Annotated in this window: 35 protein-coding genes; 18 read left to right on the forward strand and 17 right to left on the reverse strand. The window is 57.4% G+C overall.

Annotated features, from left to right (window positions below; all coding sequences use genetic code 11):
* Positions 1-211 precede the first annotated feature (211 nt).
* From AB4Y97_RS19525 to AB4Y97_RS19535, 3 genes are all read right to left on the reverse strand, one after another.
* Positions 212-1,117: a recombinase family protein gene (locus AB4Y97_RS19525; RefSeq protein WP_442000714.1), complete on the reverse strand. Its 906-nt coding sequence runs from the start codon at positions 1,115-1,117 to the stop codon at positions 212-214.
* A gap of 125 nt (positions 1,118-1,242) precedes the next feature.
* Positions 1,243-1,956 (reverse strand): RES family NAD+ phosphorylase, encoded by a 714-nt coding sequence (locus AB4Y97_RS19530; protein ID WP_442000715.1) that lies wholly within the window; start codon positions 1,954-1,956, stop codon positions 1,243-1,245.
* On the reverse strand, positions 1,953-2,366 hold the full coding sequence (locus AB4Y97_RS19535) for an MbcA/ParS/Xre antitoxin family protein (RefSeq protein WP_442000747.1): 414 nt from the start codon (positions 2,364-2,366) through the stop codon (positions 1,953-1,955). Before AB4Y97_RS19535 ends, AB4Y97_RS19530 begins: the two co-directional genes overlap by 4 nt.
* Before the next feature lie 358 nt (positions 2,367-2,724).
* On the opposite strand from AB4Y97_RS19535, the gene AB4Y97_RS19540 reads away from it, so the two are divergent.
* Together AB4Y97_RS19540 and AB4Y97_RS19545 are read left to right on the forward strand one after the other, a co-directional pair.
* The gene (locus AB4Y97_RS19540) at positions 2,725-3,000 is read left to right on the forward strand and encodes an AbrB/MazE/SpoVT family DNA-binding domain-containing protein (protein ID WP_442000716.1); all 276 of its coding nucleotides are present in this window, start codon (positions 2,725-2,727) and stop codon (positions 2,998-3,000) included.
* A complete protein-coding gene (locus tag AB4Y97_RS19545) occupies positions 3,000-3,329 on the forward strand; it encodes a type II toxin-antitoxin system PemK/MazF family toxin (RefSeq protein ID WP_442000717.1) in 330 nt (109 codons plus the stop codon). Before AB4Y97_RS19540 ends, AB4Y97_RS19545 begins: the two co-directional genes overlap by 1 nt.
* An 824-nt stretch (positions 3,330-4,153) precedes the next feature.
* Here the strand turns inward: AB4Y97_RS19545 and AB4Y97_RS19550 are convergent.
* From AB4Y97_RS19550 to AB4Y97_RS19560, 3 genes are read right to left on the reverse strand one after another with little or no spacing between them, the layout of a single operon-like run.
* Positions 4,154-4,429, reverse strand: a complete 276-nt coding sequence (locus AB4Y97_RS19550) for a hypothetical protein (RefSeq protein ID WP_442000718.1) — start codon at positions 4,427-4,429, stop codon at positions 4,154-4,156.
* Positions 4,430-4,442: 13 nt separating this feature from the next.
* Positions 4,443-4,922, reverse strand: a complete 480-nt coding sequence (locus AB4Y97_RS19555; RefSeq protein ID WP_442000719.1) for a hypothetical protein — start codon at positions 4,920-4,922, stop codon at positions 4,443-4,445.
* Positions 4,919-5,140, reverse strand: coding sequence for a hypothetical protein (locus tag AB4Y97_RS19560; protein ID WP_442000720.1), 222 nt, complete (start codon positions 5,138-5,140; stop codon positions 4,919-4,921). The genes AB4Y97_RS19555 and AB4Y97_RS19560 overlap by 4 nt, the downstream gene beginning before the upstream one ends.
* A 136-nt stretch (positions 5,141-5,276) precedes the next feature.
* Between AB4Y97_RS19560 and AB4Y97_RS19565 the strand changes: the two genes are divergently transcribed.
* Positions 5,277-5,453: a hypothetical protein gene (locus AB4Y97_RS19565; RefSeq protein WP_442000721.1), complete on the forward strand. Its 177-nt coding sequence runs from the start codon at positions 5,277-5,279 to the stop codon at positions 5,451-5,453.
* A 348-nt stretch (positions 5,454-5,801) separates the two neighbouring features.
* On the opposite strand, the gene AB4Y97_RS19570 is transcribed toward AB4Y97_RS19565, so the two are convergent.
* On the reverse strand, positions 5,802-6,512 hold the full coding sequence (locus AB4Y97_RS19570) for an IS6 family transposase (protein WP_442000722.1): 711 nt from the start codon (positions 6,510-6,512) through the stop codon (positions 5,802-5,804).
* Between the two features lie 118 nt (positions 6,513-6,630).
* Between AB4Y97_RS19570 and AB4Y97_RS19575 the strand changes: the two genes are divergently transcribed.
* Both AB4Y97_RS19575 and AB4Y97_RS19580 read left to right on the forward strand, forming a co-directional pair.
* The gene (locus tag AB4Y97_RS19575; RefSeq protein WP_442000723.1) at positions 6,631-8,448 is read left to right on the forward strand and encodes a hypothetical protein; all 1,818 of its coding nucleotides are present in this window, start codon (positions 6,631-6,633) and stop codon (positions 8,446-8,448) included.
* A 50-nt stretch (positions 8,449-8,498) separates the two neighbouring features.
* Positions 8,499-9,179, forward strand: coding sequence for a hypothetical protein (locus AB4Y97_RS19580; RefSeq protein WP_442000724.1), 681 nt, complete (start codon positions 8,499-8,501; stop codon positions 9,177-9,179).
* 1,227 nt (positions 9,180-10,406) lie between these two features.
* Here the strand turns inward: AB4Y97_RS19580 and AB4Y97_RS19585 are convergent.
* The gene (locus tag AB4Y97_RS19585) at positions 10,407-10,715 is read right to left on the reverse strand and encodes a hypothetical protein (RefSeq protein ID WP_442000725.1); all 309 of its coding nucleotides are present in this window, start codon (positions 10,713-10,715) and stop codon (positions 10,407-10,409) included.
* A 213-nt stretch (positions 10,716-10,928) separates the two neighbouring features.
* On the opposite strand from AB4Y97_RS19585, the gene AB4Y97_RS19590 reads away from it, so the two are divergent.
* Positions 10,929-15,341 (forward strand): calcium-binding protein, encoded by a 4,413-nt coding sequence (locus AB4Y97_RS19590; RefSeq protein ID WP_442000726.1) that lies wholly within the window; start codon positions 10,929-10,931, stop codon positions 15,339-15,341.
* 292 nt (positions 15,342-15,633) lie between these two features.
* Positions 15,634-16,647 (forward strand): LysR family transcriptional regulator, encoded by a 1,014-nt coding sequence (locus AB4Y97_RS19595; protein WP_442000727.1) that lies wholly within the window; start codon positions 15,634-15,636, stop codon positions 16,645-16,647.
* 236 nt (positions 16,648-16,883) lie between these two features.
* Here the strand turns inward: AB4Y97_RS19595 and AB4Y97_RS19600 are convergent, their stop codons facing one another.
* Positions 16,884-17,465, reverse strand: coding sequence for a hypothetical protein (locus AB4Y97_RS19600; RefSeq protein WP_442000728.1), 582 nt, complete (start codon positions 17,463-17,465; stop codon positions 16,884-16,886).
* Between the two features lie 349 nt (positions 17,466-17,814).
* Between AB4Y97_RS19600 and AB4Y97_RS19605 the strand changes: the two genes are divergently transcribed.
* The 5 genes from AB4Y97_RS19605 to AB4Y97_RS19625 all read left to right on the forward strand — a co-directional run bounded on the left by AB4Y97_RS19605 (position 17,815) and on the right by AB4Y97_RS19625 (position 22,978).
* Positions 17,815-18,201, forward strand: coding sequence for a helix-turn-helix domain-containing protein (locus AB4Y97_RS19605; RefSeq protein WP_442000729.1), 387 nt, complete (start codon positions 17,815-17,817; stop codon positions 18,199-18,201).
* 307 nt (positions 18,202-18,508) lie between these two features.
* Positions 18,509-18,946, forward strand: a complete 438-nt coding sequence (locus AB4Y97_RS19610) for a hypothetical protein (RefSeq protein WP_442000730.1) — start codon at positions 18,509-18,511, stop codon at positions 18,944-18,946.
* A gap of 232 nt (positions 18,947-19,178) precedes the next feature.
* Positions 19,179-19,367: a hypothetical protein gene (locus AB4Y97_RS19615; RefSeq protein WP_442000731.1), complete on the forward strand. Its 189-nt coding sequence runs from the start codon at positions 19,179-19,181 to the stop codon at positions 19,365-19,367.
* Between the two features lie 31 nt (positions 19,368-19,398).
* Entirely contained in the window at positions 19,399-22,260 is a 2,862-nt protein-coding gene (locus AB4Y97_RS19620) for an HsdM family class I SAM-dependent methyltransferase (protein WP_442000732.1), read from the forward strand.
* Between the two features lies 1 nt (position 22,261).
* Positions 22,262-22,978: a hypothetical protein gene (locus AB4Y97_RS19625; protein ID WP_442000733.1), complete on the forward strand. Its 717-nt coding sequence runs from the start codon at positions 22,262-22,264 to the stop codon at positions 22,976-22,978.
* 434 nt (positions 22,979-23,412) lie between these two features.
* Here the strand turns inward: AB4Y97_RS19625 and AB4Y97_RS19630 are convergent, their stop codons facing one another.
* Positions 23,413-24,261, reverse strand: a complete 849-nt coding sequence (locus AB4Y97_RS19630) for an FRG domain-containing protein (RefSeq protein ID WP_442000734.1) — start codon at positions 24,259-24,261, stop codon at positions 23,413-23,415.
* 240 nt (positions 24,262-24,501) lie between these two features.
* Between AB4Y97_RS19630 and AB4Y97_RS19635 the strand changes: the two genes are divergently transcribed.
* The 4 genes from AB4Y97_RS19635 (at position 24,502) to AB4Y97_RS19650 (ending at position 35,245) form a co-directional block, all read left to right on the forward strand.
* The gene (locus AB4Y97_RS19635) at positions 24,502-25,083 is read left to right on the forward strand and encodes a recombinase family protein (RefSeq protein WP_442000735.1); all 582 of its coding nucleotides are present in this window, start codon (positions 24,502-24,504) and stop codon (positions 25,081-25,083) included.
* Positions 25,084-25,414: 331 nt separating this feature from the next.
* Positions 25,415-30,145, forward strand: a complete 4,731-nt coding sequence (locus tag AB4Y97_RS19640) for an AAA domain-containing protein (protein ID WP_442000736.1) — start codon at positions 25,415-25,417, stop codon at positions 30,143-30,145.
* Complete coding sequence (locus tag AB4Y97_RS19645) at positions 30,142-31,557, forward strand: hypothetical protein (protein ID WP_442000737.1); 1,416 nt, start codon at positions 30,142-30,144, stop codon at positions 31,555-31,557. Before AB4Y97_RS19640 ends, AB4Y97_RS19645 begins: the two co-directional genes overlap by 4 nt.
* A 241-nt stretch (positions 31,558-31,798) precedes the next feature.
* Positions 31,799-35,245 carry an AAA domain-containing protein gene (locus tag AB4Y97_RS19650; RefSeq protein ID WP_442000738.1) on the forward strand — a complete coding sequence of 1,149 codons (3,447 nt, stop codon included), beginning with the start codon at positions 31,799-31,801 and terminating at the stop codon, positions 35,243-35,245.
* A 397-nt stretch (positions 35,246-35,642) separates the two neighbouring features.
* Here the strand turns inward: AB4Y97_RS19650 and AB4Y97_RS19655 are convergent, their stop codons facing one another.
* The 3 genes from AB4Y97_RS19655 to AB4Y97_RS19665 all read right to left on the reverse strand — a co-directional run bounded on the left by AB4Y97_RS19655 (position 35,643) and on the right by AB4Y97_RS19665 (position 37,588).
* Complete coding sequence (locus tag AB4Y97_RS19655; protein ID WP_442000739.1) at positions 35,643-35,975, reverse strand: hypothetical protein; 333 nt, start codon at positions 35,973-35,975, stop codon at positions 35,643-35,645.
* Positions 35,976-36,143: 168 nt separating this feature from the next.
* Entirely contained in the window at positions 36,144-37,133 is a 990-nt protein-coding gene (locus tag AB4Y97_RS19660) for an IS5 family transposase (protein WP_442000748.1), read from the reverse strand.
* 125 nt (positions 37,134-37,258) lie between these two features.
* Positions 37,259-37,588: a helix-turn-helix domain-containing protein gene (locus AB4Y97_RS19665; protein ID WP_442000740.1), complete on the reverse strand. Its 330-nt coding sequence runs from the start codon at positions 37,586-37,588 to the stop codon at positions 37,259-37,261.
* 170 nt (positions 37,589-37,758) lie between these two features.
* Here AB4Y97_RS19665 and AB4Y97_RS19670 point away from each other — a divergent pair, with 170 nt between their 5' ends.
* Positions 37,759-38,289, forward strand: coding sequence for an RNA 2'-phosphotransferase (locus tag AB4Y97_RS19670; RefSeq protein ID WP_442000741.1), 531 nt, complete (start codon positions 37,759-37,761; stop codon positions 38,287-38,289).
* 144 nt (positions 38,290-38,433) lie between these two features.
* Here the strand turns inward: AB4Y97_RS19670 and AB4Y97_RS19675 are convergent, their stop codons facing one another.
* From AB4Y97_RS19675 to repA, 4 genes are all read right to left on the reverse strand, one after another.
* On the reverse strand, positions 38,434-39,348 hold the full coding sequence (locus AB4Y97_RS19675; RefSeq protein WP_442000742.1) for a hypothetical protein: 915 nt from the start codon (positions 39,346-39,348) through the stop codon (positions 38,434-38,436).
* A gap of 621 nt (positions 39,349-39,969) precedes the next feature.
* Entirely contained in the window at positions 39,970-41,118 is a 1,149-nt protein-coding gene (gene repC / locus AB4Y97_RS19680) for a plasmid replication protein RepC (RefSeq protein ID WP_442000743.1), read from the reverse strand.
* A 180-nt stretch (positions 41,119-41,298) separates the two neighbouring features.
* Positions 41,299-42,312: a plasmid partitioning protein RepB gene (repB, locus tag AB4Y97_RS19685; protein WP_442000744.1), complete on the reverse strand. Its 1,014-nt coding sequence runs from the start codon at positions 42,310-42,312 to the stop codon at positions 41,299-41,301.
* On the reverse strand, positions 42,309-43,523 hold the full coding sequence (repA, locus tag AB4Y97_RS19690) for a plasmid partitioning protein RepA (RefSeq protein ID WP_442000745.1): 1,215 nt from the start codon (positions 43,521-43,523) through the stop codon (positions 42,309-42,311). The genes repB and repA overlap by 4 nt, the downstream gene beginning before the upstream one ends.
* A gap of 283 nt (positions 43,524-43,806) precedes the next feature.
* On the opposite strand from repA, the gene AB4Y97_RS19695 reads away from it, so the two are divergent.
* Entirely contained in the window at positions 43,807-44,049 is a 243-nt protein-coding gene (locus AB4Y97_RS19695; RefSeq protein WP_442000746.1) for a WGR domain-containing protein, read from the forward strand.
* Positions 44,050-44,180: the final 131 nt, after the last annotated feature.

The raw sequence follows: 44,180 nt of genomic DNA on the forward strand, positions 1-44,180 counted from the left end.
ATCCGGCTGACGTATTGACCGCGTATAGCTCAATATTTGTGATCTTCTCGGTGAGATCCTAAGGCGTCGCATGAAGCTATTTAGTGCCGCCCTATACCAGATAGGTCATTCGACGGTCCGCTTAAGGTCGGGAGAAAGGGGGAGCTTACGGGCGGGACGCGACCGTGGATGGAGAAGGTCTTCATCAGTGCGTACTATTGGAATGGACCGGTCAAGCCTCAGGCGAGCCGAGTCCTAGGCTCCTCGCACGATCGAGCTGTGCCTTCACGGAGGAAGCTGACCACTTGCGCCCGCCACGCGGCGTCCGCTCCCGCATCGCCTCGAGCTGAACTCCGATGTCTCGTAACGAGAGAGTAGGGTCGGCTATGGCGATAGCGGCAATCAGCGTCATAAGGCGATCATCTGGGGAGCGGCGAGGGGAGCGCTTGAGCAAGACAGGATCTGACATGCGTTGTGCGACCAACACTCTAACTGCCCGACGCAGTCGCTCGACCGTCCAAGACTGCCCTCTACTATTGAGGATGTGGACGACGTCCTCCCAACTATGCCCGGGACGCATTCGGCGGACTGTCGGCAGCCAGGTCTCAGCCGAGCTGATCAGTTGGTCGACATAGGTTTTCTCGCGGGCCAATGAGATCCTGCGCAGCGCTTCAGGTCGACGTTCCCGCACACCTGGATTACCCAATTGCTTGCCACGAGCCTTCGCCGCTTCGAGGCCCGCCTTGGTGCGTTCCGAGACGAGCGCTCGCTCCAGCTGCGCAACGGCGCCTAAAACCTGTAGTGAGAACATGCCCTGGGGCGTCGATGTATCGATCGGATCTCTCAGGCTGCGGAAATGCGCTCCTTTCTGCTTCAGGTCCTCAATGACTTCCAAGAGGTGGCTGACTGATCGAGCAAGACGATCCAGCCGGACCACCACCAGCACCTCACCGGGACGGATTTCCCGCAGGACCCGGGCGAGAACAGGACGGGCGCGAGACGCACCAGAGCCGTGCTCCTGGTGGACGATCGCACAGCCGGCGGCCTGCAACTCGTCAATCTGCGCCGTTGTCGTCTGATCTTCAGTTGAGACGCGGGCATAGCCGATCAGGCGTTTGAGAGGGGGAGGGGACCGCACGTCAGTAACCGGAAACAGCAAAAACCCGTGAAGGCATGTGGGATCGTGCCCCTGAAGAGGCACGCCACAAATTTCAAAAATACCTCGAGCACTTGATGTCGCATGATGGGATCTAAATCGGGATCCTACATGATCTGATATACTTCGCCGGTGCTCACATCACGATAAAAATCAACGGACGTGCCGTTCCAGTGATAGTCGAGATGCCGACCTTGAACAGGATTGGCCGCGCAGTCCGGATACATGAGACCGACGCATTCGCCGCCAGGGCGGCGAATGCTCGGATAGACGATGCCATCCGCCCCAACGGCACGAAGATGCAAGCCCAGCGCTTGGCTTCCCGAGTAGTCATCCGGGTGGAGAAAGCCCTGTAAGTCAGTTTCAATGCCTCTGAGATCATGCAGTCGTGCCGTGACATCAAGCACGATTTCTCGAAACTGAGATGTCCAACCGGCAGGCTCATTTGTGCGCGCCATGAAGCGGGCATGATGATGGATCGTCTCGAACAGGGCGACCTCGAAGGAATATCCGGCGTACAGGACGCCGAATGTGCCATCACTGAATCGGCTCGGCCGGTCTTTGCTCACATGGGTGAACGGCGCCATAAGATAAGTTGCTCCTGGACCGGCGGCACGCCGCCCTTCGGGCACCAAATCCAGATTGCCAATGGTTTCCATCAGGCGGGGATTGGTCTTCTGTTCTGCAGAAATCAGGAGCGGCCAATCGGCCGGGTCCGCGATATCCTCGAAGAGATCAATCGGCGGGAACAGGCTCCGAATGATCCTGACGGCCCTCTGCCAACTAACATCACTTGCGGGAATCGATTCGATGTCGATCACCAGGATCCCCGCTCTGCATCCAGATAGCGGCGGACTCGCATCAGGTCGGTCAGCTCGCCAGCCAGCATCACGTCAAGTGCCGACCGGCTAGCAAACGCCGCGTTGGGGGCCTTAATCCAGGCATATCCGCGCTGCGGCTCACGGAAGATCAGGCGAAGGGCCTTATGGATGCCCATCAGATTGGAGAGCCGAGCCTTCCCGTCGCGATCGATGCGGCCGAGGTCGCCGGCCTTCCATCTCCGATACGTCCGGACGGGAAGATCGAGCAGGATGGCGGCTTGGTCGTCGGTAAGATCCCACAGGCGAAACAGATTGAGCGCCGCGCGAAACATCGCAGCTGCCTCATCATCTGTGATGGGTGCCGGCACAAAGTCCCGAGGGGTGGTGTCGACGCGTAACAATGCAGCCATTGTTTTTTTCTCCCATATGGCATTAATACTAAATTTAATGCCATATGGCAACATATCTACTTGCCGTTGGTTCGATCAGCAAACTGCCGTCTCGAGCGCTCCCTTTGAGTACAACCCGTTAGTCCAGACCTAGATGTGTCGCCATTGGCAATGCGTCCGCGGCAGGACTTGACGGTCGGGGCTCAGCCTTTCCCTGAACCCTGACAGTCTTATCGGCTTCGGATAACAAGAGGGCATGACCAGAGGAGCGCCTAAGAAGAATGTCCTTTCCAAGTCCTCTGTGGCATGGCGCCACAAGCCCACTTGTGGCGCCATGCCACAGAAGTTATATTTCAGTATAACTCAAAAGGAGGCCCCCATGGCAGTCGCACGCCTGCGGAAAGTCGGCGGATCAACGATGGTCGCCATTCCCCCCGCTCTGCTCGAAGAGGCCCATCTCAGCCCGGAAGGGTCGGTGGACTTGTCTGTGGAGGATGGCCGAATCGTCATGATGCCGGCTCGGAAGAAATATACGTTGGCGGAGCTGCTGGACCAATGCGATCCCGCCGCCTCGCTCTCGCAAGACGAGAGGGAGTGGCTCGATGCGCCTTCGGCCGGCATGGAGCGTGACCACTGGCCTGAGGAACCCGCGTAATGGATCGCGGGGAAATCTGGCACGTTGATCTCGACCCGACAAAGGGCCATGAGCAACGGGGCAAGCGGTTCGTTTTCATCGTGTCGCCTGCTGCCTTCAATCGGCTCGGGATGCCGGTTGTCCTGCCCGTGACGACGGTCGGCAACGTCGCTCGGAACACTGGCTTTGCCGTATCGCTCATGGGCGCGGGAACGACAACGACAGGTGTCGTCCAATGCGATCAGCCCCGCACAATCGACATGCGGGCTCGCAACGGCAAGCGCGTCGAAGCGGCCCCGAACTATATCACGGACGAAGTCATGGCGAAGCTCATCACAATCTTCGAATAAAGGCCTTCCAGCTTTCCAGCAGGCTGGAAAGGCTGCGCGCTCGAACAAGACGCTTCCGTGACCTACATCTCGGAGAAAGACCCGGGAATTCCCGCTCCAGAGAGCGGTTCATCCAATCTTGCTACCGTTCAGGTCGTGAAGAATCGCCGGCATGCGATGCGGCCGGCCCCATAGAGGGAGCAGGCTGCCCTCCTGCTTCTATATCACCAACTTCTCAAAGGGAGGAAGGGTTACAGGCGAGCGCCTAATGTCGTTTCCGTCCCTTTGTACAAATCTATACGTCATGAGTAAACGATCGTTTGAAAACGATCGGTCAGAAATGTTGTTTACCAGCCGAAGAGGGCAGGACTTCCCTCGGGCCTGCTGAATGGCTTAAAACAAAGACTTCTAAGTCCCACTGGCTGCTCGTAGGCTTCCATGAGCGCTAGTGATGAGAACTTAGATGTAGCGGCTCGCGATACCGCCAGGCAGAACGGCTCAAATCCGTCTGCCAGACCGTAGCTAGTCGTGTTTTAACTTCCACTGTTCCTATTTTATCGTGTTGTTTCAACAATTTAGCATTTATGCGAAAGCTTAGCTTTTTGGAGGGGTCGGATCGTAAAACCTCAAGTGAGAGAAGCCTCACTCGCAGAAACCTCGCGCTGCCACTATCGACTTCGGCTCTGTTGCATTAACTCCATGAGGCACAATCCGTAGCGTGCTCGCTCGGATCACCGGATACTACATCCTGTGGCTTAACAGGTTAATGCAACAGAGCCGGCTAGCATGGGGGCTCCTCCTCTTCAGGATCTGCGAGTTAGTTCGCCCCTCGAAGCCTATGGGATTTATCCCCCTATTGCCGCCCAGAAAGCAGTCTCGTCTTTGGTCAGTTGGCCCCAATACTCCGTGACGGTTTTCACGCTTTCATCGTCGCCAACCCGGATCTCATTCGAGATCGCATGAAGGTCTTTGCGCTTCGCCCTGAGCCGCTCTGCCTCGGCTGGATGAGCAGCCTCAATCTCGTAAATCCGAGCAGAAAGCAGGGCTCGGGCGCGGTTCAAAATCTCGATAGCGGTCTCGGCCTCAATGACCTGGTCGTAGGTCCAGTGATAGGGCTCCACGGTCTCTCCTTCTTCAGTCTCCGCTTCTGGAAATTGCTCGCTGTCTCAGGTGCCGGATCAGCAATTCATTCGCTTCGTTGCCGCTGATGATGGCATCCCTATAGAGCGCCAGAATGATCTGCTCTGTCTCATCTCGAGGTGTCGGGTTGTCTCTGACCAGACTGGAGGCCAGCCTGGAGGCTATGTGGGAAAATTCATCGGCAGCCATGTGGACATGAACGACCCTATGATGCTCGGCCAAAGCTGCCACATAGGGAGCTATCTTCAGGGGCAGAGTCGATAAGTCGAGCTTTCCAAACTTGCCCTCAAAAGTCGCCCGCCAAGCATCTTCAGTGAGCACCCCGGCAGTCTCAGCGACGTCGAGTTCATCAACCTTTACCCAGGGTCCTTCCGGCGTCAGAACAGCGAACGCCTCATGTGGCCACCCTGGCGTCAACACCGCGGGCCGCCAGTCCCAATTCACCAAAGTGAGAACTGATGGCGCCCTGCTCATGAAGGCCCTCCCATGCTGCGCATGAAGGCATGGACGATCCGCCGCCGCTTCGCCTCATCGTCCCAAAGCCAGGGGCGCTTGCGCTCGTAATCCTCGATGTCACTAATGAGCCAAACAGGGGTTTTGCCCTTGTTTATTTCGGTGACCGGTTGAGGGAAGTTTTTGTCCAACCGGATGAGTTTCCGAACCCCCTGCGGGGTATAGACCCAGCGATCCACGAGGTCATTCAAACCACAGACAGATGGGAAATTCGGCACCATAGTTATATAGTATCATCAGCGTTTCTATAAGGAAACGTATAAGTGCGCCCTCGAAAGTTTCTCGGGATGAAGACCGGAGCCATAGGAGACCCTGATGGTGCATCCAGACGACGTTCACTTGCTCCACGATTGGGCCATGTATGGACCCCGAAATGAGGAGATCGCCAAGCTGGTTGAGGCCCTGGCCAAGAGGGGCATTCGGGTCGAGACCATTGAGGCTCAGATAGAGGCCTTCTTAAGGGAAAAGCTCCGTGAGTTAGAGCAGGCATGAGAGGGCTATTACCGCTCATGTGAGGGTATCAAAACAGCCCGATTGAATGAGGCTAGAGCTCAGATGTTTGAGAATCTGGCGCTGTGGGCGGCCCCAGGCTCTTCCCTATCCCTCGGATAGCCCTTGCGACGGTTTGGCTGGGTGCTGCTCTCACCCTTTTTAGAGACTCTTTCATCCGTGGGGCTCACTTTTCTGAACACCCCCTTCGCGCGGTCCGTGCTTCAGCCAGGCGAGCCATTCTCGCGAAATCACACGCACCAGATTGGTTAGATTGCGCCGGCCTGGACGCCGGCGGGCATCGTCAAGTTAACGAGCTAAGGTCGCGACCCCCCGCACGACATGGGCGCATCAGAAGCCGGCCGCGAGGCCAGTCGCCTCAGCCCAGATCTTAATGGCTTGGGCCCGGGACTGACGATGAGCGGCGGCATTGGTGTTAGCGGGACGACGGAAGAGGTTTGCCACCGGGTCATGAACGGAGAGAAAGCGCTGGGCCTGCCCGGCTGATTTGAACCGCTTCATGATCCGCTCGCGTCGTCGGGTCGGCTGATGGCTGTTCTCTGCGTGATTGTTCAAGCCTTTATGCTGTCGGTGTTCAACACCGGGCATGACAACCTTCTTTGCGGCAGCGTAGCTGGCCAGCTTATCGGTGATCATCACCCGAGGAGCAGCACCCTGCTTCTTGAGCAATTTCCGCAACAGGCGCTTGGCGGCCTTTGCATTGCGGCGGCTCTGAACCAGGATATCGAGCACGACCCCGTGCTGATCGACGGCGCGCCAAAGCCAGTGCTTCCGGCCGGCAATGCTGATGACAACCTCGTCGAAGTGCCACTTGTCTCCGGGTGCCGGAAGACGCCGCCGGATCTGGTTGGCGATGGCCTGACCGAACTTGAGCGCCCACTGCCGCACCGTCTCATGACTGACCTCAATCCCGCGGGCCGCCAGCATCTCCTCCACCATGCGCAGGCTGAGCGGAAACCGAAAGTACAGCCAGACGGCATGGCTGATCACCTCAGCCGGAAAGCGGTGGCGGGCATAGCGACGATGGCGGGTCGGTTTCATGCCCTCGCTTATGCCCGCATCCAGTCACCGTCGCGTTAATCTGACGGTGCCCCTTGACGCATGTGCACCCTCTAAAAGAATAGTTTCCTGCAGACTTTGTAGGCAATAAGAAGTTGTAATGACCTCGAAATATGCACGTTCCGATACGTTATCTGCCTCTGCGCCGCAGCTGTCGTTGACCGCGACGCTCACAGTGCGAGCCGACAACCTGCCGAGTGCAGTCCTCACAGGCGGCGCGGGTGATGATATGCTCCAGCTGGTGGATGGCGGCACCTTCGATCTAACCCTGCCGACAATCTTCACCGGCATCGAGACCATCCGTGGCTCGGATCAGCACGATACGATCATCCTCGATCAGGAGCGATTTACCGGGGTCACGACCTTCGACGGCGGCGACAGACCCGAAACCCATTGGGATGAGCTGGTGCTTCGCGGCGACGTGTTCGACTTCAGTGCCAAGACGCTGATCGGCGTCGACCGGCTCTCCCTGCAGACGGACAATTCCGTCCTTATCGCTCCCGACCTAAAAACGGCCATGCTGGCCTCGGGGCTCGTCAGCCAGAACGACAGGTTGGAGGCAACCAGCGTCACCTTCACGGCCGCTCAGTTGAAGGCTTTGCACAAGCAGGGCATCGACACAATCGTGGACGCGGCCGGCATGCATGTGAACACGGCGCCGCTGATGGAAGCTCTGAACGGGGACCGCATCGAGACCTCGGTCAACCAGACGGTGTTCATCGATGCCGGACGCAACGCCATTATCTCCGATGACGACGGGACTTATGCCTTGCTCAGCGTGGCGGCGCCGCGCGGTCTCGATGCGCCGGGCCGCCTCGGCATCGACACGTCGGGAACCGTCACCCTCGATGGGGGCTATGCGGCCGGCAGCCTTGTCATGGTCGGCGGGATCGAGGTCGGCATGCTGTGGGAGGCGGGCGATGCCAGCCTCAGCATCGCTTTCAACAATGTCAACGCTATATCTGCGCGGGTGCAGGAGCTCATTCGGGCAGTGACCTTCACGACGGCCGGCACGCCCCCGGAGACGAGCACGCAACAGCCGGTGACGGTGACGCTCACCGATGAGGGCGGGCGCCGATCCGCCGCGACCGTGACCATCGTACAGGATGTCAAGATCGAGCCGCCGCATCTGGACTTGAGCCATGCCAGCGTGCCGGAACTGGCCCGCGGCGGCACGCTCGTCGGCCTGCTGACGGCGAAGGTTTTCGGGGCCGGCGATACCTTCACCTACAAGCTTGTTGACGATGCCGGAGATCGCTTTGTCATCGACGGTGACAAGCTCTTGGTCGCTAATGGAGCCAAGCTCGACTACGAACAGCAGACGTCGCACAAGATCGTCGTGCGCGCGACGGCAAAGGACGAAAGCTTTGTTGATGAGTCCTTCACGATCGCCGTGGAGGACGTGAAGGACGAGGTGCTATATGCCGAGCGAAGAGGTGATGGAACCGGCTCGGTCATTGGGAGTGACGGCAACGATACGCTCATCGGCAGCAGAGGTCGGGACAAGCTGTCGGGCGGCCTCGGCAACGACAAGATCTTCGGCAGACTCGGCAATGACGTCTTGATCGGCGGCAAAGGCAAGGATGCATTAGTGTTCGACACGAAGCCGCATGCGAGGATGAATGTTGACCGGATTATGGATTTCAACGTCAAAGACGATGCCATCTATCTCGACAACAAAATCTTCAAGGCGCTGGGCAGCAAAGGCACACTCGCCAAGCCGGCGAAGCTGAATCCCAAGATGTTCTGGAAAGGCACGAGTGCGCACGACGCAGATGATCGCGTGATCTACAACCCCAAAACAGGGGCTTTGTATTACGATGCGGACGGGACGGGGGCGAGTGCGGCTGTGAAGATCGCAGTTCTTCTGCCGAAGAAGCTGAAGACGATCTCCTATCATGATTTTTTCGTGATCTAAGGCGTTTGAGAACAATCTTGGGCACACTTTGCGGATTTGGGGGCGTTGGGATGAAACTCACGACACATGAAGTGGCTTGGAGCACCATCAATGCAATCGCGCTAAGTGTTGCAATCTATGCATTGTTGCCGCTCGCGATAGCTTCCTCAGCCGAGGCCCAGGATATTCGGACGAGTTGCGAGCCCGGAAGGTATCCTGACGACGGCAACTTCGAAGTGGCCGAGATAACAGAGCGGACGTCCGCAATTATGGACCTCCAAAAGAAACAGGAAAGTCAGCGGCAGTCCTATGCTGAGGCAGGGACAATCGTTGTCGTCTGGAACAGATCCGGGCAGCACGCCTGTGTTCGGAGTCCTACAGGCATACCCGATATAGATTTCTGGGTCGATCAGAGGTCCCTACGCAATTTTTCGGAAGCTGGTAGCGATGGAGATCCTTGGGTGGGGAATTATGGTCAACCAAGCGTTGTTGAGATCAAGAGTGCCAAGAATGGCAAATATGAAATTTATGGTGAGTATGAACACACTATAGAAGATGGCCCAAGATGGAGTCGCACCACAAGTAATGAAATATTCGCGCACGGAGCGACGCCTCAGGCGAGTGCAATACAAGTCACCTTAAAAAAAGAAACATCGCAGTCACAGCCGGAAAGGCCCCGGGGGGCGAGAGTCCCGGTTTTATTGATGATCGCTGCAAACCTCTGCTGTTCGTTAAGGGGCCTGTTCTGTTGATCAAGGACTTAGGTGATTGTGGCGATGGTTCTACGTTCGAAGGTTACCGGCTGCGGCAATTGTGAATTGTACTCAGGAAGYCAAACTAAATTTTATCTTTGTGGCAGGCATGCGATGTCCATTAGGAAGTTGATCACGAAATCTAGAATGCCGAAAATTGGGGGTCTCATCGTCTTGCTCTCTGCATTTACAGTCCGTGCACATGGAATAGCAGAGGAAGGTTTCCCAGCGGGATGTTGGAGCAAACAGAGCTTCGACGGGCGAACAGTTTCGGGTCTATGGCTCTGCTTTCGCGAGAATGGAGAACTCCACGGAGTAGACGTTGATCGTGGGCATGGAGTTGATTTCGGCGGGCGATGGCAAATCACAGAAGAAGATAAGTTGCGTCTCACTATTGGGGATGAAACAGATACCTGTTCCTTAATTTGGAGAAAAGGTCGGGATAAGCTCACGCTGTTCGCGTGCAATACTTCAAACTTTGACGGTATCTTTGAACAAGTCCGCGACTAAAATAGCTTACAGGGAAAGCCAATCATGGGCGAAATTAAGCTCTCGGTAGATCCAAACGCGATTAATAAGGACTTAGTGCAAAGCTGGATCGACCAGTTACATGCGCTCCCAAATGTCAAAGATTTTTTGAGTGTTCCGAACGACATTGATGTTTTCGTCACCGATAATCCAAGCTCTCTTTCCGCAGAGAATGAAAAGGCTGTACGCGCGGGAATTCCTTTGGGGTTCTCTGGGTACGCCCAGGCAGACCCGAAAGCTGGCGCACCGGGTATATGGATTGCACCAAATCATTGGAAGGATCAGGTAAAGACTCTCGTTCACGAAACTCTACATCACAAACTCAATGGGCTCGCGGGGAATGCTGGCGTCAAGAAGCCTCACAGTCCGGAATTCTACAAAGAGGTAGGCAAAGCTCTCAGGTCTCTAGGTATTGAGCCTGATCCTTATGAAGATCTTGGGGAGAGGCCTCCTCCAGATAAGCAGGGCCAATTGCTGGATCGTACTCTTGGAGCATCCAGCGCTACATCGGCATTCGAGAGTCGTGAGATCAACGCGGCTGATGCCGCCAAAGCTGTGCTCAAGGGTGGCTCGTATTTCTCCCTGACAGCAGCTCTAATCAGTGACTATATCAGTGAGGGGCCCACCAATAAGTCGCGTGATCCCGGCTCCAATGTGCCGAAGCCGCCAAGCGCTAGCTCCTCAGGTTCGTCTAATGGGTCAAAGGGCGGAGGCTGGAACGGCGGAAACCAGGAGCCCGGCGAGGGGCGGGGGGGCGATGGAAATTCTCCTCCGACAGGCGGATACCCGTCCAACTCCGATAGCGGTGGCAACCAAGGCCAGGGGGGCGGCGGCGGTGTGGGCCGATCGAATGGAGGTGGGGGAGTTCTTTCTGGTGGTGGCGGCAATGATGGTCTCGATAGTGCGCTTGGTGGTGACCAGATAGGAAGCGGTGGAGGCGAAGGGTATGGCGGTCGAAACGAGGGTGACAGGCCAGGCCCGGGTGGAACGCTTGGCGGCAGTGGACAACCCGACCTCAGAGGTGGCCCATCTGTAAGCGATCAACCAGGTCAGGGACCGGCGGAAGTTGATCCTTCAACGCCCATTTCCCCAATCGTTCTGGATCTCGATGGAGATGGAATCGAGTTTGTTCCGCTGAACAAGTCGAGCACATATTTCGACTATAATGGTGACGGCGCGGTAGGGCACACGGCCTGGATCGGTCCAGGCGACGGTCTTCTCGTGTTCGATGAGGATCTCTCGGGCACGGTCAACCGCGCAAGCGAATTTGTTTTCACGCTCTGGTCCCATGTTGCAGTGCGCGACATGTGGGCTGTCCGTGTGAAGTTCGATACCAATGGGGATGGCGTACTGTCATCATCCGATGCCAACTTCGACAAGTTCAGAGTCTGGGTCGATGCCGACATGGATGCGGTCACGGACCCGGGTGAGCTGAAAACGTTGAAGCAGCTTGGGCTGTCGTCTATTCCATTGAAGTATGATGGCGGAGGAAGGAAATATTCGGATGGGTCGCGCATCTATGGAACTGCGACGGCCACGACTGCAAAGGGCAAAAAGATCACTGTTGCCGATATGGCCTTTGCCATCGGCACGCGGAATGCAGGTCTGACAGTCTCCGAAGATAAGGTTGAGATCCTCCCGGGTGACGGGACACGCAAAAAGGTGTTCTCCGGCGATGGCAATCGCGCGAAAGCGTTGGGTTTGGGAGCGGCAGGATACGATGCTGCCTTCATCAAGCAAAAGGATGGAACGCGTCTAGCGAGCCAATACGATGCGTCAGGAAAGATTGCAGTGCTGTATCACCTGGCTGCGAATGGGCAAACCCTCCGTTCAGAGGTTTGGACCGAGGGGCAATCCTCTTTGATGAGGTTTAACAAGAAAGCTTCTCTCACATATTGGCAGATGGTGGGAAATGCCTGGAACAACCTCTACCGGGGTGGTGGCGAAAAGTCAGATCTCAAAGGCGGAGATGGGAACGACGCTCTCTACGGGGGCGGTGGTAACGATACCCTCGACGGCGGTCGCGGGGATGATCGGTTGTATGGGGAGGGCGGCAACGACAGGCTCGAGGGCGGCGGCGGCAACGATCTGCTCTCAGGGGGCGACGGCAACGACCGTCTCGATGGTGGTAGTTGGGATGATGTGCTCTCCGGTGACGGTGGAAATGACACGCTCATTGGTGGCGACGGCTACGACGTCCTTAAAGGCGGTGCGGGCAATGACTCTCTCGACGGCGGCGCCCACGGCGATCTCCTCTACGGTGGAGATGGCGACGACACGCTGAAGGGCGGTGGCGACCTTGACGAACTCCACGGCGGCAACGGCAATGATTTCCTCTATGGCGGAAGCGGGAACGACATCCTATACGGCGAGAGCGGTGACGATCTCCTGGACGGCAGCAATGGCAGCGACGATCTCTTTGGTGGCAATGGTGACGACACGCTGAGAGGCGGCGCCGGCCTCGACTGGATGCAGGGCGGAGCCGGGCGCGATCTCCTCAGTGGCGGCGACGACAATGATATGCTGCTCGGCGGCGATGGTGACGATGTTCTCCAGGGCGACGAGGGCGACGACACTCTCGAAGGCGGCAGCGGCAACGACAAGCTGGAAGGCGGCGCGGGCAACGACCGCATGCGTGGCGATGCCGGCGACGATACGCTCTACGGCCATGATGGGATCGATGATCTCGACGGCGGTGACGGGAATGACCTTCTCTATGGTGGGAGTGGCGACGATGCGCTTCTCGGTTCCGGTGGCAACGACACGCTCTGGGGCGGAGCGGGCAACGATGCCCTCGGCGGTTATGATGGCGACGACGTTCTGTATGGCGAAGAGGGCGACGATATCCTGAAAGGCGGGGCTGGTACCGATATCCTCTCGGGGGGCGTCGGCAACGACATTCTCTATGGCGGTGCCGGAACGGACACGCTCCTCGGCGCAGAGGGCAATGACGAGCTCTATGGCGATGACGGCAACGACAGCCTCGATGGCGGCGCGGGCTCGGACAAGCTGTGGGGCGGCGCCGGCAACGACACGCTCGATGGCGGCGCCGGCAATGATGTCCTCACCGGAGGCGCGGGTGACGATAGTCTGCGGGGCGGACTTGGCGACGACATGCTCTCGGGCGGCGCCGGTAATGACACGCTCGACGGCGGCGGCGGGCGCGATCAACTTTTCGGCGGCGACGGCAACGATATATTGGTTGGTGGCCCAGATGTGGACTTCATCGACGGCGGTGCCGGCACCGATACCATCGTGCTGACCGGTCAGATATCGGACTACAAGATCCGCTTCAACACGGCGGTCGGCCGCTTCTCCATCGTTGATCTGCGCAGCGGCTTGCCCGACAATGACGGAACGGATCTGGCCGATATCGAGATCTTTCACTTCCTCGGCAGCGATCAGAAACTGACCAAAGCTGACCTCGACTATGCGATCAGCACGGATGCAGACATCGCCTGGGATGTCGACAGCGGCGACGGCTCGAAGAACATACTGGGCTGGCGGCCCTGGGCCGACGATCCCACGAAATTCGAAATCTTCATCCAGCACCGCAACCTGGCCGGTGACCTGCTGAGCGAGACGGTGTTCCAGCCCGACGGCTCACGCCTCGCCTATGCCTGGGATCGCAGTCCCGGCGGCACGGCCGAGACTTGGGTGTCCTATGTCCAGACCTACGATGCCAACGCCAACCTGACCAAGCAGCTCTACGAGAATGACGACCTGACGCGGACCATCGAGGAATGGGACTGGTACGGCAAGGAGACTTGGCAGAAGCGCACGACCAATCTCGTCAAGATCGGCGTCGATTATCACGCCTATTATCAGCTCGACACACTCCATGAGCCCGCGGGTGCTCCCGATCCCAGCATCGTCGATTACATCGAGCGCGAATGGGATCCTACCGGTATAAAGGAGTGGAGCGAGATCTACCGCGAATACGATGTCTTCGCCAAGGTTCACTGGCTGACGGAGGAAACCAAGTACGACAGCGGCCCGCTCGCCGGCAGACGTGTCCTGAAGGGCAAGGACTACAACAAGGATGGCTCCAATTATAGCGGCGCCGGTTATGCTAATCCGCGGCCGGGAGAATGGAAAAACTTCCAGGAAAACTATGACGCTCGCGGTAACAAGGATTGGGAATCCTACACCTATTACGCACCTGCTGCCGACGAGCCGGAATATACGATCATCAAGGAATGGGACTATAACGGCCAGGATTGGGCCAACTCCACGCTCTACATCCTCGGTTTGGACAAATGGCTCTGGAAGGAGGTGAACTATGACCTTCATCCGACCTATTCCCAGATACGATGGGACTGGCAGTACAAAGCAGGGGATTGGTCCGAGCGTGTGACGTATTATGACAAGTCAGGGGCCCATCGGGAGGACTTGCAGGAAGACAAGTGGATTAGTGAAGGCGTCTTGAAGAACGGTATCATCCGGAAGTGGGATTACACGGCAGGGATCGATTGGCGGCAGACTGAAACCTATTACAACTATGTTGCATCCGGATCCGGCAAGTACGAAATCTACAAAGTCGTCGCTCACAAGGACAAGGGCGAGTGTGACGTGACCGAGTACGACCTCTATCACCAGTACTCGGATTATAAGGAAAAGACGACCATCTACACCGACGACAGCCAAACCACGACGAGGCTGATATTCACCGTCTATGATAAGCCGGACCTCGATAAGCATGACGCAAAGCGGGTCTGGTGGGACCGGTATAAGGAGTACAGCGCCTGGGACCGGCTGGAGACGGACTACATCAAGAATCCGACAAAGCCCGATGAATATCTGCGTGTAAGGCAGGAGCAATATTCCAGCTTCGACTCGACCAAACTCCGCATTCTGCGCAAGTGGGATTACGGTAAGGGCGAGGAGTGGAAGTACTCCGTCGCGATCTACGACGACAAGAGCACCAAGCACGAGCGCCTCGCCATCAACTACCAGATGGATGATGATACGTGGGTAACCTACGATTACGACGTGGCCGACGCTGACTGGGAGGAGATCAAGCAGTATCTGAGTGCCGACAAAACCAAGCGGACGCGCAAGGAAGTGACCTACGATGACAATCATCAGGTCATCCAGACATGGTCGACTTATTATGGCGCCAAGACGGGGACCTGGCACTACACCGAGAAGAATGCGAGCGGCGTTACGGTGTGGGAGTGGGACGAGGACATGGCGACGAAGGAGCGGACCTATCGCGTCGGCGATGCGTCGGGGAAGGTGGATGATCCAACCGCGCCGGACAATCTCGATCCGGACGCCGGGATGCCCGGCCTTCTGCCGGAAGATGGCATTGTGACATTGCGGGCCGCCTCGCGTCCGTCGATCCGCAGCACGGCGAAGAACGAGGCGTTGGTAGCCTCGTCGGAGAACGACGTGTTTACGTTCCGCGGCAAGTTCGGCCACGACACGATCTCGAAGTTCCGCGCCGGCGCCGGCAAGGGCGACGTGATCGAGTTCAAGACATCGATCTTTGCTGACCTGAAAGCCGTCATGGCATCGGCAACCCAGAAAGGTTCGGATGTCGTCATCACGGCGGACGGCTACGGTGGGCTCACCCTCAAGAAGGTAGCCTTGGCCAGCCTGCACGCTGACGACTTCCGCTTCGTGGCGTAGTTGAAACGCGATGTACGCAATGTGAGGGGACTCCCCTCACATTGAGGGCCATATGGGCGAGTGGCCGAGGAACCATAACATCGCCCGGATATACCGGCAGAAGGCCTCCGCAGCCCATCCGTTGATCATCATCGCGGCACTAATCGGAATAGCTGCGCACTTCTTTGAAGCGGTTCAAGCTCAATAGGCTTTGCCATCTGCTTCATTGGCAATATTGTTTCTCAAGACAAGATTGCGCCAAGGATGCGCTCAACACTTGAGCCCGTCACTTTGATGGGACGGGAAGGGAAACATGGAGCCGTTCGATCCCGAACAGCGGAACCTGATCCGAACCCCGCTCGACAACGAGACGATCCTGAGCGGCCAGTTCTGGGGCGAACTACGCGTGTTTCTCGCCGTCGCCAAGGCTAAGTCCTTCAATCGGGCCGCAGAGGTCCTCAACACGAGCCAGCCCACAGTCAGCCGTCGGGTCAAGCGGTTACAGGACCTGATGGGGTCGCAGCTGTTCGTGCCGACCCGGCACGGCGTCAAACTCACCGCCAAGGGGCAATCGCTGGCGCAGGCCCTGACCCGGCTCGACCATTCGCTTTACGCCCTCACCAATGACCTCAAGGCTGAAACCAAGGACGCCGAAGGCGTCGTGCGCGTCAGCATCACCGATGGCCTCAACACCTTCTTCGTCGCTCCTGCCATCCCGTCCTTTACGGCCGAGCATCCCAAGATCCAGCTGCATCTCAAGAGCCCGGCCAATGTCGTCAGCTTAAGGGAGAACCAAACCGATCTGATGATTGGCTTCAGTCCCACCGACGCCGCGGACATCACAACCCGCAAGCTTGGCTCGCTGCATTTCATCCCGGTCGTGGCGAAATCCTACATCCGCCAGCATGGGATTCCGACCCGGTCGAACCTGGCGCAGCATTTCTTTCTGCAATCGGAGTTCTACACCGCCAGGACCGGCCTGTGGGATGCCTGGAACCACGCTGTTGCCCAAGGCCGGATCGCGCATTTCTGCGACAACTCGATGGCCTATGGCATGCTCGTCAAAGCGGGACTCGGCGTCGGCTTGCTCGGCAGCTACACTATTCTGGAGCCCGATGCGGTTCCGCTGGAACTGGATGTCCGGATCGCGGTGCCGCTGTATGCCCTAGCCCTGACCGAGCGGCTCAACGCCCGGCCTGTCAAGCTGGTCTTCGACTGGCTGAGCGAGATGTTTGGGCCGGCGAACCCGTGGTTTAGTCCCGAGCTGCGGCTTGACCCGCCGCCGAGCCGGTTTGATATCGGCATCAAGCTGCTCTTCAATCTGTGACAGCCGCCGCTGCAGATGATGCTGGCTGATGCTGTCGGAGAGATTGAGATACGTATTACCCGCATCCTCAAACAGCTCGGCCAATTCGAGCGGAACGCCCTTGGCCTCGAACAGAAGCTTCTTGAACAGAGCCGTGTGCAGTGTGACCACCTGGAGGAGGTGAGAACGAAAATAATCCATGATGGCGCCAGCATCAGTTTGATCGGGATCGGGAAGAGTGTGAGGCAGATCGCCTGTCATATCTCGACTGCCTCGAACTCGGAGCGGGCATCCCAGAAGCCTTCGACGCGAAACAGCGTGGCGGCATCCGTGTCGGGCGAGATGGCATTGTGCGGCGGCGTCAGGTCCTTGACGAGTTCGAGATAGGGCTCATCGTGCCCTTCGAACAGCAGCGGCTCTTTGCCGGGCGCAGGCTTGAACCCGAGCATGGCGCGCCACAGGCGGGCATATTTGGGCTTGGCGTGGGTGATGACGCGATCATAGCCCTTGCGGCTGATATGCTCGAAGATGAAGTCGGCGCATTTCTTGATGGTGCGGGGATCGCGCCAGGCTTTACGGAAGCTGGTGCGCTCCATCTTGGCGAAGTCCTTAAACCAGCGGATGCGCGCCGTGCCGACCGGCTCGTCACCGGCATAGACGATGATATGAGTGGCCTGATAATCGTTGCCGTCATAGGTCTGTCGGGCCGCGACGCCATGCTCCTCCATGAAGCAGATGGCCCGGATGGCATAGGCATGCAGAAGTTGCTCCGGTGTCGTCACGACCTCGGCCCGAATGAGGTTATCGTGGCGACCGGTGGCGGAAGAAGTCTGATTCATGACGCAAGCCCTTGAACTGCCTGAAAAGCGTGCAGGTAAAGAGCACGGCGCTATTCTCGCTTTGAAGGCGGCAAGATATGGAACGGTTCAACGCTGGCGTTGAACGGGAGGCAGGGATGACCCAATGCAATCGTCATGGGCCGATCAGTTTGGCTGAGCTATGCCAGGAGGCCGTGGACCGCTTTGGCGACGATTGGCAGCGCATTCGATCTTACGTAGCGGAATGCATTGCGCTGATGTCAGGAGATGATCGGGAGAAGTTGACCGATGAGGTCAGCCGCCTTCTGCGCTTCTGCGCCCCGTCTCGTCCAGGCGCACTGCACTGAGGCCCATTTGGACGAACGAACTGATGAAGACGAAATCGCCGAGCGACGCCGACCGCTATATCGGCAGCCGGATCCGCGCGCGGCGGCTCATGATCGGCATGAGCCAGGAAAAGCTCGGTGACGCTTTAGGACTCACGTTCCAGCAGGTGCAGAAATACGAGAAGGGCACCAACCGCGTCGGCGCCGGCCGCCTTCAGCAGATCGGCACGATCTTAAGGGTCTCTGTTGCATACTTCTACGAAGGTTTGCCAGGAGATCAGTCGGTCATCGGCAGTGCAGAGAATGCCGTCGCGATCGCCATGAACACGCCGGAGGGTTTGCGCTTGGCCAAGGCCTTCACAGCCCTGGAGAACAGCCAGATTCGGCGCAAAGTGGTGGAGCTGGTTGAAGCGATATCTCCCGACAGCTAAAGGGTATTTTTCCAAGACGCCGCAGCGGACACATATTCTTCACTTGTCAGCCATCTAATGATCAGCCACGCATCATAGTGCCTCTGCCGGGGGCAGCAATGGGATATTCAGGATCTCTCAAGGCGTCGGGCTCTTTCCCATTCTTAGACAACGCTCTTATCGCTGAAGAAACAGCTTGCGTGTTGGAAGGGGCCAGCAGCGAACTTGTCCAGCTCCGGGCTGATCTTAAGAGTTTCATTGAAGCCAAGGATCGAATGCTGACCCAGCCCGTCTGTGTTAAAAGCAGAGGGCAGGGGAGGGCGGAAAAATGGCAATGAGGCTTAGAGCACACGGCTTCTTCCGGATCTGGGTGGTGCTCTCCGTGATATGGCTGATTTTTGCGGCGCTGACGCTGGTGCGTTACCGGCAAACGAACACCTTTGGTGTGGGTGGCGTTCACGATCCCGAGAACTTCTTTTCTCGTCTGTCATGCGTGGAGTCCGCGGAGGCCGCGTATTGGACGAAAGCAGATCGCGGCGCGGCCGAACGCTTCTACAAGAGTGGTGAATTTGAGCAGTTACCGGAACAGTTGCGGACGCCTACCCGGAATTGTCTCTATGGCTATACAGTGCGGCCAACCTGGCAATCTCTCGCCGCAGATATTGCTTTGGCATTTGCATTCCCGATCGCCGCACTCATGCTCGGATGGCTGGGTTGGAAGATCGTGTCATGGATCGGAAAGGGATTTCGCGACGAGCAAGCCTAGTTTCATTTTCGCAGAATTTATCTTATGGAACCTAAGTAATTGTTATCGCTCGAAAAATAACGTTCTTAGGCCCGTACTTCCGTAGCTCATTGCTGCTTAGTCAACCCTATTCGTCCCATGCAAGCCAGAAAGCCAGATTTCATTATTTCTGGCTTGCCAGAAATAATGAAATCTGTATCCTTACCCTATTCTAGGGCCGGGCAGGGACGGTCGCGCTTTGAGGGGATGTCGATTGGCCAATAGCCGGGATGATGGTCCCGCCGCCGACGGCGCCGCGGACAGCGAAAACAAGACGCTAAACTTTAAGGTCAGCCCGGACTTCAAAAAGGAGTTCAAGGGCTTTGCGGCATCCCAAGGGATCACCATGACAGATCTCCTCAAGGAAGGCTTCGCCCTATCCAAGAAGAAGCGCCAGAAATGACCACCGTTGCCGACCAGATGCGGGTGCAGCGATGACGGTGCACGCATCTGGCGCTGCGTTCACCGCAGCTGAATGGCTGTTTGCGATTGGCAAAGGCGGTGATCTGCCGGTGATCGAAGGTCTCGTCGCGGTCGAAGGCTTTGATCCGATTGGCCGCACACCCGACGAAGTCGCGATCATTGAGCGCGCGAAAGCCTATGGTGCCCGTGCAGTGTTCTTCGAGGCACAACGGCATGGCCGTGCGCCAGTCGCTCAGGCTTTCATCTTCTTTGCTAGTGATCATCCTGACGGAGCGGGCTTCGCGAAGTTACACAAGCGGCTATGGAGCTGGGGCGGTGTTCCGCTGATCTATCGCGCAGCCCCCGGTCTTATTCAACTCTTTCGATGCGCCCATCAGCCTGACTTTGCCGGCCCGGACGATGTTCCGATCTGCAATCCGATCCGGACGTTGGAACTGGGCGCGGAAATCGCCGAGCTCGATATGTGGTGGGATGCGGATCGCCTTCACAACGGCGCCATTTGGGACGATCCCGACGCATGCAGCCTTATGCTTTCGGCTACGAAGTCGGCACACCGCATGCTCGTCGTAGGAGTGCGGGATCTCGCACACCGATTGACGGAGAGACATCTACTCGATCCGCGGCTGCGCCGCCGGCTGCTGATTCTCTCGCTGCTGATCGCCTATCTCGAGGAACGCGCGGTCCTGCTCCCGGAAGATTTCGCGCGTGTGCTGCCGAATGCCACCCGCTTTTTCGAAGTGCTTGGCAACGGCACGGCGTTGATCAAGCTGCTGGAGACGCTGGAAGCGCGCTTCAACGGCCATGTGTTTCGCCTGAAAGAAGAAGAGCGAGCGGCGCTGGCTGAGAGTTCCGAGCTAGACAGTTATGCGCGGCTTGTTCAAGGCTATGAGGATGAAACTGGGCAGATCAGCTTCTGGCGTCTCTATTCATTCCGCGATCTTCCGGTAGAGCTGATCAGTAATATCTACCAGCTCTTCGTCAAGGACGCTTCTAGCTCGGTCTATACACCGCCAGCATTAGTCCGACTAATGCTGGAAGAAGCACTTAGCTGGGAGCGGATCGACGCCCTGATGGCCGGTGAGGGGGTGATTCTCGACCCAGCATGCGGCTCTGGGGTATTTCTAGTCGAGGCGTACAAGCGTCTCGTGCTGCACTGGCGATCAAAAAATGGCTGGGAACGGCCGGGCATAGATGTGCTTCGGCAGTTGCTATTGCGTGTGCATGGAATCGATCTTGAGGAAGGTGCGGTCGAGCTTGCGGCGTTCAGTCTTTGCTTGAGCCTATGTGATGCGCTTCAACCGGAAGACATTCGTGCGAGCGTTAAGCTGTTCCCCCGGCTAAATGGGGAAACCCTTCATTGGAGCTGCTTCTTCAATGCCAAGAGCCAAGGGCTGATGAAAGCCCCGGTGGCTGTAATCGTTGGCAATCCGCCCTTCGAGTCGTCATTTACCACCGAAGGCGCGAAGAAGAGCTACAAAGCATATACCAAGGCGCACGGTGCCTTGGCGGACAAGCAGCTGGCCTATCTGTTTGTTCACGACGCGATGGAGATGCTTGAGCCAGGCGGTATCCTTGCGATGGTCGAGCCCGCTGGATTTCTCTACAATCAGAATGCCCTCCCCTTCCGCCGCAGCTTCTTCGAGCGCTGGAATGTCCGCGAGCTGCTCGACTTTGTCTCAGTGCGTGGCATGTTCAAGAAAGATACAAAGGTCGTTGTCGTCATTGCCGAGGCCGGTAAGCCGGCACCTGAAAGCCGCTTGATGCATGCAGTCTTTCGCCGCAGTGGGCGCGCGACTGCCGAGCAGGGCTTCGATATCGACTATTACGACCTGCACTGGGTGCGCAATGTAGAGGCCCAACGCTCGCGCGATGTGTGGCGCGCGAACCTGTTGGGCGGCAGCCGCTTCAAGGATCTAATTGAACGTCTCCGGGCATATCCGACGCTCAAAGAATATGCGATAGCCCATGATTGGGATGCCGGTGAGGGTTATTTCGGCGGCCAGAAGAATGCTTCCAGCAAGGTCGAGCATCTCATAGGCAAGCCGCTCTTGCCGACCAATGCGCTTGGCCCCGAGGGCATTGATCGGTCTAGGATCGACGTTGTTCCCAACACTGGCATCAAGGACCCGAAAACCGAGCGTCGCTTCATGGCACCCCTTCTGCTCATCAAGGAGCATCAGGACCTCTATCTGGACGTTTGGACCGATGGCTATCTGGTGTTCAAGAACGAGATGGTCGGTTTTTCGGCACCCGGCGACGTCAAACGACTTCGCGCTGCAGCGTCTTGGCTCAAACGCGAAGCAACCGTCCTCCAGGCCTATGTCGCTGGCATCAGCGCCCGACTCTACACCCAGCGCGCTACAGCGATCTTTAATGGGGATGTGTACGCGCTGCCGTTTCCTGAGGACGGCAATCTCGATCTGAGCATCAACGAACGTATTATCGCCCAGGATGCCGTCGAATATCAGCGCGATTTCATACGTCTAGGCACTGATGCGAAGGTGATGCAGAGGGTGCCCGCCGAGGCCTTGGAGTGCTTCGATGACGTTCTCACTACACAGATAAACGCAGTGTATGATCGCAATCCGCTGCGCCCGCTAGGGAGCTATCAATGGGCTGGCGCGATCTGCAAAGCTTATGGTTTCGGGAAAGGCACGGTCGACTGGTCGGGCGCCGACGAGCTTCGTCAAAAGCTTAACACGTTATTGCAGGAGCGTCGGCGCTCAAGTCTGACGATTACCCGGATCATCCGCCTCTACGACAAGAGTTTCGTTTTCCTGCTCAAGCCCGACCGTCACCGTTTCTGGACCCGGTCAATCGCGCTTCGCGATTCGGATGACATCCTCGCCGACCTGAGAATGCAGGGCTTCTGACATGCTGGCGGACGAAGGCGAGAGCGTAGGTCATTCCGGATCGCTGGACTCCGGCGTTCATCGGCCACGCGAATGGCTGTCATCGCTAGTCAAGTTCATTAGCGATGCGCTGCCCGGCTGGCGCGACGATCCAAAGCGGGAGGCAAAGACCAGCGAGAACGAACTCACGACTCAGCTATGCGGGCGGCTAAACAGCTTGTCCCGACACTCACCCGGCTGGGATATCCTCCAGTTCCGGCGCGAAGAGCCCGATGAAGCTGATGGCCGCCGATCCATCGATCTGGTGGCGTCGCCAAGTGGACACGTGATACTGATAGGAAGCCGCACATATAACGAGTATCAGACCCTGTTGCCGATTGAGTGCAAGCGGCTGCCGACCCCAACCGGCAAAGACCGCGACGAGCGCGAATATCTGATCAGCAAGTTTAGCTCCACCGGGGGAGTCCATCGGTTCAAGGCGGGACATCATGGGGCGTCGCATGCGCGCGCCGTCATGATCGGTTATGTTCAGGACAGGGACGTTGCGTTCTGGCAAAGCCAGATCGATGCATGGATTGAGAGCATCGTCGGGGAGCGAGTTAACGGCTGGTCGATAGACGACAAGCTCGCGCTGGTCGACCACAACACGCGACATCGGCTTGCCGCGCTTGCGTCCACTCACGGACGGCAGTTGGGACTTAAGCCGATCCATATTGACCACCTTTGGATTGAAATGTGAGCCGCGCACTGTCAATCGCTTGGCATCATCTAATTAACTAGAAGTCCAGGTTCCTCTCTAGGCCGTATCTGTCCCTCGCCCTGCTCATCAGGGACAATGCTTACTTTGTGAACGTTAAGCTCTAAGGGCCAAGCTATCACCTCGTGGCCAGATTCATGGTTGGCCTTAACTTCCAGCGGATCATGTCCCATTGATATCTCCGCCTCGCGACGATAGTTCGTTGCGCCAGGCCAAAACAGGTTCAGGCCGGGTGGGTCAATGCTCAAATCAGCGTTTCAAAAGCGACCGTTTACGGCCTATCCGAACAGGCTTCAGCTATGCATTAGACAGCGTCGAAGCCCGCTTGCGTCAAAACGAGATCGGTCGAGTTGCCATTCACGGGGGTAATCCAGCCCCGCGTCGCAAGCCCATTGATGCGGCACCAAAGTCATACTCTATGACATGTCAGAGGGAGCAATTTTGCTCATGATGTATGTTGAGGCCTTTTCAAGCTCAGGAAAGACCGTGCTCTCGTTGATGTTGAAGCCGTCAAGCTCTTCGCGGATCCTTTTTTTGACAACTTTAGAGATAGGTATAGCTTGAATGTTGAGATACGGGTCTAGCACCTGATCCAGCTCTTGCTCTATGCCGAAAATTACAAAGCCCCCCTGTTGTGCAATAATTCTCCTATTATTCTGCTTTGGCTTAACAATAAACATGCTGACCAGATCCTTTGGATTAATCATTGCTCTAAAATTTGGCTTCTCAAGCCTTATGTAATAAAGAAGGTCGTTCACAATATCTGCATTGTTGAATTCATCGTCTTCAACTTCTTCATCAAGCAGAGTTTTAATGCGTTGCTTCTGTCTATGGCTAAGATGACAAAGATTGGCAAGGAGGGTAACTGTATCGCTATCGTAATATTTAACTCTCGTCTTTCGGGTGCTGATTTTGATAAAGGCACCCGACGTCTTGTCGTCCTGACAGGCAAAGTACAAAGCTATTAGCGGGTTATATGTAATATCTAGCAGTCGGGTGGGTAGATTGTAGTGCTGCATCCGCACTAGATTGTCGAATGTCGTTCGATCTTCAATAAATTCACGTGGATGGCGGGAAATAAGTTCCCTCAAAATAGACTTTTCCTGTCTCAAATGACTTTGTGTTCTAAATAAACTCGGCATTAGCAAAAATTCATCACTACTATGACCACGATAAACAGTAGCGCTCCTAGAATTGTCTGATGATCTTGTGATGTAATTTACAAAGTCACTCAAGCAGGTAATTTTCTCACTCGTCATATACATTGATGGGTACTCTAATGGGCAGGTTCGGCGACCACTATATATCACGAGATGTAGATTGGACGCCCGCTCATAAACGGTCGTTTATAAGCGGCCGATTCCGACCAGATCAGATGCGACGAATTATTTAGAGGGTCGTGCCGCTCAAAATCTCGTCTCAAAATCAAACCGCTCAAATCTTGCCTTCGGACGGCTTTTGAGCAACTTCGAGGGTTCACAGACTGGAATCGAGCGAGGGCCACCATGCTTGTCGGATATGCGCGGGTATCCACCAGCGACCAGACAGATAGTTTGCAGATCGACGCGTTGAAGGCGGCCGGGTGCGAGCGGATCTATCGAGAGACGGTTTCCGGCGCGAAAGCAGACCGCCCCGAGTTGGCGAACGCCTTAACCTTTCTCCGGCCGCGAGATACCCTCGTCGTTTGGAAGCTGGACCGGCTTGCGCGATCCATGCGGCAGCTCATCGATACCGTCGAAGAGCTGCAGAAGCGGGAGATCGGATTCCGGTCTTTGACCCAGGCCATCGATACCACTACAGCAGGCGGAAAATTCGTCTTCAACGTTTTCGGAGCCCTAGCCGAGTTCGAACGCGATCTTATCCGCGAACGGACGAACGCAGGCTTGTCCGCCGCCCGCGCTCGAGGCCGCCAGGGCGGCCGCCCCCCTGCCCTCAACGACAGCACTAAGGCCACAATCCTTCTATCCTTGACGCATACTGATCAATCGTTCTCCGAGCTTGCGAAGCAGTTTAAGACCTCGGAGGCCACCCTACGCCGCTACTTCCCCGGAGGGCGGGAGCAATATCGCGTCCGACCGGCCGCATAACATCATAAAAGAAGGGCCGCTTGCGCGGCCCTAGTGGTTAAATTCTAACGCTTGGTACCCGCGACCAAGCCATCACGTTGGGTGGAAAGCGGACATACACTCATCTTCTCTGTACTACCGGCTTTGACCCAAAGCAGAAGTTCGTGCCGCTTATCAGCGATGTCGGCTTTGCGCCCATGGCAGCCGTAGAGGCAATATCTGTCTGACGTAGAAGCGGACATTCCGGTGGGCGTAGCCTGATGGGCACGACTTAGTCGCAGCGAATCAGCAGAGTTGCAATATAGTCGACGTTGCTTGAGGTTTGGGATATCGGGCAGCAGGGTGTGGGGGCATGGCTTGTAGCGTCAAATATTTAAGCAGTGCTGGCATTCAGTACCGAGAAGTGAAAGGCGTCGATGCGCTTGCCAAGGTGTACCCCATCAACTGGCTGATGTATGCGTCTCTCAACGCATTTCCTAAGAACAGTCCGCCGATTGAGATCGATTTACTCGTGGTCATGGATGATCGCGTGGTTTTGCTGGAGCTGAAAGACTGGAACGGCCCAATTACGACAAAAGGCGACCTCTGGGTCCACGCGGGAAAGCGTGAACGGTCTCCTGTCGTTCTGGGAAATGAGAAAGCGAAGAAAATCAAGGGTATACTGAAGAACCAGATACCGTCATTGAGCAAAGTCTACGTCGATTCCCGTGTCGTTCTGACGGGCACTTCGACCCGCGATCTGCTGCCAGCCAGCGAAAAACCTTACGTCCTCACCTTAGAGGAGGCAAAGCTGCTTGGCGACAAGAAGGAGCGGAACAGACTCCTCGGGCAAGTCACATTGTCCACTGTCAAACCAAACATGCTGGTCAAGGACTTCGAAAAACTCTTTGGTAACGGATCGTATTTCCAGCCGAGAAAGATGACATGGGACGGTTATGCGGTAACTGATGAGGATTTCTACGTTCATCGTGGTGACATCTGGCGTGAACATCGGGTTCAGCTGGCGCGGGAGGAACGTGTAAAAGGGCTTCTCAGGCTTTGGCGGTTTGACAAGCTACCCGTTGGCTTGAACGAGCCAGGTGGACGAAGATTGATCGCCGATCGAGAATTGCGCGCGGTCGCATACCTGGGGGACAGCGCGAGCTGGATGTCGGAACGCGGGATCTTGAAGCAGGTCGGCGCTCCGCCTGACGAGGTGCTGACCGAGCATCATCAGGTTCTCTCAGTTCCTCCTGGCTGGACGACGCTCAGGCGCTACTTGGCCCGCAACGGGGCTGAACTCTCAAGTGAGCATCGCGTGGATATTGCGCACACGATGGCTTCAATGATCGCGGAGTTACATTCGCACGACCTTGCACATCGGGACATTGGTGGGGACGCCGTCTGGGTCGGTTCTCCGACAAATATGGCGTTGACCGGATTCTTCTCGGCAACGATCCCGGACGATATCTCGGTTGCTGACTATCTTGGCGTATTGGGCACTTATTCGGAACCGGAACAAGATTGGGGCAATGTCGTACCCACCGGGAAGGAGCGCGACGTTCGTAGTGTTGGTCTACTGATGCGCGAGCTTGCAGCTCTCGAGGGTGAAAACAATTCGCTACCATCAAGTTGGATGGAAGTTGCTGACAAGGCCCTCTCGGCTCCCGGCCAGCGCTTCGAGGATGGCCGGCGATTGGCGGAAGCGCTGGGCGAACTCAAGACGCCATCAGGGCCACAGATTGACCAGTCGCGGCTGGATGAATTCCAAACGGACGTAATTCCCTATATTCAGTTCCCTCCAACTGGGCAAACGACAAGCGGACAGCACTCTACAAGGTACGAGAGCGTCACCGGTCAGAGGCGAACGCTTGTCAAGGTTTGGAATGGTCTCCTCCGTGGAGATGCGCATCGCGATTATGCGCTTCTTGCCATGCTCGAGGAGGCCGTCGCGCTCAGGGCGGTGCCTCTAGTCGGTATCGCCCCTGTCGTAGCATGCGGGTTGTCCCCAGTGGGGGCTTACCTCGTCACCGAGTGGGTGGATGGTGCTCCACTAGACGAATATGTCGCTCCGAACGAGGAAGTCCTGCTCAATGTGTTGGCAAACCTGGTCTCATCAGTCGACGCGCTCCATACTCGCGGTTTTGGGCATGGAGACCTTCACCCCAACAACGTTATCGTGGGTGACGACGATAAGGTCTGCCTGATCGACGCATTGGACATTTCCTTGGTCGGGCCCGGACGACTGGGCAGCCCGGCCTGGGCACCGGAAGACCGTGAGCGCTGTACGACGCAGCAGATTGACCGTTTCGCGGTTTGCAAGATGGTTGTGAAGTTCGCGAACGCGTTGGGCACGCCCACGTCGTCGCAGCTGGTTGCTAGAGCGAAAGGTGAGATGGAAAGGCGACCCGTCGAGACCTTGGAGCCAATTGCCGAGGCAATCGCCGACACACTCTACGAACTACGCAAGGAGCCGACACCGACGTTCCAAATAGTTGGTCCTGTCCCTGCTGAAATGTCTCTCGAGACTGATGACGGAAAGCTTTGGGTCAAACGCTACCGTCCTAGCGATGATCTTGAAGCTTTCTGGATTACGGGCCTCAACAAGCGCCTGTTGGTGCGGATCAGGGATGGGGATGTCGAGGCGGTCGAACTTGGGGATGCGGCCTTAGTTGAGCTGGGACGTGGCACTAGCGTGGCGATGAACATCTCGATTCAGCGAGGAGATCGTCACGGCGATGTCGCTGCGCTTGTCGGATTTCTACAAGGCCATGTTGATCCCGAAACAGCTACGTCCGAGGAGGCGCGGAAGGAGGCACCGGACTGGGAGGGCGAGGACGAAGTATCTGAGTTTGAGGCCGCAGCTGAATTGGCAGAAGGAGATCTCGTTGCTGCTGATGGCACGGAGCACCTCGATGTCAGGCGAATGTGGATGCGGGCGGCAGAGATCGAAGAAGATACAGTTCTCCAAGTTCGCCTCGATCGTCGCCTAGCGGATGAGGGACAGTCTGCGGTCTATGAATACGAGACCCCCAGGCCCCTTGAGTTTGAGGACGAAGATATCGTTGAGGTTCGCCAAGGCGGCGTTCAGGGACGCCGGGTGGGACAGCTTGATGTTCCTGGGTGCGACACGAAACAAATTGCAATCCGGAATCAGAAATTCTCGGTGGCCGAGGGAGAATACGTTTCTCTTATTGATCGTCGGGATCGTGTTTCAAAAGAGCGCCGCCGTCGGGCTGTAGAACGGATCACGCGCAACGCCAGCGTTATTCCTGACCTGATCGACTATTTCGATCCCAATGTTAATGTTCTCGACGTCAACTACGAGGTCAAGATTGCAGAAAGCGACTTGGCCGCATACGAACTGAATGAAGGTCAGCGAGGGGCGTTTCGAGAGCTTCTGAAGACTGGTCCAGTCGGCTTGCTCCAGGGGCCACCGGGATCGGGAAAGACGCGATTCATTGCATCTTTCGCGCATTGGCTTCTTACACAGGGTGGCGCTCGACGCGTTCTCGTAGCAAGCCAATCCCATGAAGCGGTGAACAATGTTCTTGAGGAAGTGCTTAAGACATACCGAGCTCGCGGCGGTAGCGCGGACTTACTCCGGGTTGGCTCCCGAGGAGCGACGGAGCGCGTCCGCCCGTACCAGGCTAGAACGCTAAGGGAGCGATACAGAGTTCGATTTGAGAACGGTATCAAGACTAGAGTGGCAAACGCCGCCGCTGCGGCTGGAGTTCCGCGGTCATTTGTGCATGACGTGGTCAACGTCGATCAAAGGCTTGTTTCGCTCCACCGGTCGATCCTGTTGGTGAGGCTAGCAAGCGAAGCAGATATGGTGCGCGACGAGCGTCGCCGTTTGGACTCCCGACTTCGGAAACTTGAGCAAGCATTTCTACGGGAAGCGGAGAGGTTGCTCGGCGAAGCGGCCATCACCGCCGGGGACGTCGACTTCGATTCAATCGTTGAATCCGCCTTCCGCGCCGTTTCAGCTTCTCATCCCCGAACAAGTCCAAGCGACCTATCAAAGACAAGGCAATTGGTGGCGTTGGCAAACGACTGGAAAGATACGCTGGCAACAGGCCACCGGAACTTCGACGAATTCCTCGCAAAGACCCGGCAGGTCGTCGCCGGGACCTGTGTAGGGTTGGGGCAGTCCCAAATTCGGTTGGAATCTGGTGCATTTGACTGGGTCATAGTGGACGAAGCAGCACGATGCACTAGCGGCGAACTGGCCGTGCCGCTCCAGCTTGGAAGCCGAGTTCTCCTCGTTGGCGACCAACGACAGCTTCGACCCATGGTTGATCGAGCTGTTCAGCAGGGGCTACGCGAGGAGTTTGGGGGGCTAGGCAAGGCGCTTGCGCAGTCGGACTTCGAACGCGCATTCGCTTCGCCCTACGGGCGTCGGAACGCTCGCGTCCTTGATGAACAATATCGCATGACTCCTGTCATCAGCGATCTCGTGTCGGACGTATTCTACGCACCGCATGGGGTAAGGCTTAAGTCGTCGCCAGACAGAATAGCGGACGCGGCGTTCTCGGACTTGCCTCCGGATCTCGCGCAGCCGGTGGTGTGGCTGGATACGTCCTCCCTGCCTGGAGCGTTGGAGCGAGACCGCAACAATCACCGAGATATATGGAATGAGGCGGAGATACAGACGGTCATGTCACTCCTCCATCGGATCTCCAAAGAGCAGGCGCTGGTTGAGGAACTGGCGAAGCGGAGCGATCCCGCAATAGGCGTCATCTGCATGTACAGCGAACAGAAGCGGCGCATCGAACGTGAATGGGCACAGCAACCGTTCCCTGAGGCCTTTAGGCGGATGGTCGTGATCGATACCGTGGACGCCTATCAAGGGAAAGAAAACTCGATTGTCATAGTGACCCTCGTCCGAGCGAACGACCAGAGGAAGCCTGGCCATGTTGGACGTGAGAACCGCTGCAACGTCGCCATGTCGAGGGCGAAGGAGCGACTTTATATCGTCGGCAACTCGGAAATGTGGTCCAGCGCGAAATGCAAATCTCCTATGGGTGATGTGCTAAATAGGATTAAGCGCATGAACCGAGAAGATGCGGGTGTTCGAGATGCGGCGGAGATCAATTCATGACTGTAGAATCGCATCGAATTGAAATAGACGCTGTCGACTTTCAAATCTCGTGCCGTCGCTTCACGGTTCGGGCCACGATTACACGTGACAGGCAGTTGCCCGTTGTTGACGAGTTCGTGCTGCGGCTGCTGGCGATACTCGAGCGAGTATCTGTGACGCGGATGCGGTCTTGGTTTGGGTTTTCAGCCGGCGAGATGGAGACGGTGCTAGTCGACATGGGCCGGCGGAGCCTCATTGAGTTCGACGGCGACGAGGCTGTGCTCGCCCCAGCTGGGCGTGAGCTCTTCAAATCCAGCGGAGTTGAAGGGGTGCCGCACGTCGTAGAAATAGCGCCGCTTGTTGGCGACGTCTGGTTCGACTTGGTGAGCCGAACGATGGTGCCGCGGTCTCGCTCTCGACCGGCGGAGTTTATGGTCAAGCTGACTGAGCTACCAGACGCTCGCGATCTTCCAGAAGCATTTGCGCGCCGCGCGTTCGAAGATAATTTCAGGGACTATGCGCGCCGTATTAGGCGTATTCCAGATCCCGACGCCATCAACCTCTATTCGATCTCCGGCGTCGAAGGAGGTGCTTATGGCTACCAAGCGCTTCAGGCGCGGCTCGTGCTCGATCTCGATCGGTTGGGCGTACGCCCCACGTTTCCCGAAGCGGCGGACAGTGCTTCCGGCTTCCAGAAGCTTGCCGTTGCTGCAAACGATGCATGGCAAGTAGTCACGGGCCCGGACCTCGCGTCAGGAGCCATCGCGGAATTCGAGCGCATGACGGGTGATGCGCGCTTGTCTCCACTACTGCAGCGCTCCGATGAGCAATCAGCGTGGGTGGAAGCGTTCAGCTTGTCGGAGTTGAGCGGTTCAGGGTACCGCCCCAGTGTCGGCGCGACTTACCTGAAAGGGAATATAGAACGGCTGCTGCAGAAGTTTGCAGAGGCAAGTTTCGAACAACGGATCACCGAGGTGATCTGGCTACGGCCGAGCGGATCGACATGGGGGCGGACGACCCGCGTAGCGGAGGCATTAACAGAAGTAAGGGATGCTCTGCGAAACAATAATCAGCCGGATGTCAGGGCGATACTCACAATGCCACGGTCAACGGTTAAGTCCACGAGGTTAAATCATAAGCGGATTTTTGACCGCGGGGTTCTGCTTCCACAAGCTCACCTACCGTCAAATCTCGAAGTCTTGCTTGTTCCTGGGGTGGCCGCGCTTGTTAACATTCATGTACCTGTCCAGCAGCATGCCGTTCCGATTGGCGGATTGGTCACTGAGCCAAAGCGTCTTGGCCGGATAGCGGAGCGTCTTAGTATTATACGCGATAAGGAGGCCGAGGAGCTCTGGAATCGAGAAGTCGGCGACAGGGATGGAACAGGTGCACGCAGCGGGGATGCTGCTTCAGACAGCAATTCCACGGGCTAGGATCGCGCGTGTTTGGCCAGGCACTAGGGCATCCCGGTCGAACCGAACGTCCGCTTCTCGCATTAGTCGCTCAGAAGCGGCCCAACTGCTTCCGGCCCCAAACCGGTGTATGGGAACCTGGCCCGCGCCCACCTGCGGCGCGATCTTTTTGAGCAGACGGTGTGTCTTGCGCGGCAAATGTTGAATACCCGGCAACCTTATGGAAGATAACAGTTAGAGCAACGCATTCCCTGGGTAAGTAATGGCTAAGACGGATCTCGCCATTCTAAAATACTGGCGATCGGCGGTCACGGACAGTGCGATCGGAGACGCCTGCCTGACGAGCAAGATGCTCGAGGAGTTTCACGGCCTGTCATGCGAGGAGGCCGAGACCGGCATTCTGGGACAACAGGCCGTCGATTTCCTGTTTGACAAGGTGCCCGAGAATGTGCGGCGCATTGCGGTAAGCTACCGCCCGCTACATGCTCGTCGGCAAAGCCGGCATACAAGATCGCGCGGCGATGGCCTGCCACTCGAAGTCACCCCAGTTGTGACCGAAGCACAGGTCACGCGTGAAGGGCGCATCATTCCCAGCCACAGCGTCATTGCACGGGACATACTCGATCCGCTCGCGCGTGGCGCCTTCTCGGTCGGCCGCGTCGCAGATCTCGACAGCTTCCTGACAGCCCATCCCTTCCCGGCTAAAGATGAAGATCCGGATCTTTGGCAGCAATACCGGGACCACTGGCAACAGATGCTGGCAGAAGTCGGCGGCGACTGGCCAGCTTCGGACCCGGAATACCAGATCGTCGGCCAGGGGCTGATCCGACCGGCGACCGAGGCGGCCGCGACCGTAAAGCAGATCCTCGATCTGAGCGATACCCTTATCCATGAAGCACCGGAAAGTCCGCTTCTGGCAAATTTTGCACGCAGGGTTCCCTGCGACATCGAACCCGCACGCCAGGCCCCTTTCCCGCTGGCGAAACGTCTCGGCCATTCCAACGACGAGTTTCCCGTCACCGATCATCAGCGCGAAGTGCTTGCACATCTGGCTGAGGCGCGGGATGGCGATATTCTGGCTGTGAACGGCCCGCCGGGCACCGGAAAGACGACGATGCTCCTGTCGGCTATTGCCGGCGAATGGGTGCGCGGCGCGCTGGAGCAAGCCGATCCGCCGTTGATCGTGGCGGCATCCACTAACAATCAGGCAGTCACGAACATCATCGACGCCTTCGGCAAGGACTTCGGGCAAGGGCAAGGCCCGCTTGCGGGGCGCTGGCTGCCCGGCATCAAAAGCTTCGGCCTGTTTCTCGCCGCAGCCAGCCGGGAAGAGGAAGCCTCGACGAAATATCAGACTGAACGCTTTTTCCAGAAACTCGAAACGCCAGAATATCTGGACCGCGCCCGCATAGCCTATCTTCAGGCGGCTCGGAACGCCTTCCCACGCCTGAAGCAGGCGGACGTGGCAGCGGTCGTCCATGCGCTGCATCAGCGCCTGCAAGAAGAAAGCAGCGTGCTCGTTCGGGCCGATGAGGCTTACGCGAAATGCCGCGCGGCGAATCATGCTGTCGAGCGAATGCTCGGGGATGATCCGAGTACCGCCCTCTCAAGGCTTCGCGAGACGAAGGAGCGTTGCACAGCCGAAATGGGCGCAGCCGAGGATCTGCTGCACAAATGGGAGGGCTGGCTTGCGGCTGAGCCGATGCTGCTTTCTCTGTTCGGTTTCCTGCCGCTGGTCGCGAAAAGGCGAGTTCTGCGGGCGCGAGTATTTTTGCGCGAAGCGCGTGCGCCCGAAGAATTTGCAACGGTCGAGCGGATCGATGCCATCGACGGCCGTTTGAAGGTGTATGCGAGCGATACCGCCGCGCGAGCGAAAAGAGCCACGGACGCTTGCCATCAGGCGAAGCAGGCCATGGCAGAGCAAAGGCTGCTGGAAGAGGCATGCCGCACGCTAGCGGCGAATCTTCTGCCAACTTCACAAGAGGGCGCCGATCTGTTGGCGTTCGACCGCGCGGCCGATCGTTCCGTGCGTTTCCCTCTCTTCCTGCTCGCCACCCACTACTGGGAAGGGCGCTGGCTGCTGGAGATGGAGAAAGCATTGCCGGAACTCCAGCAGGTGCAGAAAAACGGCCGCGGCGGCAACGACCGCAGCATGGTCGAACCCATGTGGTCTCGCCGGATGATGCTGACGCCATGCGCCGTTTCCACCTTCGCTACGCTGCCGCGCAAGATGACCTGCCGGGACAATGCCTCGGGTAGCTATCGGACGGAATATCTGTTCAATCATATCGATCTTCTGATCGTTGACGAGGCAGGCCAGGTGTTGCCTGAGGTCGCGGGACCATCCTTCGCGCTGGCGAAACGGGCTCTGGTGATCGGGGACATTCAGCAGATCGAGCCCATCTCCTCACTGACCGCCGCCGTCGATACCGGCAACCTGATCGAGGCAGGGCTCCTGCCGCCCGGCGGAGGCCGGGAGGCTTTGCAAGATCTCGACAAGGTCGGCCTTACATCGCGCAGCGGAAGCACGATGCGGCTGGCACAGTCAGCCTGCCGCTTCTACCCTTATCCGGAGCTAGAGCGGGGCCTCTATCTCTTTGAGCACCGGCGCTGCTTTGACGAAATCATCGGTTTCTGCAATGAGCTCTGCTACAAGGGAACACTACAACCTATGCGTGGCTCGGCTACGGATGGCGCACTGCGCCCGATGGGCTATCTCCATATTGACGGTATGGCGATATCGGCGGGCGGCAGCCGGTTTAATCCGCTGGAGGCGCAGACCATTGCAGCCTGGCTCGCCGCTAACGCCGAAATTCTGAAAGCACGTTACGGCAAGCGCCTGGAAGACATAATCGGGATCGTCACACCCTTCGGCCGCCAGGTTCGCGAAATCCGCAACGCCTGCGCTGCGCTTGGCATCGACGTTGGACGGCAGGGCATGACTGTCGGCACAGTGCATGCACTGCAGGGCGCCGAGCGCGATGTGGTCATCTTTTCACCGGTCTACTCCAAACATGCCGATGGCGGTTTCATCGACCTCTCGCCCAGCATGCTCAACGTGGCGGTCTCGCGCGCGAAAGATGCCTTTCTAGTCTTTGGAGACATGGACATGCTGGCTTCCGCACCTCCGGGGAGCCCGCGATCCGTCCTTGCGCGCTTCCTCTCCAGAGACAGCGCAAACGAGATGGCCTTCGACGTGCCATCGCGAACCGATCTGTCGCGAGGAACGCGAACGCTCGAATCGTTGCGCGATGCGGCCGAGCATGACGCTTTTCTGCTGCGGGAATTTGCGAATGCCGGGCGCAGGCTTTGCGTTGTCTCTCCCTGGATCAACATCGCAACCATGAAACGGGTTGGATTCACCGACGCGATCGCCGCAGCCCGCGCAAGGGGCGTCGAGGTGGAGATCTATGCCGACCCCTATCTGACCCGCGACCGCAACAAGTCCGACCAGGACATGTTCGCGGAAGCCCACGAGATTTTGACCGGTATTGGCGCGACGCTCCACGCTGTCCAACAGCTTCACAGCAAGCTGGTATGGGTGGACGGCGCTTTGCTTGCGGTCGGCTCGTTCAATTGGTTCAGCGCCCACCGGACAGGCGAATTTGCCCGTCACGAGACATCGATTGTCTATCGCGGCAAGCATTTGGGGCCTGAGATCCAAACCCTCGAAGACAGCCTCAAAGCCCGCACTCACCCACTGAAATAAAGTTTGGCGAACTGGGAGTTCATAGGTGGCAGCTTCGTGGAATCGCTGACGTGCGGGATCTGATTGATGATCGGCGTTCGCTAGCTTTGCGTTCGGCGGCTTGTCTTGGGCTAACGGTCACCAAGTTAGGGACGTCTGGTATCTGAGGATAGCTTCCAGTGACGTCCGAGGCCGCAGAGCCAAGTATAATGTCAGCTCTGTTATGTTGCCCGGACAAGAGCCGACCGACTGCTTACGGTCGATTTCGGTCGTTCAACGAGACGCGTTCCGATGGCCGCTGATGGCACTAAGCTGCCGTTTGTCCAAATTCCGCTTTGGGTTTGAGCCGACCACAGCGGGTTGGGTACCAAGTGTTAGATTTTAACCACTAGTGATCCGGGGACACGCACCTAGGAACTTAAATTACAAAGAAATCTGCCGCCGTCATCTTAAGGGCTTTCTTGACAATCGCGAATTCTATTGCCGCCTTCGCGCCGGAGCCGTCCGCGTCATAGTAAAGGACGCCCTTTTTATTGTCGTAGAAGAGGTAGTCGTTCTTGTCCTTGGCCTTGTCGCCGATGGTAAAGAAGGCCTTGTTCAGCTTGCCATGCTTGCTGATGGTGCCCTTGCCGAGCTTCTTGAACACCGCATTGTCCAGCCAGATCGTGTCATCCTTCACATTGAAGTCAGCGATCTTATCAAAGTTCACCTTCCGGTCGATTGTAGCTGTCCCGAGCTTTGTATCGAACACGAAAGGCTCTGTCGCAATTTCTGACTGCGGGCAAAAAGATCTTTGGGTGGTTCGTATCTGCCTATGCGGCGAGCCGCTCGAATTGTTCAGCGAGTGACGGTTGATGAGCGCAGGGGCGTTGGTGCAGGGATCGTGAATTTTGCGGATTATGGTCTTTGATGCCGTCGTTTATGAGGTGGTTCCAATGCGACGGACGGCTTTCGGGCGTGTGCATGCCAGCATGCGATTGAGGACAGTGCAGCCGATGGCGACCTCTGTCTGCTGGGCGCCGAACGACCGCGCCCTCAACCGTCTCCCGATGGTGGCCTTGTATCGGCCGATCGCGGTCTCGACCAGAGACCGTTTGCCGTAACCCGTGACGGCTTGCCATTTCATCCGGCCGTCTGTGGTGATCGCCGCGATATGACGGTCTCGTTGATTGGAGGGTTCGGTGTCCGACCTTTCCACCGCATTGGCGCGCGGCGGAATGACGACCATGGCGCCAACGCTGTGACTGGTGACGGCGTCGTAGGTCGGGTTGCCGTCATAGGCGCCGTCGGCGGTGAACTGCCCGATCGGCACCGCGATCTGGTCGAGCAGCGGATCCACCTGCGAGGCGTCACCGGTGTCCTGATCGGTCATGACATGGGCTACGATCTCGCCGCTGTCGGCGTCCAGCGCCAGATGCAGCTTTCGCCATCCCCTCCGCGTCCTGGCGCCGTGCTTTTCTTCCAGCCACCGGCCGGCGCCGTAGACTTGGAGCCCGGTGCTGTCGATGAGGATGTGAACAGGCCCTTCTCCTAGAATCCGGCGACCCTGCCGTCCTTCAGGGGAGTGCCAGGTCCGCGCTCGCCGGTTGAGGGTGGTGCGATCAGGCACGGCGAGATCCAATCCCATCAACTCAAGCAGCGATATGAGCAAGCCCTCCGTCTGGCGCAGCCGCAAGCCAAACACCAGGCCAACGGTCAGGGCCATTTCGATCGCCAAGTCGGAATAGCGCGGCTGCCCGCCGCCCGTCGTCCGCTTCGCCGCTTGCCAAGACGACAGCGCCTTCGCGGTCATCCACAGCGTCAGGCTGCCACGCCGACGAAGGCCTGCCTCATATTCCGCCCAGTTCGCCACCTCGAACTTCATCTTGCCGATACGATGGCGGCGGGCAGCATTGTGTTTGAAAGGCAGGGCGGCGACCAACGGGCTATTTCGATGACCGCTCGACGACACAAGCACCGCTAACGATTCATGCACCAACGCCCCCTAGCAGGAGTCTCAGCAGCTTCTCACCAGCCATAACTCGCCCAGTCTTGTCAAAACCCTTGCGGCTCATTGCTTGACTGCCTGATACGTTTGGGAAGACGAGCAATGTCTAGGAGCAAGCCCGCATCGTCCTTTGAGACATCAATGAGATCATTGATCCGGTGTCGTTCACCTAAAACCATCAGTACCATTGCGAGAGCGCCCAGAGAGACGGCCGGGTCTCCCTGCTGGAGCCGCCTCAGGGTACTTAGAGAGATCCCGGCAGCCTCGGCCAAGTCGGATATACGCAGACGCCTTTTGCGGCGCGCAATGGCAATGTCGGCACCGAGCTTGCGAAGAGCGCGTTGTACAGAGGGCGAAATCTGAGACTTTGTTGCCAAAGTTATAACCGTTCATATATGATGTCTTACCAAACTTTAATAGTCATATATGAATGCTTATGAGCCATCAACCAAGCAGGGAAGAGCCATAGGGAGACCCAGCCTCCAGGTAAAGCAGGAGCACGTCTTCTTCTGGCCTGGCTGGTGTCAAGCTGGATTTGAGACCCCCGATGAGTAAGGAAATCAGTAAACTCCTCAGTCACGTCCTCCGCCATGCTCCCGAGCGCCTCGGGCTGGTTCTGGACCCAAACGGCTGGACCTCGGTCAACGACCTAATCATCAAGGCGAAGAAAGCCGGCTACAAACTCGATCGCGAGACACTAGAGATTGTTGTCGCGATGAACGACAAGCAGCGCTTCACTCTGTCAGACGATGGCCGGCGCATTCGCGCGGCGCAGGGCCACTCCCTCAAGATCGACCTGGGGCTGAAGGCGAGCGAACCTCCCGTGCTGCTGTTCCATGGAACGGCTCGGTCCAATCTGGACTCTATCTTCGCGGAGGGACTTAAGCCGGGACGGCGCCAGCACGTCCATCTGTCCTTGGACGAGTCAACCGCGATGAAAGTGGGTGAGCGACACGGCAAGGCAGTGGTTTTACGCGTCGATGCAGCCCGCATGCACGCAGATGGCAAAACGTTCTGGCAGGCGGATAACGGTGTCTGGCTGACCGGGCACGTTCCCCCCCAATACCTCAGTTTTTAAAGAAGAACCGCTGGCTCTGTTGTCGCCATTTGTAGAAATGCGAATCCCCCACGGAGATGCCAAAATAGAGGCCTCGAGAAGGTCTTCAGCTGCCGCATTGTGAGATCATCTGCAGCACGTGCTGGGTTCAACAGACAGGCAATTTCAAGGGCCGGAGAAACCGCTGTCGTAATCAGGATCGTCCTGGACGTCGCTGTTATCGATCTTGGCTTGAAGCTCCTGAAGGTCCACAGCCGCACTGATTGCCTCGGAGGCAAGGGACAAGTTCCTATACTGCTCGGGAGTGATTTCCGCCTCTTCTGAAAGCTGTTGGTGCCCGCTGCGATCCTTCTGGACCCACTTCGCCCGCACAAGGAGTGTTGCCACAACCGAGCGCAGAGTGGCGAACCCGCTCAATAAGTCGCTGGAAGCGATAGTAGACAGCGCTTCCACTTTCATCAGCAAGCGCTTGGACTTCTCGAACATAGCCTTGGCACGATCGGCCATTTGGCTGATCTTAGCGCGCTCCCGAGCGAGATCGCGCCCCTCGTGAGCCTTCTGTTGCTCCCATGCCTCGTAGCGAGCATTCATCCAGGCTTCGCGCGACTGGAGCTGCCGTTGCTTCACGTCCAAGTCTCGTTCCGCTTCCCGGCGAGCGCGATCTTTCAGCCGTCCATAGGTCTCGGGGCTGACATGCTCGATCCTGGTGATCTGTTTGCGGGTGCCGCGCCGGATCCGGGTGTCGAGATGGCAGGCAGCATAGGCGGCCCACGAGGTTTGCAGAGCAGCAAACTCATTTCGCTCCCCCGTGGCGGCCTTGAGCTCCTGTAACGGCTTATTGGTGCTGATCCTGGGTTTCCCCCGCGAAGACCGGATAGGCGAAATGCAGAGGTCCACGACACTCCCACCTGCCTCGTCCAGGTCCAGGCGGGCGGTAATCACACTCCCCTCCCCGGCCCATTCCTCAGCCCACGCCCGGGCTGCCTTGAACAGAGCAATGTTCCGCGGATTGTCAGGATCGTGCAGTCCTCCGGTTTCCCGCACCCACTCCGGTGAAACGACGCACAAGGCCTGCATCATCAGAGGAGCTCCCTTTCGCTCCCCTGCCCCAGTTTGATTTCGATGAGTTTTGTAGGCGGCCAGGATGTCTCGAGGATCGCTGTCTGGATCCTTGGACCAGGCCAGGCAGGTCCCGGCTGTCGCCCCCGCTCTGAGGCGTTTGCGAGAGACCTCGTCGAGCCGCAAGGCGTGACGGGTCTGACCCTGGAGCTGGGCGAGGGTGGTCAAGCGATTGACACGAACCGAGGACAGAATCAATGGACAGCTTTGAGGCGAGACAGGATGAGCTTGGATGGTATCTAGTATTACAATGTTGCATTTTGTACAATTTCGATAATGGAATTATCAACCCACTATGACAATTCTCTCCGAGCCGCTCCGCTAATTGTCGTGGGCCGCTTCGCGGAAGAGCGGAGCTTTCGTCACTACGGCGCTGTTGAGGGCGCGTTCCTTCAGCCCCGTTTTGGGTCATCCGACAATTCCTCCTGAAAGGCCGCACCATATCCCTCTCGGGCAAACCGCCGCCCAACTGGACTTCGGTGCCACGCGCTCCTTGCACCAATGGAAGTCCTTATAGGTTCGCAATGAAAACACCTCAGCAGGCCATCCCCACTGTGATGGCCAGACCTGAACTCATGGCTGTCACGACATCCGCCTCCTCCGCATGGCCAGTAGTTCGACCTCGAGATTAAGCTTGCCGGCTTTCACCATGCGCACGAGTGCCCGAAAATACCCACCAGGATTGCGGATCCGCTGCGAACCGCTCGACACGTCATCGTCATAGAGCTGCAGCACGTAGATGACCGCGGCAGCCGCACCAACAGGACCAAGATCGGCGACGGCCTCATTCCAGGCGCTTTCGTGCGCACCGAGCGACGCACGCAGATATCGCCCTGCCCCAACAATATCATCCGTGTTGTGAATAGGTCGGCCGTAATCCGCGATCGTTGGACAAGCTTCAACGATCAAAGCTGGTGATAGATGCTCTGCCGGTCGTTCTTTTGGCAGAACCGCCTCAGCTTTCTTCGGAAAGCTTTTTGTACAAGACTCGCTAGGAGATCCGTTGTTTGTTTCTTTGTGCTGGACTCTGAGTCCTCCATTGCCGGTCTGATAGAAAGCCTCTTCAGCGAGGTTTCGCAGATCCTTCCAATTCTGCAGCAGCCCAATTGGAAGGTCAGTCGTCGAGCGGACTGGGGTGCGGCTCATCAGGGTCTTATAGCGATCGTCGAGGTCGGAGCGGTCGAGTGCCGGGAAATGCTGTGCAAGAGCGCTGATGGCCTCCTCTGTGGCTCTGCGGGCCACGGTGACCTCGTCATAGGCCCGCTTGCGGATCTCCCGCATGATCTTCTGCTCGGCCAGCATGGAGGTCCACTCCCCTCGCCTTGCATAGATCGGCGTCAGGTCGAAGCCATAGGCGTCAATGATATCACCGGCGAGATCTCGCATCGCGAAGCGCTTCCCATTGGGAGAATCCTTCGCCACGATCAGCTTAAGATCCGTGAGCTGGCCCAAAATACGCCGGATGGACCGCTCGGTAAGCCCTGTGCGGCTCGCCAGATGGTCATTGGACGGCCAAACCAGCAGCCTCTCCCAATTCTGCTCGCCCCAGCAGGCGACGAGCTCGGATAGCACCAGGCGCTGAGCTGGACGCAGCTCAAGCGCCTTCTCCGCGTCCCGGGCTGCGGCTGAGAGTTCTTTGCGCGTGACTGTACGGCCTGCCTCAAAGGCAAGCTTTCTTGCGGCCAAGGCAGCATGTCTCAGCTGCCGGCCTCCTGTCGATGCCAGTTGCACCGTACCCTCCATTATGAGGGCAAAGCAGGATCGTTCACCGAATCCGATGTTCTTGACAGCTGATTCGCTGGGATGGCATAAAGAAGGTGCTAAACGACTTTGATTGCCATACCAGTGGTGATTACCCAAAGGCCCTTGGAGTTACCAGCTCCGAGGGCCTTTTGCTTTGCCGCGGTTACATTAAGTCCCCTCCTCCCTCGCCTTGGCATACTCCTGAGCGAGGCTTGGAAGCTGCTCTGCGAACCGATCGGCAAGGAATGTCGCGAACCCCGCGTCCAATCCCTTGTCGACCGAGATCTTCAGGTCGCGGCCGGTCTGTGAGACCTTTGCAACCTTCCGACCAGAAGCTGTGATGATCCGCGTATCGCTATTCGCCTTCTCCTGGGGACCGGTGGCCGCAGTGAGGACGCGGTTGAAACGGGCATGGCTATCAGCGGCTTGGAAGCGATCGCTGGCGGTAGCCTCAAGGACACGATCGAGAGCGCCCTTCCCTCTCAGGGCCTCCGTCAGTTCGAGCCAGCGCGGGCGCCCGATCTTTGGAGCCGGCCCGATGGCCGCGATCACATCGGCTGGGATCGCCTTAGCGACCGAGAGCAGGACAGATAGATTGCCCTTGTTGGGTTCGACAGCGGACATGATCGTAGCCCGATCGAATCCTCTCTCCTCGAGGGTAGCCGCGAACTGCGCCCTCTCGATGAAGCTGAGATCCGCCCGATCAAGGTTTTCCTTACCCTGAGCTACGACGAGCTCGGCATCGGTCAGCGGACGGACAAGCGCCTTCACCTTCTGTCCTAGCTCTCGCGCAGCGCGAAGCCGGCGATGACCATAGGCAGCTTGATAACGCCCCTCATCCTTCGGATGGAGTCGGACGAGAATTGGAACCTGTTGTCCGCCGTCGGCGATACTCGCTTTTAATGCCTCGAAAACTGGATCGGAACCGGTGTCGGTCAGACGATCACGAAAGGGCGAGTGATCGACGGCTTTTGGATCGAGCTCCAGTACGCGATCGCCGGAGGCCAGTTGCGAGCGAAGGTTCTCGACCTCTTCCGCATCGGCGTTGAGGCTCTCGAGCGCCATACCCATGACCTTGATCGAGCCTGGGGTAGCCGACGGCTTGCGCTCCGGCATCGGTTTTGGCTCGTCCCGCTTGATCGGCGATAGCAGACTATCGAGATGATTGGCTCGCTTGCTCATGCCCTACCCCAGGCTTTCCGGATCAGATCCTCGACCTCGCCGTTGACCGCATCGAGAGACTCGATAGCGCGATCGTAGGTCTGACGAGTGATGTTCTCGCGTCCAACTTCGTAGAGCGTCTGCTTCGTAATGCCGGCGTCGGCGACAGCCGTCGATTTCAGCATGGTGTTGGTCATCACCCGCTCACCAAACAGCGACCGCATGAGCCCGACAATGCGTGTTTGCGGCCCGTCTTGGGGTTCGTAGCGAGTGACGAGATAGCGGAGGAAGTCGTAGTTGGCATCACCGCCCGCCTTCTCGACAACCGACAGCAAGTTCGCCGTCATGTGAAGGAACTGGCTCATGGACGCGACGTCGAGCATCTGCGGGTGAATCGTGATTAGAACTGATCGTGCTGCACACAGAGCCGAAAGCGTCAAGAAGCCGAGAGCTGGCGGGCAATCGAGAACGACGATGTCATAATCGTCATCGACGGTCGTGAGTGCATGCGCCACGCGAGCGAAGAACAGTCGGTCGGATGACCGACGCTTCTCCGCAAGAACACGCGGTGTGTCATGCTCGAACTCCTGCAGCTCCAAATTGGCCGGAACCAAATCAAGACCTGCGAAGTAGGTCTTGCGGATCACGTTCCGTAGCGGGACTTCGTCCTCATACTTGATCGCGCCATAAAGCGTTTCGTTTGGCCCGACATCGAACTCTGGTTGGAGCCCGAGCAGAGATGTCAGCGAGGCCTGTGGGTCGAGATCAATCGCCAGCGTGCGATAGCCGCGCATGGCGAGATACTGCGCAAGGTGCGCTGTCGTGGTAGTCTTGCCCGACCCGCCCTTGAAGTTGGTAACGGCTATGACCTGAAGCCGCTCGCTTGGTTTGCGATGGCGCGAGTACGTCGGCTTCACTTTCGCCATGAGCTCACGGATTTCGTTGACCTGCTCCAGTGTATATAGACGGCGACCGGCGACACCCTTCTCAGGGGCTGGGCCTTCGCCGGAGAGATCGAGCTGGCGTAAGTAGCCGTCGCTGCATCCAATGAGCTTAGCCGCTTCGCCTGATCCGAGCTTCCTCAACGTCTTTGTTGAGGATGGTGGAAAGAGGCGGCTTCGAATGTCCTGCAGTTGAGCAGAAAGAAGTTGAGCGTCGGCTTCGACAGCGCTTGATAATGAACTCGAGACTGCTGGTTCGGCAGTATCCGTGTTTGCTAATTGGTGGGGCAAGTTACGCTCCGATACCGTTCTACGAGTTGCGACCGTAAGCTTTATGCGATTCGGATATTTAGACAAGGTTAACGGTCAAGTCACTTCGGATTCAGCTGTGAGCCATTCCTTACCGCACCCCATGGTTATTTCGAGTTATCAGCTGAAAACCGCCCTGCCCTGTCCCAAAAGTTTTCAGCTGAAAACCGACGTTACTCATCCATCACGGGCAAGAATCCCGACCTTGTGAATGATTCCAAACACTGATTGGACCCCAAGCTGTTCAATAAAGAGACTCGGACTCATGCCCAACTTCGTCGTCCTCAATCGCTCCGATTCGGCCAAGAACATGGCCCGTTTCTATATTCTGTCGATAGAGGCAAGCTTATTTGGAGACCTAGCTCTGATCCGCGAGTGGGGTCGAATCGGCACCGCAGGGCAGCGCAAAGTCGAACTATATGAAAATGAGGAGAGTGCCGCTGTTTCCTTCCAGAAATGGCTGCTTCGGAAGCAGCGTCGGGGATACCGGATCCGGCTGACGTATTGACCGCGTATAGCTCAATATTTGTGATCTTCTCGGTGAGATCCTAAGGCGTCGCATGAAGCTATTTAGTGCCGCCCTATACCAGATAGGTCATTCGACGGTCCGCTTAAGGTCGGGAGAAAGGGGGAGCTTAC

This window comes from Microvirga sp. 2TAF3 (assembly GCF_052114965.1).
GTDB lineage: Bacteria > Pseudomonadota > Alphaproteobacteria > Rhizobiales > Beijerinckiaceae > Microvirga.

Bases quoted from the DNA above. Each gene is read 5' to 3' on its own strand.
- AB4Y97_RS19535 (WP_442000747.1), bottom strand. From the start codon at position 2,366: ATGGCTGCATTGTTACGCGTCGACACCACCCCTCGGGACTTTGTGCCG.
- AB4Y97_RS19540 (WP_442000716.1), top strand. From the start codon at position 2,725: ATGGCAGTCGCACGCCTGCGGAAAGTCGGCGGATCAACGATGGTCGCC.
- AB4Y97_RS19545 (WP_442000717.1), top strand. From the start codon at position 3,000: ATGGATCGCGGGGAAATCTGGCACGTTGATCTCGACCCGACAAAGGGC.
- AB4Y97_RS19555 (WP_442000719.1), bottom strand. From the start codon at position 4,922: ATGAGCAGGGCGCCATCAGTTCTCACTTTGGTGAATTGGGACTGGCGG.
- AB4Y97_RS19565 (WP_442000721.1), top strand. From the start codon at position 5,277: ATGGTGCATCCAGACGACGTTCACTTGCTCCACGATTGGGCCATGTAT.
- AB4Y97_RS19570 (WP_442000722.1), bottom strand. From the start codon at position 6,512: ATGAAACCGACCCGCCATCGTCGCTATGCCCGCCACCGCTTTCCGGCT.
- AB4Y97_RS19575 (WP_442000723.1), top strand. From the start codon at position 6,631: ATGACCTCGAAATATGCACGTTCCGATACGTTATCTGCCTCTGCGCCG.
- AB4Y97_RS19580 (WP_442000724.1), top strand. From the start codon at position 8,499: ATGAAACTCACGACACATGAAGTGGCTTGGAGCACCATCAATGCAATC.
- AB4Y97_RS19595 (WP_442000727.1), top strand. From the start codon at position 15,634: ATGGAGCCGTTCGATCCCGAACAGCGGAACCTGATCCGAACCCCGCTC.
- AB4Y97_RS19600 (WP_442000728.1), bottom strand. From the start codon at position 17,465: ATGAATCAGACTTCTTCCGCCACCGGTCGCCACGATAACCTCATTCGG.
- AB4Y97_RS19605 (WP_442000729.1), top strand. From the start codon at position 17,815: ATGAAGACGAAATCGCCGAGCGACGCCGACCGCTATATCGGCAGCCGG.
- AB4Y97_RS19610 (WP_442000730.1), top strand. From the start codon at position 18,509: ATGGCAATGAGGCTTAGAGCACACGGCTTCTTCCGGATCTGGGTGGTG.
- AB4Y97_RS19620 (WP_442000732.1), top strand. From the start codon at position 19,399: ATGACGGTGCACGCATCTGGCGCTGCGTTCACCGCAGCTGAATGGCTG.
- AB4Y97_RS19625 (WP_442000733.1), top strand. From the start codon at position 22,262: ATGCTGGCGGACGAAGGCGAGAGCGTAGGTCATTCCGGATCGCTGGAC.
- AB4Y97_RS19630 (WP_442000734.1), bottom strand. From the start codon at position 24,261: ATGTATATGACGAGTGAGAAAATTACCTGCTTGAGTGACTTTGTAAAT.
- AB4Y97_RS19635 (WP_442000735.1), top strand. From the start codon at position 24,502: ATGCTTGTCGGATATGCGCGGGTATCCACCAGCGACCAGACAGATAGT.
- AB4Y97_RS19640 (WP_442000736.1), top strand. From the start codon at position 25,415: ATGGCTTGTAGCGTCAAATATTTAAGCAGTGCTGGCATTCAGTACCGA.
- AB4Y97_RS19645 (WP_442000737.1), top strand. From the start codon at position 30,142: ATGACTGTAGAATCGCATCGAATTGAAATAGACGCTGTCGACTTTCAA.
- AB4Y97_RS19650 (WP_442000738.1), top strand. From the start codon at position 31,799: ATGGCTAAGACGGATCTCGCCATTCTAAAATACTGGCGATCGGCGGTC.
- AB4Y97_RS19670 (WP_442000741.1), top strand. From the start codon at position 37,759: ATGAGTAAGGAAATCAGTAAACTCCTCAGTCACGTCCTCCGCCATGCT.
- AB4Y97_RS19675 (WP_442000742.1), bottom strand. From the start codon at position 39,348: ATGATGCAGGCCTTGTGCGTCGTTTCACCGGAGTGGGTGCGGGAAACC.
- repB (WP_442000744.1), bottom strand. From the start codon at position 42,312: ATGAGCAAGCGAGCCAATCATCTCGATAGTCTGCTATCGCCGATCAAG.
- AB4Y97_RS19695 (WP_442000746.1), top strand. From the start codon at position 43,807: ATGCCCAACTTCGTCGTCCTCAATCGCTCCGATTCGGCCAAGAACATG.